The following is a 54,623-nucleotide window of genomic DNA, read 5'->3' on the forward strand; positions in this document are numbered from 1 at the left end:
CCGGTCCGGAAGCAACGGCTCGATCCGCGCCCACTGCGCGTCAGTCAACGGCACACCCGAACCAACGATCAGATGATCCGAACGAAACGGCCTAGGCTTGACCACTGCCGAGGTGCGCCTCGCTTCCTGGCCCGCCGCCCCGGACGACTGGCCGTGCCTAGTCCGTCCGATCCTGTACGAGGTGACCGGCCTGTGCGCTGCCCTCTCTTTCGCGACCAACGCCCTCGACCTCTCCAATCGGCTCGCCGGAGTCTGACCGAGAACCGCCGAAGGCCGCCCCACGCCGCTCAGGCAGGGGCGGCCTCGTCGTACGTCCACCCGTTCGGCGCGTTCGCTCGACCCGACGAAGGAAGACACCATGGCCGACGACCAGAGGCTCTGGGAGACCCGGAGGTCGCCGCCCACCTGGGTATCAGCGTCGGCGCGCCCCGCAGCCGCAAGAGCCGGGGCAGCCTGCCCTCGCCCGACGACCCCAGCGTGCCGGACCGTCCCCGCTGGAATCCGTCCACGTTCCAGAACTGGAGGCCGGTCGGCCGGGGGTTTCACAGTGACCTGCACAACTCCCCCCAGCAGGAGACCACTCCGTCTGGCTGACCTGTACCCGGCCCTCGTAGGCTCTGCCCATGGCGTTCGACTGGGAGCAAAGCTGTCGGAAGGGGCTAGGTGACCACACTCACTGTCATACGAATGCTCGAGCGCCTGCGGGTAGCTGGGCTTGACCTTCCACCGGGCGCTCAACTCGTCAACACCTTCGCTCGCGACTGGCAGCGGAAGGAGGGGGCTTGGGCGTGGCAGGCTGTGGATACAGGAGACGTGCCTCTCGGCGTAGGTTCCCCATTTCCTATGCACTTTCTTCTCCCAAGACGGTGGGAACTGATAGCCGATGAGCGCGAGGGAACGACCGTCATCGTCCCGGCCCACCGTGAACGAAAGCCTCCGTCAGAACAAGAAGCGGCCCGTAAAGGAAATCTCGGCACGGCGCCCCTGGTACCTGCACCCTCTCCTACGGGACCACGCGCTGCGACACAACGCCACCGCCGCATCCCCAAACCCGCGTGGGTCTACGTGGGCGCACCAGTACTGTTGCTCGATGGGAGCCAGGTATTCATCGTCCAGGTAGATGAAGCCAACTCTATTGCTTGGTGGCGCAGTTCGATGTCGAAGGGCTCGAAGCATCAGGCTGCGTTCCACGTCTTACGGCCTGCCTCTGGATAACTCCTAATCTAGGTAAGCGCCTACAAAAGTGCCGTCGAATCCAAGGGCGGCCAATCCCGCCTGGACGCTCGGGTAGGTCTGCCCGTATGGACCACCGACCAGGGCGTCGAAGTCGGCGCGGCCGATCTCGGGTTCGAGCCACTGGTTGCCGCACCGGCAGCGGACCCAGACGTTGCGCCCGTGGTTGATGAGCAGCCAGTCGCGTCGGGCACTGCAGGCGGAGCACATCACGGGGATGCCCCCGAGAGCGAGTTCGCGTGAGTGGCCGACGCAGCGGATTGCCCCGGGGCCGTCGGCCGACCGAGTCTCGGCCTGGAGCTGCAGCAGGGGGTCGGTACCAGTGGGGACGACGGGCAGGACGGGTGCCGGCTCCGTGGTGCGGGTGGTGGTTCTGAGCACGAGCGTCATCTCCCGGTTGTCGGTCCTGTCTTCATCCGTAACAGCCAGTGGAACCGGCTGTCCATACATTTCGCGGCGTCCGCTCGGACGGTGGTCTACGTCCGGTTCGACGTGGTCAGCGACGTGGCGAGCGGCGATTGGGGTCTTGAGCAGTCCCGAGCGGTACGGCTGCCGTCGCGTTTCGTTCACTGGTGCGGCTGCTCGGCGCGGTGGCCTGGCGGGTGGCGGCCTGCGGACGACGGGCACCGTCACCCGGGTGTGCCGGGAGCTGGGCGATGCGCCGCAGGCGCCAGACCAGGACGTCGTTCACGTCGTCGGCGCTGTCGAGTTCGCGCATGTCGATGGCCTGGCGCAAGAGGGCTTCGGAGTCATGGCCTGCCCGCTCTGCCTGGGCGAGGGTGGCGACCAAGGCGTCGGTCCTCGCTTCCGTGCCTCCTGCCCGTACGACCTTCTCGGGCAGGACGGCGCGAAGGGTGGCCTCGTGCATGAGGCGCTGGGCGTCAGGAAGGGCGCGGCCTTGGTCGTGCAGCATGCGCATCGGGGTGGCGGCGGCCTGGCGGTAGGCGGTGCGTAGGTGCGCGGCGGCTTGTCGGGAGGCGTGGGCCTGCTGGGCGTGTCCGCGGGCTGAGTGCCAGCGGGCGGCGGCGAGGGTGACGAGGACGAGGGTGGAGACAAGCATGGCGGTGGTGCCGCCGTCCTCGCCTCGGCCGAGCGCTCCGCCGGCCTGGACAATGCCTCGGGCGGCTGAGCGGAGGGCGCGGGTGTCGGCGCGTTCGGCGCGGACATGACTGCGGGTTGCCCGTTCGAAGGCGCGAGCTGCGGCGGCCAGCTCGGTGCGGGTGGTGGCCGGTGAGGTCTGGGCCACTGCGTCGAGGAGTTCTCCGACGCCGACGAGCTGGGGGGCGGCCTCGCCGTCCTCGTCGCGTTCCAGGAGCGTGGCTGAGCGCTCTGCGATGACGGTGGCGTTGCGTCGTTGACGGGCGGGCGGTGACCAGTTAGTCCGGTCAGCGCCGACCGCGGGCGCGCTCGGCTCGACGGCCCCGTCGGTGAGGCGTAGTCGGATCTTCGGAAGGGAGAGGTCGGGGGCCAGTTTGGAGCCGGGGTACCAGACCGGGGCTCCGTCGCGGTTGCGGTCGCCGGGCAGGGCCACGTTGTAGCCGAGCGCGTCACCGGACGGTGCGTGTCGCAGCTTCACCCGTACCCCCGCTTCTCGGAGCCGCGTGAAGAACTCCTCCTCCGAATCCGCTCCCGCCACGGCTCGACGAACGGCCTCGCGGAGCGTCTCGCGCGAGGTCTCCGGGCGGCCGGTGCGCTCGGCCTTGAACTTCTCGGCGCTGCTGGGATTCTTCGCTGCGGTTCCGTCGCCCGCGTTCAGGCGCCGCAGGCCCATCTCCTTCTCGATGCGGCGGCATTCGGCCTGAGCCTTGTTGAAGTCGTAGTTCAGGCGCGGGTTGCGCAGGTCGCCGCGTACGAGGGTGGCGACGACGTGGATGTGGTCTTCCGCGTGGCGGACGGCGATCCACCGGCAGCCGTCGGAGTCTCCATCCGGGGCAATGCCGGTGGCGTGGACGATGCGCTGGGCGACGGCGTTCCACTCCTCGTCGTCCAGCCGCCGGTCCCCGGGGGCGGTGCGGACCGAGCAGTGCCAGACGTGCTTGGCGGGTGCGCGGTCGCCGGCCTGCTTGACCCGCAGGTCCAGGGCGGCGGTAAGCCGGGCGAGGGTGACTTTCGGGTCGGGGTCGAGGCCGGTGTCGCGGCCAGGGTCGGGAGCGAAGCCGTCCCAGGAGCCGACGAGGTGTGCGTCGGTGTGCTCCTCGCGCCGTCCGGGGCCGTACAGGTAGACGAGGAGGCCGTGGGTGCGGGAGCCGCGTCCGATGTCGGGAACCATCACAGCCGCCGGGTCACCAGGTCGTTCGCCGCGTCATCGACGCGGGCGAGAAGTCCGGTCAGCGCGCCCAGCGCCTGTTCGAGTTCACCGGCGCGCGGCTGGCCACCGCTGTTGAGGACGAAGGTGATCTGGTTGATGTTGTTGCCGATGCGGGCCAGCGCGGTGCGCAGAGCGGCGAGTTCGTCGATGACGGTGTCGAGCTGGTCGTTGCTGTGCACGGCGGCGCATCCGCGGGCGGCGCTCAGGCCGGAGACGGCGAGGAAGCGAGCGACGGTGACGCCGCGCTTGGTGGCGGCCTCGGCGATCTCGGTCTTCTCGGTGTCGGAGAGGCGGGTGGTCGTCTTGCGGGTGCGCTCGCTGGGGTTGCGGGTGCGGCGGCGCGGTTTGCGGTCGGGGTAGGCGGGCGTGCTCGGGCTCGGCTGCTCGCGGTGATCGTCGCGATCGGCTTCTCCCCCGGTGACCGGCGCCCCCTGGTGCCGGTTGCCCGGCTGGTACCCGTGCGCCCTCGCTCGGGGACCAGCCGGGCTTCCCCCGCCCTCCTGGGCGGGGGCAAGTGCGTACGTCGGGCCGTAGGACCGTCGTACGCGATAGCTTGCTCCGCCAGGAGCCGTGGTGGGGTCACGCTGCTGTCCAGCGGAGGTGGCCACCGGGTCGTTGGTGTTCACCGGCTCGTCTCCGGGTCCTGCTGCTGGATTTCGCGGACGAGTTCCTCGATCCAGTACATGGCCAGGACGGGGTGGTGCAGGGTCCAGGGCCGGTCGTGCTGCTCGCGTTGCACGATCCAGGTGGTGTCGGGGCCGGACTGGGCGCGGTGGAGGTGTCCGTGCTGGTGCAGGACGGTCAGCCAGGAGTCGACTTCGGCGGGCGTGGCCGGGTGAATGCGCATCGGGTGCTCTCCGCTTCTGCTGTGGCGGGGTGTGTCGGTGACATGCGGAGTGGGTGACCGGCCGGGGTGACCGGTTCGGTCACCCACTCCGTGGAGGTTCGGTCAGGGCCGGGAGGAAGTGACCGGCTGGCGGTGCTGCTCGCGCAGCTGGGCCATCAGCGCGGTCAGGGTGTCGCTGGACAGCGGGATCTGCTGACCTCGGATCGCCTGGGCGACCACCTTGCGGGTCAGTTTGTCCTCGGCCCTGACCGCCGACCGGGCGATCGCCAGCAGCTCCTCGGTGTCCGGGTCAGGACGCCGGTCACCAGTCGGCCGAGCGGCCCGGTCAGTGACCGGCGGCGAGGTGACCGGCGGGGCACTGACCGCCGCCGGGCTGTCCTGGTCATCACCGACCGGGGACGCGCTGCTGGGGCGGTCAGTGACCGTCCGGCCCTTGTCCGCCTGTCCCGGCAGGTCAGGGGCACCGTGGCTGCGGTTGTGGTGGTCGGTGACCGACTGGCCGCTGGTCGCCGGGGTCGAGTCTCCGGTCACTGACCGGGCGGCGGTGTCCTCGTCGGTCGGGGACAGGGGCAGCCGGTCGGTCAGAGCGGTGACCGACTGACCGGACTTGACCTGACCGGCCGCTGACCGCTGCTGACCGGCTCGGTCGATCCGGGTGACCTCGATGGCGTCGCTCCGGTCGGTCTCACCGAGGTGACCGGGCTGACCGAGGTTCTGCCGGCCAGAGTCCTCGACCGGGCCCCGGGCAATGAGGATGTAGAGGTGGACCGCTCCGGCCAGTGCGAGCGGGGCGATGGTGGAGAGCACCGCGACCACCGCGTCACCGAGTTGGAGGCCGGTGCCGGCGACCGTGTCCTGGTTGATGCGCACCGCGTGGAGTGCGTTGGCCCAGATGCTGGCGGCGGTGGCCGTGCCGAAGAGCGTCCAGACGTAGAGCCGGGCGCGCAGGGGTGCGTTGCGCAGGACCAGGAGGGCTCGGATGCCGTAGGCGATGAACCCGTCGATCACCAGGGGGAACAGGTAGGTAAGGAAGCCTCGGATGTGGATGGCCACGGCCATCTGCTGCAGGGCGTCGTACGACAGCGCGCACCCCGCGCCCCCGAGCGCCACGACAGCCGCGCGGTCCCACCCGGATATGTGCGCCGTCTTCGACGCGCTTGCGATGTTCATGCCGCCGTCCCGAAGTCGTCGCGGATCAGGCGCTCGCCGCTGGTCTCGGGGGGTGTGGTGTTCGTGGTGGGCTGGTTCAGGGTTCGGTTGCGCTCGGCCCGGCGGATCTCGCGGTACCGCTTCTTGGCGTGCTCCTCGGTGACCTTCAGAAGCCAGGCCAGGCGCTGTTCGCTCACCCCGTGGCGGTAGGCCGCGTACTCGACCGCGCGGCGCTCCGTATGGGTGAGGTGCACGTCGCGTCCGGCGATGGTGGCATTGACGCGGCTGTAGTCGAGGCGGCTGGCGAGCTTGTCGTGCAGCGGCCCGCGCTCCTCTTCCGTCAGGCCGCCACGGATCCCGTCGGTGTCGCCCCCTTCGAGAGCCGCGTCCAGGCAGGTGCGCCGGACCGGGCACTGGCCGCACAGGGCCTTGGCCGTGGCGATCTTGGCGGTTTCGTCGGGTTCGGGGAAGAAGACTTCGGGGTCCACCGGGTTGTACTCGGTGCTCTGGCAGACGGCGTCGGCCTGCCAGGTCTGGTCGCCGAGCTGACGGTGCTGGGCGGGGCAGTTCATCGTGCTGGTCATGCGGGGTGCTCCGATCGCTCTCCGCGCGCAGGGGCGTCGGCGGAGAGGTGCGCTGGCGGTAGGTGCCCGGGGGGACGGCGGTGCGAGGGCGCGGTCCGGCGGGGTGGCCTGTGGAGGGTCAGGCGGCGGCGCTGTGGCGTCTGCGGTCGACGGCCTCGAACTCGACTCGGGTGGTCATCTGCGCGAGCCTGCTGGCGACTCGGTCCCCGAGGTAGGAACGCAGGTCCTTGATCGCCAGGTTGGTCGTGATCAGCGTGGGGAGTTCGTAGTTGTACCGCCGGTTGATCAGCCGGTACGTGATCTCCTCGACCCACTCGCTCGCCTTGGCCGCGCCGAGGTCGTCGATGATCAGCAGCGGGCACCGGCTGACGGCCGCCAGCTCCCGCTCACTGTCCACCCCGGGCCGGGGGCGGAGATCGGCGTAGAGGTCGGCGGCGGTGGTCGCCCGCCAGCGCGCGCCGACCCCGCTCTGCACCAGCGCTCGGACCGCGCCGTACGCCTGGTGCGTCTTGCCCGCGCCGACGACCCCGGCCATCAGCAAGCTAGGGCCGGTGGTGACCTGTCGTCGGGCTCCACGGCTGGGGGCGACGGCCGCGTCGGTGACCTTCCGGACCCACTCCAGGACCGTGGGATGGTCGGCGACAGCCGCTTGATAGCGCGGGGGCATCCCGGCGAGCAGAGCGTCCAGCGGTGAGAAGGGCTCGGCGTCGTCCGGCAGCGCAGCGTCCGCCGGGTCGATGTTACGGGCGGCCAGGATCCGGGCCATGCGCTCCAGCGTGGCTTCGTTGCCGAGGAGCTGGGGTTCGCGGTGACGGGTGTGCATCACAGCTCCTCGGCGTAGGCGGCAGAAGCGTTGGCCGGGTTGGTCCACGCCTGGTGGGCGGGCACGTTAGGCCGGATTCCCGGCCGCGCCAAACCGCCGGGGCGAGCGTTCATCGCCTCGTTGACCATGCTGGTCAGCACGCTCGGGTGCTTGGGGTTGGCCGTGAAGTTCGCCAGCCCGGCTCGGATGTGCGCCGGTGCGATGCCCTCGTCCAGGAGCTTCTTGATGATCCGGCCGAGGTGCCCGATCACGTCGCTCGGGGGACGCTGGTCGCACCCGGCGACGTACTCCCCGACGAGGTCCTTGGCGGAGATGCCGGCTGCGGGCGCTGTGCGCCCCGTAGGGACAAGAGATCCAGGATCCAAGATCCTAGATCCAGGCGCCGAGCCTTTGGGGAGGCTTCGGGGAAGGTTCGGGGAGCCGCCGGAGACAACCCTCTGACCTGCACTTTTAACTCCGGTCCGCCCGGGTGCGCTGCTGGCTCCATCGGCAGCGTCCTGCCGGTCGGCGCTTGGCCCGTCTGCCTGTTCCGACACCGTCGAGGAGGGTGCGGCGGGCAGATCGAGGGCTCGGGGTGCCCTCGCCGAGGTCTCAGCGAGTCCTCGGGAAGTGGTGGGCGAGCCCTTCTCCCTCCGGGAGCAGGAGCCCTTGCAGGGGGCGCACCGGTCGGCAGCCTGGTGCTGCGGGCACGAGGGCAGGCGCGACTGGCTCGGCTTGTCGATCTTCTGGTGCTCGGACCAGGTCACGATGTGGAGGTAGAGGCGGCCGTCGCATCCGGTGTATCGGCAGATCAGTCCGGCGTTCGCGAGCTGGTGGAGGTCGTCCTCGACGCGGACCGAGGTGTGCTCGGCGCGCAGGGGCCATAGAAGCCCCGCGATGATCGCGGCGTTGTCCCGGTGGCGGCCATGGTCGTCGGCCTGGGTGAGCAGGCCGAAGAAGGTGCGCTCTGCCTCGACGCTGACTTCGGCGAGCGACTCGGAGACGAACGCCTCCGGCTTGATGGTTCGTATCCGCGCCATGTCAGCAGCCCCGACCGGCGGCGACCAGGTCGCTGTGGGTGAGGGGCGCGGCGGCGACGTCGAAGGTGCGCGGCCGAGTCCAGTCCGCCTCCGGCCAGGCTCGCAGGATCCAGCGGACTGCGACCCTTGCGGTCGTTGGCCCCAGCTCCAGGGTCTCCCCAGCCTCGTCCTTGACGATGGCGTGCGGGTGGGGCCACGCCTCCTTCGGGTCGTTGAGGCTGACCCGGACAGTGGCCGCGCCCGGGACCATGTCTGCGAGCCGGGCTGCGAGGTGACGCTGGCGGTCGGTATCCGGGCAGGCCGGGGTACCACTCGGTATGGCGAGCATGCGATACTCCGTTGTTCGTAGGAGTGCGGTGTGGCGGTTCTCGTGCAAAAGCCCCGCTGCCCGCGAGATGTGAATCGGCACTCTTCGGGGTGCCGGCCCGGCGCTTGGGAGTTGGTAGCTCCCGGGCGCCGCTCTCATCCACCCCGGTGGGCGTCATGGCCCCTGTGCGTACATCACCCCTCCCCTCCTGGCCGGTCCCCGGCCGGTGATCTGCTGGTGCAGGGACCAGAACCGTATGGCGACCGCTGGCACAAGTCCAGCTTCTCCACACCTGCTCCGACCAGGCATGGAACACTGAACTGGACGAACTCCTGGGTCAACGTACACCGCAGTGGCGCCCTTGCGTCAACTGCAATGTCGGCGCGCGAGGCGACGCTAGTCGTGATCACCACTGGAGTGGATAGGATGGTCGTCATGACGAAGGGTTGGGGATGACCGAGAAGAACGAGCGCACCTTCGCGGAGCTGCTCGACTACCTGTTTCGGGAGGTGCATCCGAAGGGGCGCGGTCCGTACACGTACGCGGAGGTGTCACAGGGGATCCGCGACACCTCTGGCGTGGCCGTCTCCGCAAGCGCCATCCAGCAGCTCCGCACCGGAACCAACACGAACCCGAAGATGCAGACCATCCGAGCGTTGGCCGGATTTTTCGGGGTGAACCCGGGCTACTTCTTCGACGGGGAAGAGGCCGAACGGCAGCGTGCAGAGATCCAGGTGATTGCCGCTATGCGCGACCAGGGGGTGCGCCGGGTCGCCTTGCGCGCCAACGGGCTCAGCACGTCGAGCCTGCACATGCTGAACACCGTGATCGACCAGGCTCGCCGGCTGGAGGGAATGCCGGAGGAGGCGGACGCCTCCGGGCTGCTCGACGACGAATGAGTTCAGTGCCGTCCGAACCGCGGCATTCGGCCCTCCGCCACGGTCAGACGGCATCGCTTCCGTGGCGGCCTTCCAGCAGCACGATCACTCGGAGGAGGTCGCTGCGCATCGGTCGCAGGGCGACGATGCGGACAGCGACTTCCCGACCTTGGTGATACGGAATCCTGAGTCGGCGCAGAGCACCGTGGGAGTGCTCAACCATCTCGCGACGATCCCACATCTGTCGCGCGGCTGGCGATCCCGCGAGGATGTCGCGCTCCAGTTGCCGCAGGGACTCGCTCTTCGGGTGGTGCGCCCGCTCATAGCGGATCTGCCCGAGAAAAGGGCGGGCCCAGTCCTGTTCCCAGTTCACGAGTTGCTCACGAGCCTCCGGCTCCAGAAAAGCCCATCGCATCTGATTGGGCTGGTAGACAGCCCACGGAAACTAATCAAGTAACGGCTCGTTGTAGCCGATCACGTTCCATGCGAGATCCGTGGCGAAGGCGGGAGCGGGGGACTGATTGTCCAGGAACTGCTGGAGCAGCACCTCGTCCACATCTGTTGCCGCGTATACATCCGGCGTTGAGGCAAGTGCCGGCGGACGACCGACCGCCCTCAGGTACAACGCGCGACGCTCTGCCGGGCTCAGCCTCAGCGCCGACGAGAGCCGATCGAGGAAGTCGGCCGAGTACTTGGCCTCGGTGCCGCGCTCCAGTGCGCCGTACCAACGTTCGCTCACTCCGGTCAGACGAGCCACGTCACGCTGCGTCAACCCTTTACTCCTGCGCCCCGAGGCTGCCAGGCCCATAATCTCGCGGGGATCCGTGCGGCTCCGCCATGATCGCAGCAGCTCAGGCAGGGACTCACCGTCAGGTTCGTCGCCCTCGACCTGCCCGCCCCGAGAGTCCATGACCCGAGATTAGATCCCATGATGAAGTGACATGCAGCACAACACGCCCGAAGACAGCATCAAGAGATCATGAAATGGTCATCCAGCGTAGTCAGACATAACGGATAGTCGACCGTTCAATCATCTGCGTCGTGAGCCACAGCGGCCCGCGATCACGGGCTTCACCCACTGTCGATCAAGGTCGAAGGAATCCTCCAGCCTGGCACTCATCCATCCTCCTCACAGGGATCAAGTCACCATCCGTAACCGGAACTGACGCTTCCGGGAAGCGTGAGTTCCCCCTTCTTCTTGGCATCCTCTTGGCTGTCGCTCAGTAGCAAGTTGGTGCACAGCCGAGGCCGAGGGGGGCTTTCCATGCCCTTTCCAGAAATCGACGAGAGTCGACTGCGCAAATCATGTGAGGAGCAGGTAGATCTCCTGCACCTACCGCATCGCTTCAGCACGCGCGAACTGCGCGAGGCGATAGCCGCCCTTCGCGGGAAACCGATCATCCTGAAACCGTTGAGCACGCTCGACGCTGTCGAAGCGCCCTGTGGCATAAGGGTCGAGACGCCGTCCGCCGACCTCCTCTATTACGAGGAAGGCACGTCCGTCCACCACCAGCGACACATTCTCACGCACGAACTGTGCCATGTGTTCTGCGACCACCCCGGAAGCCTGCAGGTCGACGCGGATACGGCACAGGCTCTCGGGGTGAACCCCACGCTAGTGATGCGCATGTCGGGACGCACGAGTTACTCGACGGCCGACGAACGCGAAGCGGAAATGATGGCGACGGTTATCCGCCAGCGCATCTACCGTGAACGCGAATCCCCTTCTCATCAGCCGACGAGGGGATCGGACAGCTGGGACGCGCTTTTCTCCCAGCCCATCAAGAAAGCTCGGTTCCGCTCACGATGAACTCCGTCTTCCTTGGCATGGCCTGCCTGCTCGCAGCGGCTGCCGCCTACTGGGTCCTCGGTCGAGGGACGCCCCGTCCGACCGGCACATGGGCCATGGGCGCGCTCCTCGGCTCGTTCGCCCTGGCTTTCGCCACCTACGCCCCGCTGTTCGAGAACGCCGTTGAGGGCGTCGTGCCGCACGTCGCCCGGCTGCTGAGCAACTGTGCTTCACTGGCCGCCGCCACAGCGGTCCTGGCTGTCTCCTTCCAGCTCAACCTGGAACCCGCAGAAGCGCAACGGCGAGTCCGGCTGCGTCTCGTCCTCTTCGCCACGTCTGCCCTCGGCATGACCGTGCTGTTCACGTACGAGCAGATGACGCATCGCTCTCCGCAGGTGTATGCGCTCTATCTGCTGCTTTTCATCTCCTACCTCGGTTTTGCCATCGTCGACTTCCTGGTGCAGGCCGTAAGCCAGTCGAGGTCGACCCGCCGCAGCAGCGTCCGGATAGGTCTGCGCATGGCGGCAGCAGGGTGCGTCTTCGCACTGGTCTACGCGGTGTACAAGCTGACGGTCCTCATCTCCCTGGGCCTGGGCTTCCACCTGGTGTCCGACCATTCGGAGTGTTCGTCGCTCGTGTCTACGCCGTGCGTCTTCAGCGTGACGTCTCCGGCGCTCGCCGTCCTGCTGATCTGCGTCGGTCTCACCCTGCCGGCTGTCGTCTACCCGGTCAGCCAGGCCCAACGTCGCCGCTGGGAGGCACAATCCTGCGAAGCCCTCAGTTCTCTCTGGCAGGACCTATCCGCCGCGATGCCGAATATCGACCCGGCCTTCGACGAGGCCGCCTCGAACGACTCGGACTTCCTACTCCAACGTAGGGTCATAGAGATCAACGACGGCATCCTCGCCCTTCGTCCGTACCGGTCCCGCAGGGTGCAGGAGGTGGCCCAGGGCACGTTCGACGCTGGAACAGAGGCGGGAGCCGCAGCGGTCGAGGCGGCTGTCGTGAAGGCAGCGCTGGCCGCTTCGAAGGCCGGCCGGTACGCCGACAAGGTTGCCCTGCCGTCGGCGGAGGCCGCCTCGCGCAAGGACCTCCGTGCGGACACGGAGTGGCTCCTCCTGGTGGCCGACGCCTACGCGCACCGAGTTGGGCGTGTCGCCGATGACAGTCAGCCAGAGCCGGTTGGAGCCTGATGGCATGACCGACCCGACTCAAGACCCCCGCTTTCTCCAGGACCCCTACCCCACCTATGCGGCCATGCGGTCCAGGTGCCCGGTGCAGTCCGTGCCCACTGGGTCCGGTGGGCACATCAGCTACCTGGTCACCGGCCACGCGGAAGCGAGGGAAGCTCTCCGCGACGCACGGCTCTCGAAGGACACTGCCGCCTTCTTCGCGGGCAACGGGTCACGGCGTCGACTACACCCTGCGGTGGCGCACACAATGTTGGCCAGCGACCCGCCCGAGCACACCCGCCTCCGCAGGCTGGTGACCAAAGCGTTCACGACTGGGGCAGTCACGGACATGCGTCCGTTCATTGCCCGGGTCACCGACGAGCTGCTGGATCAGTGGCCCGTCGGAGAGCGGTTCGACTTCGTGGCCAGCCTGGCGGTACCGCTGCCGGTCATCGTGATCTGCGAGCTACTCGGAGTTCCGAAGGAGGGCCGACCCGACGTCCAACGCTGGTCAGGAGAGCTGTTCGCGGCAGGCAAGTCCGACGTCATCGACGCGGCCTCGCATTCCATGGCCGACTACATGACGACCCTCATCGCCGCCAAGCGCCTGGCCCCCGGCGCTTCTCTTCTCGACCGGCTCATCTCGGAGCGCGACGGAGACGACCATCTGAGCGAGGAGGAGCTGGTCTCGCTGGCGGTGCTGTTGCTTGTGGCCGGGCACGAGACCACCACCAACTTCCTCGGAAACGCCACCCTGGCGCTGCTCCAGCACCGTGCCGAGCTGGATCGCCTTCGGCAGAATCCGGACGATGTCCCAGCCGTGCTGGACGAGCTGCTTCGGTTCGATTCTCCCGTCAGTACAGCAACCTTTCGGTTCACCACGGAGGCCGTCACGCTCGGCTGTACCGATATCCCTGCCGGTGTCCCGGTACTAGTCGCTCTTGGAGCCGCCAACCGCGACCCAGAGCGGTTCCCGTCGCCGGACCTGCTCGACTTGGACCGAGACGCCGCCGCTCATCTCAGCTTCGGCCATGGCATCCACCGCTGTGTCGGTGCTCCCCTGGCCAAAGCTGAGGTGGAGATCGCCCTCCGAGCGGTACTGACTCGGTTTCCCGGAATCCGGCTTGCCGCGCCAACTGACCAACTGGACTGGCGGCGCACCCGTCTCGTTCGCGGACTGACAACTCTTCCTGTCCTGGTGTAGCAGGTGGCAAGTACAAGTCATGCTTCTGCGTACTGGGCGAGCAGGATGCTGGCTCGCGCGAGATCGTCTGGAGTGTCCACCGCGACGCCGTCGTCCCTGACAGGCACCATCCGTACAGCGTGGCCGTGCTCGATGAAGCGCAGCATCTCCACTCCTTCTGCGCGCTCCAAGGGCCCCTGCCGAAGTTGCCGGAAGCGCTGGAGAGAGAGGCCAGCGAATCCGTAGAGGCCCAGCTGGCGCGTGTACTTCGGCCGCTCCCCCTTCGGATAGGGAATGGGGTGGCGCGAGAACATCAGGGCGTCGCCCTGAGCGCCGACGACGACCTTGACGACGTTGTTGTCCAGGGCTGCGGCGATGTCGACCAGTTCGGTGTAAGCGTTCACGGCCAGCGTGCCCGGAGGCAGGTGCTCCAGAGCTTCCGAGATGGCGTCGATCGCACCGGGTGCGATGAACGGCTCGTCGCCCTGGACGTTGATGTATCCGTCGGCCGGGAGACGTTCGGCGACCTCTGCGACGCGGTCGGTGCCGGTGAGGTGCTCCCCGGTGCGGATGCAGTCGATGCCGAGTTTGCGGCACGCCGCTTCGATGCGCTCGTCGTCCGTGGCGACGATGGCCCCGTCAAGGCGTTTGGCTTCCAGGCAGCGCTGGTGGACGTGCCAGAGCAGCGGCTTGTCGCCGAGGAGGGCCAGTGGTTTGCCGGGGAAGCGGGAGGCACCCCAGCGGCACGGTATGACGGCGATGTGCCGGCGCCGTTGGGCGTCGGTCTGGCGGGCTGTGGTGGCGGCCACGGCGTCCTCCTGGTGGTCGGGTTCGGGCAGGCTTCAGGTGAGCTGGGCGAGCTTGGCGCGGACGGTGGGTGAGGAAGTGGTCGCGAACGGCCGCCACTGGTAGCCGTCGCCTCCTCCTGCAGCGTCACCGCCTGATCGGTCACGAGTTGGAAGGCCCAGCGGAAGTCCACGTGATGGTGGGCCGGCTCGTTCTTCGACGGGTTCGCGTCGATCGCGTGCACGTCGATGTCGAGGGGGATGTCCTCGTGGCCGACGAGGGGGACCACGGCGCTCGGCGGGATGCCGGCCTCCTCGTGCAGTTCGCGCAGGGCGGCGTCGCGCAGGCGCTGGTCGGACGGTTCGTTGTGCCCGCCGGGTGCCAGAAGTTTCCCGGACGCCTTGTGCAGGATGTGGAGCACGTGCCGTTCACCGTTGATGACGATGGCGCTGCAGGTCACGTGGGCGGGGAAGGTCTTGCGGCTGGTGGGATCGTCCGTGCCCGCGAGTACGTCGAAGAGCATCGTCAGGGAGGCGCGCTCGTCCGGGTGGCGGGCGAGGTACGCCTCGGTGACGGTGCGGACGTGTCCGGTGGAGGGTGGCAACGAGGTCACCTTTCGAAGTGGCGGAGCCAGGTCCTGGCGATGGTGTCGCGGTCGGCCGCCGACATCTCGTGCAGTCCGGGCTGGAGCCGGGCGTGGCTGAGTGCGGCGGTGGCGGCGAGTATCTCGGCCTGGACGAGGTGGATGTAGGTGCCGACGGCGGCGCCGTGCACGAAGTTGACGGCACCGCCGTCGGCGAGAACGTAAAAGTAGTGGCCGGTGACCTCGTACCGGGTCAACTGGGGTCCGACGGGCTGACGTTCGTAGAGGTCGTCGAGGCTGCCCAGTTCCAGTTCGTCCTCGGAGGAAGTCACCGATCCGAGGTACGCGCCGTTGCGCAGGGCGGCGAAATCCTCGTGCCGGAGGGCGAGATTGCCGGTGGCACACAGGACGAGATCCGCGTCGTGAACGGCCTCGGTGGTGGACGCGCTGGTGTGGAAGCCGAGGGCGTGCGCCTGTACCCGCTTGACCGCGTCGTTGTCGTACACGGTGACGCGCAGGTCCTGGGCACGCAGGGTCTGCGCAATCGAGCGACCGATCTTGCCGAAGCCGATGACGCAGGCGCTGCGGCTCGTGAGGATGTCCCCGCGGGCGCGGACGAGGGCGTCGGTAGAGAACACGATGGACCGGCCGACGAGGTGGTCCTCGCAGTCCTTGAGCGGTGAGCGGGCCACGGACACGACCGGGCACGGGAGCGAGCCGAGGGCCGCGTACCGCTGGTGTCCGTTCTCGGTGTCTTCGACGACGCCGAGGATGCGGCCGGAGAACTTGTCCACGAGGGTGTCGAGGCTCGCTGCGAAATAGCCGCCGATGTCGACCAGGACAACGTCCTGGCCGCCGGCCGTGTCCTCCAGGTAGTGCAGGGCCTGGGTCTCGTCGGTGAATCGCTCGCGGCTCAGGTCGTGGACCGGCAGGGTGCGGCGGACGGTGTCGAGGGTCGGCTGGTGGATCGACCGGGGCTTGGGGAGAACAGCGCCGATCGTGGACACCGCGGTCATGGCGCGCAAGAACGCAGGTCGTTCCTGGAGCAGGTGTGTGATGACCAACGTCGTGATCGCCTGGCCAGCGGGGAACTGCGCGGTGATCCTTCGGAAGAAGGCGTCCAGCCGCGCTCGCTCGGGGGTCTCCATGAGCACTCCTCTCGTGATCCGACTGGTGCGCCTAGGCGGCACGGCTGTAGTCCGGTACTGGGGTGGCCAGAGCCTGCATGTGGGCGCGCAGTCCGCTGTGGAGGTCGACGCGCGGCTGCCAGCCGAGGACCTCTCCCGCACGGCCGGGGTCGGCACGCGTGAGGAGGACGTCCCCGTTGCGCACGTGGTCCTGGTGGAGCTGGATCTCGCGGCCGGCGAGGCTGTTGGCGATGTTGATCACGTCCAGCAGGGACGCGTTCGAGCCACCGCCGACGTTGATGGTGCCGTGCGCGTTCGGGACGGTGCCGGCAGCGATCGTGGCGGCGACCACGTCGTCGATGTAGGTGAAGTCGCGGCGCTGGTGACCGTCTCCGTAAAGGCGCAGGGGTTGTCCGGTCAGGGCGGCGTACAGGGCGCGGTGGGTGAACATGTCGGTGCGCTGCCGGGGGCCGTAGACGGTGAAGTACCGCAGGGCGACGACGCTGGGGCCGACGGGGCGCTCGGCGTAGGCGAGGCAGAGCTGCTCCTCGGCCAGCTTGGTCACGGCGTACGGGGAGGCGGGGTTGGGGCGGTCGGTCTCGCGGCTCGCGTCGCCGTCGGTCGGGCCGTAGACGCTGGAGGAGGAGGCTACGACCAGTCGGGGGACGCCGATCCGGGTGGAGGCTTCGAGGACGCGGTGGGTGGCCAGCACGTTGGACGCAAGGTAGTCGCCGAACTGCGGTCCCCAGGAGGGCCGTACGCCGGGGATGCCGGCGAGGTGGAAGACGGTGTCGGCGTCGATCAGGAGCGGGTCGATCGCGCAGTGGAGGAGGTCGGCCGTGACGTGGTGGTATCCCGGGCGGCCCCGCAGCGCGGCGAGGTTGGCGGCGGCCGTCGGGTCGGTGGACAGGTCTCGGCGGTCCACGCCGATCACGGTGGTGCCAGCCTGGACGAGGGCGAGGGCGAGGTGGGAGCCGATGAATCCGGCGGAGCCGGTCACCACGGCCCGTCGAGGGGAAGCGTTGGTCGGGGGCTGCTCGTGCTGTGGCACGGGGGTCTCCAGAGGGGTGTCGTCTAAGGGGCTGGTCAGGTGAGCCGGGACAGGACGGTTCTGCCGTGCGCGCTGAGGGCGGCGTCGTTCTCTTGGTGGCCCTTGACCAGGGCTGTGGCCGCCTCGATGGCGCCGAAGGACTCCAGGAGGCAGCGTTCGGTGTCGTTGGGTGAGCGTCCGTAGCCGTCGAAGAAGGCGGTGCGAAGGTGGGGTGCGGCCTGCCAGCGTCGGAATTCGAGCCGGGCGAAGTCGCGGACCCGGGCGTCGCGTCGCATGTGCTCGAAGTCGTAGATGCCGAAGGTGTCGCCGAGCAGCCAGTTGCGCGGCTGGTAGTCGAGGTGGCAGATCGCGCTGTCCATGTGGCTGGCGCCCAGGATGACCGCGTGGTGCTTCAGCAGGTTCTCCTCGGCCGCGTCGAGCAGGTCGGCGTGGACGGCCCGGTCGATCCACTCCTGGAACCGCTCGGCGAGTGAGGCGCCGACGGCACCGCCCTGGGGCATGGTCGTGGCTCGGTGCAGCTTGCCCAGCACGTGCCCGGCCTCGTGGTGGGCCAGCTCCTCCTCGGGTGAGCCCGGAGCAAAGGTGTCCGCGCGGTCGCCTGCGAGTGCGGTGAGCAGCAGGGTGCGGGTGGCGTCATCCCGGCCGACCAACACCGGTGCATGACCGGTCAGATGAGTGACCCACGCCCCGTAGGCGTGGAGTTCTCCGGCGTACCGGTCTCGCTCCGCGTGCTGCTTCGCGATGAACTGACGCCCGTCGCCGGCCACCAGGCGTACGACGCGGGGCGGGAGCGCGGGGTCCGCTGCGATGTCGACTGTGCCGAGGATGAGGTGCGCCAGTTGTATCCGGGGGTCGCGCGAGGTCGCGATCACGGGGTCGGCTCCGGCGTGAGGAGGCTGAGGTGCTCGGTGTCGTTGTGCCGGTCGAGCATCCAGCGGGTCTGGCCCAGGCGGTTGCAGTGGTGCTGCCAGCGGGTGATGGAGGCGTGGTTGTGGGTGAATCCGGCGGGCGAGCCGATCGGGATGCCGAGCAGCAGGGTGTGTGCGGTGATCACCGTCTCCCCGTGGGCGGCGAAGACGACGCGCTTGCCGTGGTTCTCCTTGATGAGCTGGCTCAGGTTCCTGCTGGCGCGCTCCAGGAACCCGTTCCAGGTGTCGGAGCCGTTGGCCCAGGGCGTGTCGGGGTGGGCGTGCGGGCCGCCGTCGGCGGCCGTCTTCACCGCGTCCCAGGGCCGGCCGTCGGCGTCGCCGTGGACCGGTCCATCGAGTCGGTCGTCGTGGTGCACGGGGATCTGGAGCGTCTGGGCGATGATCTCGCCGGTCTGGACGAGTCGGATCCGCGGGCCGGTGTAGATGACGTCGAAGGGCTTCTTCAGGTGCTCGGTGGCCAGGCGGCGTGCGGCCTGTTCGGCTTGGGCGTACCCGAGGTTGGTCAGGCCGGTGCAGGTACGCGGGCCCCCGACCAGGCCGTCGGCGTTGCACTGGGCCTGGCCGTGCCGGACGAAGACGAGTTCGGTGGTGATCATGAGGCTCCTCGGTGCGTGAAACGGAGGGGCAGGCTGTAGTGGTAGCCGTTGCGGCCGACGTACGGGGCGGTGAGCACGGCGTGCAGGCCCAGGAAGCTGTCGAGCTGGCCCCGGTCCGTCGTGCCCAGCCGGGCGTCGTAGCGTCGGGCTGCCGCGTTGTACGCGAGCAGGGCGGTAGTGACGGCTTGGTCCGTGAGCGGCCCGTAGGTCAGGTGGAGCGTCGCGACGAGCTTGGCGAGGTCGTAGCCCAGCGGGGCGAGGGACAGGTCGTCGGTGTCGACGGCGACGATGTCATGTGCGGTAATGATGAAGTTCCGCGGGTTGCTGTCCTTGTAGAAGGCGCACGGGCCCTCGGCGGTCGCCTGCAGCAGGCCGAGCATCGCGTGTAGGGCCGTCTTGTTGGGCAGGTAGCCCTGCTCCTGGCGTCGCCGCAGAGCGACCTTCCGGGGACCGAGGTAGTCGTCGAACTGCGTGCCGTCCTCGAAGTGGTGCGGGGTGTCCAGCGACGCGGAGTGCAGGTCGCTGGCCCAGGCGGCACCGTGGGCGTGGCCGAGCAGTTCCGCCACGCGCGGGAGGTCCTCGGGACGTACGGGGCGGCCCTCGATCCGTTCGAACGTCAGGGACTGCGGTCCGGCAGTGTGGAGGGCCGGCTGCCGCAGCGGTTTGGCGTGCGCGGTGAGCCACCGGTAGTGGCGCACCGCCCCCGCCGCGCGCTCCGGTTCCGCGTACTGCTTGGTGAACGAGGCGGGGCTCATGCCGGCTCTCCTCCCTCCTTCGGCTGGGCGACGACGAAGGTGATCCGGGACCGGGTGGTCAGCGGCTGGTCGGGAAGGAACTCGTGCAGGGTCGCCGCCAGGGCACCGGGGTTGCCGTACAGGCCGGGCGCCAGGTCGTACTTGGGGTTGGTGGCCAGGTACTGCGCCGTGTGGTCGTGGCCTTCGAAGGTGAAGACGTGTTCCTCGTCCAGGACGGCGATCACGTCGAGCGAGGAGGCGGCCACGTCGGCGAGGGTGCCGCTGTGGGCTGCGGTGTAGAGGCTCTCGTGCTGGGCGGCACGCGGATCGAGGCCGGCGGAGGCGACCAGCTGGTCCATCGCCCGGTAGCTGTCGAGGCCCTTGGTGACGAGCACGGCCACACCACCGGGGGCGAGGACCCTGGCGATCTGCCCGACGACGTCCTGGGGGCGCGGCGAGTGGTAGAGGCAGAACGCCGCGACGACGATGTCGCTCGACCCGTCGGGCAGAGGGAGGCCGTGGAAGTCGCCTTCGACGAAGTCCACCGTGCTGTCGGGCAGGTCCTTGGCGCGCTCGCGGGCCTGGGCGAGCAGGGAGGGGGCGGCGTCCAGGCCCACGACGCGCTGGGGCCGGAGCTGCTCGGCGATGACGAGGCTGCTCGTGCCGCGACCGCAGCCGATGTCGAGCACCACGCCGAGCCGGTCGGGCCGGGTGTGGTGGGTCTGTACCAGGCTGACGATCGTCTCGGGCACCGGGTGTCCGGCGGTCTTGGCGCGCATCAGGGCGCTGGTGCGCCCGGCCAGCCGCGAGGCGTGTCCGTACAGCTCCGACTGCCGGGCGGGGTCCAGGAACGGGTTGGGCTCGTTCATGCCGCACCCCCTGACCGGGGGCGCGGGCCGGTCAGGACTGCTCGGCGGCGACCTTCCGCAGCCAGCGGCGCGTCTGGCGCCGGTTGGCCAACAGCACCACATCGGCGCCGGAGCCGAACTCCTCGATCTTCGCCATCACGCGGGGCCGCATCTTGCGCCGGTACGTGGCGACGTACTTGATCACGCCCCAGTGAATGCGGTTGTGCACCCCGTTGCCCTTGTGCCCGGCCCCGTGCCGGATCTGCCGGGAGAAGATCCCGTACAGCGCCGCCACGGTCGACACGTCCATCAGGACCACCGTGTCGCAGGCTTCGAGCCGTACCTGCAGCGTCGAGTTGTAGTTGCCGTCGATCACCCACCGCGGCTGCGCGACCAGCTCGCGCTGGACGTCGGTGAACTTGTCCATCGGCAACGCGTTCCACTCGTCGTCGTAGAACGCGGCGTCCAGGTGTGTCACCGGGGCGTCGAGGATCCTGCCCAGTTCGCGGGCCACGTGGGATTTGCCGCTGCCTCCGCAGCCGACGATGGCGACCTTCTTCATGGTGCTCCAGCGTAGAGAGGTTCGGGTGTCCGGCGAGCCCATCCTCCGGGACGCGCCCGGAGGATCCGCGCGCCGTGGTCGATCGAGCGGTCTGCATCAGGCAACCCCCCGCTCGGTCGCGGTGGCCTGGACGAGGCTGTGCAGGACGGACTCCAGGGTGTTGACCTGCTTGCACAGGCCGAATAGACGCAGCCGGTCCACGCACGCGGCGATCAGGGCGGCGTGCTGCTCGGTGCCGGCGATCTCGCGCAGGTAGGAGAGGCGTTCGAGCACGTCGCTGCCGGAGCGCACGACCAGCTCCTTCGGGACGAACCGGTCGGCGAAGCGGATGTCCGCCGGGGCCAGCGGCAGGCAGCCGGCGAGCACGGCCTCGAAGATGCGCTGGGTCATCTGCCCGACGGCGGCGTACCGCTCGGGCAACATGAGCACCGTGGCCAGGGACCGGCCGTAGACGCCAGCAGCGTCCTCGAATGGGATCCGGCCCGCGAATCGGACGTGCGGCCAGCGGCTGGTCTTCGTCCACTTCCCGGCGACCAGGTGCTCAACGCGGGCAGCGGCCGGGGCGAAGAAACGGTCAAAGGACTCGTCGCGGTCGTACTGGTTGCCCACGTAGCCGAGCGCGAGATCCCGAGGTCGCGCCGCCAGGGTGAGGGGATCGGCCTGGGCGAGGAGGTCCTCGGCGACGGGGAAGAGCAGCGAGTGCGCTCCGGGGGGTGGCGCGAGCGCGGCCTCGCAGACGCGGGTGTGGGCCGTACGGCGCCACACGCTCTCGGCGCGCAGGGTGCGGTCCTTGTCCCAGATGACGGTGGGCGTCCGAGACCGGGCCGTGTAGTGGTTGATGAGCTGGGCCTGCCGGTGTAGGTCGCAGGTGTGCCCCTCACTGCCGCACACGGTGGTGTTGCGGTCGGGGATGGCCCAGCGCCACTCGAGGAACAGGACGTCGATGCTGGGCAGGCCGTCGTCGAACGTGTACACACCGCCGAGGTCGTCGTCGGCTTCGAGGCGGTCGCGGTCGGGCTGGAGGAAGACGATTTCGTGACCGCGGGCAAGGAGGGCGTCGATGAAGGGGCGGCGGTGGCTGCGGCCTCCGTCAGGGGTGTCGGTGACGCCGTTGCCGAGGAAGCCCCAGAAGCTGTACCCGATCTTCATTTGGTGATCCACCGCCCTTCGAGGAGCAGGGCGTCGAGGCCAGAGTTGGCCAGGCAGTCCAGGGCCATCTCGGGCGTCCCGCAGATCGGTTTCCCCTTGACGTTGAGGGAGGTGTTGATCAGCACGGGGATGCCGGTTCGGCGGCCGAAGGCGGTCAGCACCGCGTGCATGAACGGGTTCTGCGACCGGGTGACGGTCTGCAGGCGGGAGGTGCCGTTGGCGTGCACGATGGCCGGCACCCGCTCGCGCGTCAGGTCTGTCACCCCGGAGGCCATGGACATATATGGGGCCGGCTGGCCGAGGGTGAAGAACTCGACGGCCCGCTCGGCGGGGACCATGGGGGCGAAGGGCCGGAACGGCTCGCGGAACTTCACGGTGGCGTTGAGCCGCTCGACGACGCCGGGCTCCAGCGGGGAGGCGAGAATCGAGCGGTTGCCCAGGGCACGCGGCCCGGCTTCGACCCCTCCCTGGAAGAGTCCGGCGATCACGCCGTGGGCGAGCTGGTCGGCGAGGAACTCGGCGGTCTCGATGCCGAGGGTCTTCTGGTGGAGGCCGGGCCAGGGGGTCAGGTCGAGGGGCTGGTCCTCGTAGGAGGGGCCCAGGTAACAGTGGCGGGCGATGCCGGCGACCGGGCGAGGCGTGCGCGCGTCGACGTGGACGGCGAGCGCGGCCCCGATCGCGGTTCCGGCGTCGCCCGGTGCCGGCGGGACGAACACCTCGTCGAAGATGCCAGCTTCGATGATCTTCCCGATGCTCACGCAGTTCGTGGCGACGCCGCCGCCCACGCACAGGCGCCGGGAGCCGGTGAGCACTCTGGCGCGGCGGGCCAGGTGAACCATCACCTGCTCGGTCCGCTCCTGGAGGGCAGCAGCGAGGTCTTGGTGGACGTCGGTGAGCGGTTCGCTCGGGTGCCGCTCGGGGAAGGTCTCGGCGACGAACCGCCGGGACGTCCTCGGGTATCCCGAGGTGAGGGTGCGCGCCGGGAAGTAGCCGGGGTGGATGCGGAAGCCCGTGGCCGTCGTGCGGACGGCCGTGGTGAACAGGTGCCGGAAGCGGGCTGGGTCGCCGAGGGCGGCCAGCGCCATGACGGTGCCTTCCTCGTCGCCCCGCCGCCAGCCCAGGTGCTCGGTGACGGCGCCGTACACGTAGCCGAGGGAGGCCGGGTCGTTGATCGTTTCCAGGGTCTGGACGCGGGGGTGCTGAACGCCTCGGCCGTGGGCGATCGTGGTGGTCTGCCGCTCGCCGAGGCTGTCGACGACGAGTATGGCCGCTTCGTCCCAGCCGGAGGCGGCGTAGGCCGTGAGCTGGTGGGCGCGGTGGTGCAGGACCGGTGTGACGCGGGCCGAGGGGAACTGGCTGCCGAGGACGCGCAGCCGCCGCCGGGTGCGCAGGGCGACCTTGGCGAACCCGTGGGCGCGCGCCAGGCTGCGGTCGCGCGTGGCCGACGAGAGCGCCATGCGCAGGGCGGCGGGCGACTCGGCGAGGTAGCGGGCGGGCTGGAAGTTGTAAGCGACGGCGTCCACGTCGCTGGCACTCAGCTTGGCCTGGTCGAGGACCCAGCCCACGGCGCGGGCCGGGTAGAGCTTGGTGTGCTTCTGCTCGGAGAGGCGTTCCTCCTCGACGAAGCCGACGAGTTCACCGTCGACGAGAAGGGCGGCCGAGGAGTCGTGGGTGTACGAGCACAGGCCGAGGACGACGGAGGGGGTGCGCTTCATGGCGGCGGTCACCTTGCCCCTGCTGTCGCGACGCGATTGGTCGAGCGCCGCTCCAGCTCTCCGTACCAGGCGGTGAGGGCCTGGCCGAGGGGCCCGTCGATCGTGTCGGCCGCCCGCCACGCCTGCTCGCGCTTGCCGTCCTTCCACAACCGGTAGCTGCGCAGCGTCTCGGCCATCGCGTCCCAGCCGGGGTGGCCGGTCACGTCACGGGCCTCGACCTGGTCGAGCAGGCCGTCGAAGCCGTTCCAGGGTGTTCGCAGGTCGGGCATGATCCCGCTCGCCGGGAGCGAGGTGAGCGTGTCGGCCTGCTCGATGTGCTCGTCGTAGATGTGCAGCGAGCCGATGTGCAGGTGAAACTCGCCGAGTTCGGCGTCGAGCCATCCGGCGACCAGCTCGTGCAGCACGGTGTAGAAGAACACGTCGTACGGCATGCCGATCCATACGTCCTGGCCGCGCATCATGGTCGCCATGTGCAGGCGGCCGGCGCGCAGGTGGAACCGGAACCCGAGGGTGCACGGCACGTCCTTGTGCCCTGCGGCGTCCTGGGCCGGGTCGTAGAGCTGGATCAGGGCACGCCGGGAGTCGGGGTCGGCTTGGAGGATCTCGACGACGCGGGCGAGCTGGTCGACCTTGCCGGCCCAGTTCCGCATCCTGGGGCCGTACGCCCCCAGGAGGACGCCTTCGTCGGCGAACTGCCGCAGCCGGTTGTTGTAGTCGAAGATCCACGGGGCGTCGGAGCCGGACAGGTGCCAGACCGTCTCGGCCACGGCGAAGGCCGGATTCACGATGCGGGCAGGCGGGGCGTAGAGCAGGCGGGCACGCGGCTGGGTGAGCAGCAGGTGCACATCGCGGACTTCGTGGGTGGCCATGCCCCGGGGGCTGATCTTCTCGCCGGACTTGGCCAGCGTGACGGCGCCGGAGAACAGCTCGGCGATGCTGTCGGCCGTTAGGGATGTCATCGGACGGATGCTCCTTCGTCCTTGGGCGACGCAGCGGCGCCCGGGTGGTGGTGGGTGGAGTCGTCGGCCCTCGGGCCGGAGGTGGCGCGGTCGGTGATGAGCCGGGCGATCCGAGTGGCGCTGTCGCCGCGCCACCGGCAGACCGCGTCCAGGGCCGCCCGCGGGATCGGCGCAGGGCCCGCGCGCAAGCCGGAGAGTGCTTCGGCGACCTCACCGGCGGCTTCGCACCGGGTCGCCAGTCCGTGACTGGTCAGGCCCAGGGTGCGTTCGCCCGTCGGGCCGATTTCGAGGACCGGGATGCCGAGCAGCGCGGCTTCGATCCCGCACGTCGAGTACGCGCTCGCCAGGACGTCCGCGCCGGCGAGGCAGCCTCGGGCTCCGACTCGGGGATCGACCACCGCGATGGGCGGCCCGGCGTCCCGCTTCACCAGAGCGGTGAAGGCGTCGGCTCCCTGCGCCGGGTGTGGAGCGATGACGAGCCCCCAGTCGCCGCCCGCCTCGGCGAGCCCGTCCAGGAGGAGGTCCGCGTGGGACTTGAGGTGATCGGGGTTGAAGGGCTGGCAGGCCCACACCGCGATCCGGGTCGGCGCGCGTCGGCCCCCCGGAGCGAGCAGGTTCTCCAGGTACCGCCGTTGTGTCTGGCGGCTCAGGCTGGTGAGGACGTCGAAGCGGGGCTGCCCGAGGACGTGCACCTCGGCCTCGGGGTGGCGCGCCCACCCTCGGCCCAGGGCAAGGTCCCGCTCGCCCATGACGATGATGTCGCGGCTGTGCAGGGCCGGCCAGGCGACCGATTCCGGCGTCCACGCCCCGTGCTGGACGTGCACCGAGTTCGCTCCGTGCCGCTCGGCGGCGTGCGCGGCCAGCACGCCCAGTGGGCTGGTGTCGTTGCTCAGCAGGACGGTGTGCGGCCGGGTGGTCGACAGGGTGTCGTCGAGCCAGCTCTCCGCCCGCACCACCGTCCGCCACGACGGTTGAGTGCAGCCCCCGCTGGTCTCCAAGAGAACAGACAAGAGCCTTACGAGCCGGCCAAGTTGGATGCCGTGGCCTTCAACTTGGACGACGTGCTCGTCGTCGGGGCGGTGGAGGCCCTCGGCGGTGCCGGAGACGGTGAAGAGGTCGCTCGGAGCCGCGCGCAGCTCGAAACCCATTGCCGGTCCCGCGCTGCATCGCTCGGCGGCATCAGTGGCGAGATCGAGCAGGAGGCTCCTCTGCCCGCCTCGCGCCAGCTCGGCGAGAACGGGGGTCAGCGTGGCAGCATGGCGGGAGGTCCACGACAGCGCCAGAACGTCCTGCCGTCCGAGATCCGAGAGGAACGGACTCGGCTCCGTGTTCGCCGTACTCGTCCGGGCGCGGTTCCGGAGCTGGGCGGAGCGGGTCGGGTTATGCGGTGCCGCAGCACCGAGAACGTACGCGACGCCTGACCATGTCACGGTGTAGCCCAGGTACTCCCGCGAGCTGCTCGAACGCAGTCCCACGAGACCTTCGTAGGGGGCCAGGATCAGGGGCCCAGGGGCGGAGGCGAACGGTGCCCAGGAGTTCAGGGCCAGGAGCTTGCGCACGATCTCGGCGACGAAGCGTCGCACGGGGACGTGCTGAACGTGGAGCCAGTCGGCTCCGCCCGGGGTGGCGGCCCACTTAGCGCTGTAGCGGTCGACGGCCTCCATGACGTCTTCGACGCCGGAGCGCAGTAACTGCTTGTCGACGGCCGTCGCATCAAGGTCCGTCGTGTGGATGTGGTCGGTTCGCGCGTGCGCCAGGGCGCCGGTTCCGACGAGAGTCCACGTCGGCTTCCCGACGTTGGAGGAGCGGACCAGGCCGAGGCCACCAGTGGTGCGGGGGCTCACACCGTGCTCCCCTCGACGAGCTGCTTGGCGGGGAGGAGGCTCAGCAGTTCCCTGGGGGACGAGACCGTCTTCGGGGCGGGAGCCGTCGGCTGCCCGTAGCCCCACCCAGCGTGCACATAAGGGACGCCAGCGCGTGCGGCCGACTCCTGGTCGACCGCCATGTCACCCACGTAGACGGCGGAGGCGGGGTCGACTCCCAGGTCGACCAGCGCCAGGAGGAGCGGGTCCGGGGCCGGCTTCGTCCGGCCCGCGCCGGCGGGCGTGCGGATGGTCGCGAAGGGACACCCGAGGCGCGCGAGGAGCGGGGCCGCCCGGTCGACGTGCTTGGACGTCACGACGCCCAGCCGCCAGTCGGCGGCCACGAAGGCGTGGAGCGTCTCGACGATGCCGGCGAACTCCTCCGCGAGGTGCGCGGTGGACACGGATTCCGCCTCGTACGTCCTACGGACCGCCTCGGCATCGGTCACGCCCAGGCGCTCCATGATGTCCCCGAACTCGCGACCCAGGTGGCGCTCGTAGTCACGGAACGGGAACGCGACGCCATGGACCTCCTGGACCCTCTGCCAGGCCCTCCGCATCACGGGACGCGTGTCGAGGAGGACCCCGTCGAGGTCGAGGAGAAGAGCGCGCGACCCGTGGTCGCTCGGCGCGGCCGGAGCGGGTGGCGATCCGCAAGCGGGAACGGTCATGATCGTCCTCTCGTCAGGGTGTCGTCGTGCCTCAGAGGGCCGAGGCCGGGGCAAGTTCCAACTCGGGGTACAGGGCCGGACCGCCGGCCTCCTCGAACGCCGCGTCGCGCAACGCCACGTGCATGCGGTCCCATCGCCCCCGGGACTGCAAAGCTCGCCCGTGGCGGGTCAGGGCCCACGCCTTGAGGGCGGTCGGGTCCTGCATGAAGTTCCGCGCGCTCTGCCGCAGGATGGCGGGGGTGAACACCCTGAGATTGAGGCCGGTGCGCCAGAACTCAAGCCACCACTGGCACATCAGGAGCGGACCCGATTCGTCGTCCTTGACGTGATCGGGGTGGTTGCGCACCCAGATCGGGTCCAAGTCCGGGTGTGTGGTGGCGACTTCGAGCATGCGGCCGTGGGCCTGATGCACTGCCAACTCCAGGGACTGGCGGTGCTGCTGGCGACGCTGGGCGATGTGCACCGCGGACGCGAGGGCGATGGTGGTGGCCAGAGCGAGAACGGGACGGTTCATCTGCGACCTTTACTCGGGGATGGATGGGGCGGTGTGGCAACCGGCGGCGGCATCCGGGGCAGTGGTGGTCGCCGTCGTGCTCGCTTGAGGAGAGTCAGGCCGCGTCCGGCGGGCCGTCAGCCGAAGGCGAGGTCGATCCGTCCGGCACGGTCGGCAGGCGCGCGAGCCGGTGAAAGCGCGAGAGGTCGAAGCCACGCCCCTGAACCTCACCAGCGGGCACGGCGAAGAGGTCGATCCCCTCTTCGCTGGGTGCCGATGGGGCGGCCTCCCTGATGGCGAGGAGCGCTTCGCCCTGCTCGCGGTGCGGCAGGAGGCGCGGCGCACGATCGATGTGTCCCTCGAAAGTCATGGTCAGCCCTCGGTCAGGTGTATTTGAAGGTGAAGACGAGCACGACGCTCACGGTGACGATCAGGGCGATCTGGGCGCTGATCTGCCGCCAGCCCCAGCCCTTCCTGTCCATCCAGCGCAGCGGACGCCTTCAAGTCGGCGCGACGGGCTCCTCGGAGATCACGAGGTGGAGAAACGCCCGGCAGTGCTCGCCCAGGTGTTTGATCACGGCGTGGTACTCGTCGTCATCGGAGCTGATGTTGTGCCGGTCGAGGACGAGCACGCCGTCGGCCAAGCCCTCTCGGAGCTGCCGCTCGGCTTCCCGCCAACCAGGTCGATCCCAAGGCGGCGTGTAGACGCCCTGGCTCGCACTGGATGCCGGGAAGTACGTAGTGGTCACCGGGACCGCCACATCGTGGAGCCGGGCGGCGATCGCGTAACCGAGCTGGTCGGCCTCAGCCTGTAGCGTCCCCCAGTCCTCGTCAGGTCGGGCCCTCGGACTCGGTACCAGGCTGTACGCCAGCACGCGCAGCGGCTGATCGGCCTGCGAGCCGACGGCCTGACGGTAGAAGTGCTGGCGCAAACATCGGAGTTGGCCAGCTCGGGACTGACGCTTCACCTGGGCAGAGGTGCGAGGCCAGCTCGGGTGGTCACGGCCAGCGGTCGGTGCCCCACCGCCCGGGTGCTTCTCTCGCCCCCGATCAAAGGCGACGAGGCTCAACACGTCGGCTCCGTGCTTGACTGCGTTGTGCGGCGACATGGGGGTGCCTCCGTGAGAGTGGGAATGACCGCGTACGTCGTCCGGCCGCCGTCCGCGACGCCCCACCGAAGCGACAAGTAGGCGACGAGGTGCAGCCCTCGACCGCCGAGGCCGGCGGCACTTGCACGTCGTCGCCTCGCCGGTGCCGTGCTGTCGTCGGTGACTCGGATTCGAAGCTCGTGCTCGTCGTGTCGCAGTCGCAGTCGGACGTCCCCGGAACCGTGGATGATCGCGTTGGACACCAACTCCGAGACGACCAGCCGGGCGTCCTCTACCGGCGTCTCCGGCAACGACCAGTGCTTCAGCACGGTGGCCGTCGTTCGTCGCGCTTGAGCGACGTGCACATCTACCGGCTCCATGGCCATCTCGAAGACGTGAGAGGCCAGCGGACACCGAGCGGTCGAGGCGCCGACGGCGTGGGCGCCACCGTCGTCGCCCCGAGGTCGGGGCGACGTTGCTGTCCGGTGCGTGGTCATGAGCACATCGCACCGTGGCTGCGCGATCCGGGACAGGGGAAACCGGAGGGGGAAAACTTTGTCAAGGGGGGAAAACCAGGGGGAAGTTGGGGGGAGTATTGGCTTTCTCCCACGGATAGGGGTCAGGCTCATGGCGGTGGATCCATTTGCCGAGTTGCTCCGTCACCTGCGGCGTAACGCGAATCGGTCGCAGGACGAGCAGGCCGGTGCGATCAACGCCGCCTCCGGTCGGGCAACGGTGACCCGCCGGGAGGTGAACCGGTACGAGAACGGTGCGAACGTTCCAACGGACCACACCCTGGGGAACATCGCTTTGGCCTGTGGCGTCCCGCTGGAGCCGCTGCTGCGCGAGGCGAAAGCCGCCCGCGCCAGGCGGCGAGAGAAGAACAAGGCCGAGGCGGAGGACCTGGACGACGTGAAACGCCGAACGCTGCTGGGAGGCGCAGTCGTCGGTGCGGCTGCGGCTGCCGAGCCCTGGGGCCGACTGGCCTACGCACTCAGCAAGGGTTCCAAGATCGACCCTGAGTCCGCGGCGGTGCTTATTGATCATGCCGCCACGTTGCACGTGGACGAGCTGAACGAGAGTGCGCTCAGCCTGCAGTCCCGCGTCGAGGCGCACTTGGACGCGATCACCGCAGCCCTTCCCCGCGCCGGAGCCCACGAGCGAGCCCTGACCATCGCGGCCGGGGAGACTGCCGCTCTTGCTGGGTGGGTCGCCTGGGACCTCGGCCAGCAGGACAAGGCCACTTCCTATTACGGAGTGACCTCGGAGTGCGCGAAAAAGGCTGGACACCCTCCGCTGCGCGCTCTCGCTCTGGGCTACGCGAGCTACGGTGCCCCCAGCCCAGCGAAGGCGCTGGAGATGCTTTCGCAGGCAGCTCAGGACGTACGCGGACGTGGCAACGCAACCGCCGCAGCGTGGGCTCTGGGTCGGTACGCGGAGGAAGCCGCCCAGTCAGGCGATGACGCTGGCGCCCTTCGTGCTCTCGACCAGGCCAAGTTCGCTTATGACTTCGCCGACCATATGAGCGAGCAGGCGTGGGTCCGCTTCGTGACGCCATACCGCATGGACTCGTTAACCCTCTCGGTCTACGGCGAACTCAAGCGTCAGGAGCTGACCGCCACGGCCGACTCCGCAGTCGAGCGCCTCGGCGGTGAACTACCCGAGTCCGGTGTGGTCGTCCTGGGCGACCTGGCGTCCGCCCTTCTGCGCGGCGGCGACATAGATCGCGGGGCCTACGTGGCGCACCAGTTCGCCGCAGCGGCGGAGTCGAAGCCCAACACCATGGGCCGGCAGCGGGCTCAGGCCATCGCTGCCGGGCTCCCCGACACTGAGCATGACCTGGCCAGCCACCTGCTGACGTTCGCAACGCTGTGACGCGTCGAAGCGCACAGGCTCGGCGAGAGCAAGGCGCTGTAGTGAAGACCTCTACCCCGGGCGCGTCTCGTCGACGACCCAGGACAGGTACGCCTCCGACCCTCCGGTCACAGGCAAGGTGACCCACTGGGGGACGTCGTACGGGTGCCTCTCGTGCAGCCATGCCTCTAGCGCGGGGAGGCGATCCGACGACGTCATGTAGGAGATCCGCCACTCCTGAGCCGCCTCGACCTTCCCCTGCCACCAGTAGAAGGCGGTGATGGGCGCATCGATGTGGACGCCCGCCGCCAGTTTGCTCTCAACAGCGCCTCTGGCGAGGGTCTTCGCCTGCTCCTCGTCGTCACTCGTCGTCTGCGCGATCACGATCTCGGGGTCCATGCGGCTACCTCTCCAGCTCGGGTACCGCGACCCTATCTATGTGTTCGACGCAGGCCAGCGGGTGGTAGCCGGCGGGAGACTACGCAAACGCACTGATTGCTTCTGAAGCACCTGTGATCCTGCGAAAGGAGCGCTTCTTTGACGTCACTGTGAAGGCGCAGCAGGTCGGCCTTGACCACCCGGTGGGCGTTGCCGGGGCGCAGCCTCGCCAAGACCGGTCTGGACATCAGACCGCCTGACCGGCCACGACACCGCAAGCGCACCCTTAGTAGGTGGCGGCGTCCTGCTGGAGGAAGGTCTGCGCCGCCTTGTTGATGGCCTTCACTGGATCTGCGGTGCGCTGGAAGTTGAACCACTCCCCTGCGATCCGCAGCCGGGTGAACTTCTCGTGGAGGTGGCTCTCCAATGGAAATCCGCCCGGCGACTGCCAGCGCAACACTATAGGAGACGCTGACCCGATCTGGAGCTGCTTCAGGCGCTTCTGGATGTTCGCGGCTACACCGATCTTTATGGACTTCGGGTCGGATTCGGTGGACACGGCATAGACCCACCGGGAGTCCATCTCGTTGGTGCTCTCCGCCTCGGGCACACGTGACGCCCGGACCTCTGAGCAGGCCTGACAAACCCCTCTCAGGCCACCGCACGAGCAATGGCCGCAGTCGTCGCAAGGCACGCACGGTTGCTGGTTGGCTGGAGGTATCGCCTCGAGGTTCACGGAGAGGAGGAGACCCAGGCCGTGGTGCTCACGCTTATCGATCGCACCGACCGCGGTGAGTTCAGCAAGGACTGGTAGTAAAGCGTCCGAGTCGGTCAGGCCCACAACATGTGCAACGTGGTCCAGGTCGAAGGTGTCGCTGCCCTCGTCGACCTGTTGGACTGCGGCGAGGACAGCGTATGTAAGGCGGGCGGTGGGGCTGAGCTCCTTGTTGAGAAGGGTGACGGCGTCGACCAGGACGGCGTAGGGGTGGCGGCGGTAGACGCGGATGAGGAGCCTCCTTCGGCGGAGGCGGCCCGCAGTGTTTGGGCCGCCATGTGATGAAAGCGCCGGGCGCGCGGATCCGTTCCAGAGCGGCCCCGGCCGACCGCCTATGGAGAGCCGTCGAAGTGCCGCCGCCTTGCGGCAGCCGCACGGTGCCCAGTCGGCGCCGACCGAGGGTGGACCTTCACCCGCGAGTGGGCGAGCAGTACGCGCCCGCGCGCTCACTCTTCGTACGGGGCCTCCCAGGAAGAGTCCTCCGAGTCAGCGGCCTCTGCCTCAGCTATCTGTTCGGCGATCTCCCTGCGGATGGACACCGTGTCCGCAGGAGACCACCCCGAGCCGCTCCCGAAAGGCAGTACACGGTCGTGGGGCTGGTACAGCTCCTCGCTTTCCAGACCGCGGCGACAGGCGCGGCACTTCCACGGCCGGCGCAGGGTGATCCACTGCCTGAGCCCGCACCAGGGGCACAACGCGAAGTACGCGCTGGGCCCGTGAGCGGCGGCCCAACTGGCGTAGCCTGACCGGCTGCGAGCGACCGTGATGCCGCCGTGGGTGCGTTCCGCGACCCAGCCAAGGAGGACCATTTCGCCACCGGGCCACGCGCAGGCGCAGAGGCCGTCGCAGCGGCAGGCGCGCGCCTTGCCCAGCTCGACGGCCTTCTCCTTTCGGGGGGTGGCTGGTCCCTTGACCTCAAGCCATGTCCCGATCTCGGGCAGCCAGAAGTCCGGCAGGTAATGCTCCCCTGATGGCAGGGTTATTCGCTCGGGCTCGTACTGCCAGAGGATGCTTTGGGTGTCGAGGGTGCGGGCCCAGTCGGCTTCGAGCCGAGAACGGAAGGTGTTACCGCTGTACACCGTCGATACGGCCTCGATGGGCTGGCCCTCTTCGGGGAGGTCCGTCACGGCGTCTCCGTTCTGGGTCAGTTCTGCGCCACCCCGCAATTTGACCGCTAACCTCGCGCTTTCATGAAGCGACCTGTCCGACGGGTGGTCACGTGGGCAAGACGTGCTTCTGAACAGCAAGATTACGGCTTCTCTACTTTGTTGGCCATCACCGAGTTCGCCCTCAACATTGGCGAAACGCTCCACTCACAGGCTGGTCGGTACTGCTGGCCGAGATAGTCCGCAAGTCCGTTGCGAACAAAGCGATATCGGCGGCACTCACGCCGTGGCGCAAGCCGCGGGCCGTGCACGATCCGGGGAAGATCCTGCTGGATGTGGCCTTGGCCGTCGCACTCGGCCGGGGCTGTCTGGCCGACATCGGCATGCTGCGGGCCGAGCCGGATGTTCGGCCCGGTGGCCTCCGAGCCCACAGCCTTCCGTGTCATCGACAGACTCGCCGCATCCGGCCCGAAAGCCCACGCGGCGATGCGGGACGCACGTTCCCGAGCACGGGGCGGGTCTGGGAGCTGGCCGGTGCGAGCATTCCGGCCACCGACGGCCAAGTGATCGTGGACATGGGCGGAGTGCTACCCCTCGCGCACTCCGAGAAACAGGACACCACCGCGCCCCGGAAGAAGACCTTCGGCCACCGCCCCCTCGTCGCGTTCGCCGACCACGGCCAGGCCGGGTCCGGGGAGCCGGTGGCCGCCCTGCTGCGGCCCGGCAACGCAGGCTCCAACACCGCCGCGGACCACATCGAAACCGCCCGACTCGCCCTGGCACAACTCTCCAGACTCTGCGGCTGGGGCGGCAGACACTGGTCCGCACCGACTCCGGCGGCAGCGTCCACGCCTGATGGGCAGTGGCTGTCCTATTCCGTCGGAATGACCATCACCGACGGCATCCACCAAGCCGTACTGAAGATTCCTAAGAAGGCGTGGACGCCGGCCCTAATACGCCGGCGGCACCGAGCGACCCGGCGCCTGGGCCGCGGAAATCACCGCTATGCCCGACCTGGGCACCTGGCCCAGGGGGATGAGGCTGGTCGTCCGGGAGGAGCGACCTCACCCCCGGAAGAGCCGCACCCCACACGCACAGCGTCCCCGTCAGCGAACTGATGAGAACTCATGAACGATTGAGGCTAACCTCCGTTCCATGCAGTTCACCCTCGATGGCGAATCCTTCGAGCTGACGCCCACGCTTGTTCGTAGGCGTCTCGCTGGTCACGTGCCCGAGGAGATCCGCGAGTACTGGGTCGAAGTAGATGGTGTGCATTGGCCGGTCAAGCAGGTCATCTCCCTTGCGACAGGTGCCAAGCGCAGTCGGTTTCAATCGCAAGCCTCTCGGCGGTGGCTGCAGAACCTCGGGTTCTTGATCGGTGCCGGATCCTTGGCCACCGAGAGCGGCTCAATCCCGCGGTTGACCGGCGCGACTCATCGTGGACCTTTCGACGAGTCCGAGCTCAAGGAACTGGAGGCGCTCGACGTCCGCGTTGCGTTCTCGTGGCTGAGCGCGGGCCCGATCACGCTGGACGAAGCCGGCCTGCCGAGGTTTCCCGGACTCCCGCGAGCGCCAGGGCTCTACCGATACGATTTCGGTGTGGACGACGACGGCATCCGCGTGCTCTACATCGGGGAGTCCGTGGAGCTGGCCAGGCGAGCCAGCAACTACCGCAACGCCAAATCGGATCGCTCTAGTCAGCGCACCAGCCGCCGCATCCACAAGGAGATCGTCGGCCACTTGGAGTCCGGTGGTTCGATCGCATTCGCCATCGCAACGTCAGTCCGCTGGGGTGACGATGTCGAACTGGACCTGCGGCTCAAGTCCGCCCGTCGCCTTGCCGAGAACGCTGCGGTGCTTCTCGCGCAGTCGCAGTCCGGGATCCGCGTGCTCAACATCGACGCGGAGCTGGGAGAGGGCAGCGAGTGAGCAGTCTTCCGGACCTTCGCTTCCTGCTCTCGATCAACAGCGAGAACGCGTGGAGCGATCTGCTCGCCACCCTCATGAATGCCGACCAGGCGATCACCCGCTCCGTCCTCGACATCGACGCTGTTGGCCCGCTCCAGATCCGTCGGGAGGTCTCGAAGTCGCGGGGCCGGAAGGCATCGGATCGCCCCGACCTGGTGGTGGAGGCGAACGGTCAGGTTGTCGCTGTCGTCGAAGTGAAGCTGCTTGCTGGCCTCGGAATTGAACAGTTGGAGCGGTACTACAGATACGTCGCCGAGGAGGACCGACACGACTGCCGGTTCGTGGCGGTCTCGCTTCAGCGCATCCGTCTCGACACCACTCATGCCCAGGACTGGCAGAACCTCACCTGGGAGGAGCTCATCGCTCCCTTCGCCTCGTCCCCGGTACCGTGGGCCGCGACGACCGCCACAGCCTGGACGAGCCACATCGAGTCCCAGGTGCCGGAGGTGGATGGCCACACAATCTGGAATCAGATTGACGATATCGACCTATACCTCGCCCTCCGGCTTCGTGCTGCCTATATGTACGACAACGTCGCCTTGCCCGGCGGCTCATCGAAGGCCATCCGGGAGATCGGCTCCGGTGGCCTGTACGTCGCGATCGTGGACGCCCCGATTCCGGGCAGCGGCTACACCGTCCGTTGGGACGCCACCGAGAGCTTGCCGACTCAGGAGGTTGGCAAGCTCGTCGACAGCAGCGGGCTTCGCGGGGTCGACTTCCGCTTCTTCCTCGTGCAGCAGCGAGTCACCTCCTCCAAGGCCTTCGACTGGGATCACCTGGCGCTGCTCTGGCACGAGTACCTCGCCCAAGAGGACTGGATTCCGTGGAGACCCCATCCGCCGCGCAAGACCTTGCAGTGGGAGAAGGATGGCGTGGCTAGACTCAAGGCGCTCGGCGCTCCAGCGTTCCTCGGCGCTGGCTACGGCGAGAAGCAGGCCAAGCTCAGCGGTGAAGTCGAGTTCGGCGCGCGCTTCGTGCTGCCGCCCTCAACCACACTCAAGGAAGCCACCGAGGTGCTCAGCAGGGTGGCTGTGATCGGGTCCCGGATGGCGCAGCACGCGACTCAGCCGCAAGCGAGACTGTGATCGCATTAATCGACGGAGAATCTGACAGCGGCGATGCAGGGGTGGACGGATAGATGGTGGGCGACTTTGGACCCGACCGCTTGCGGCAGCTCTTCGGCGACCCGAACGAGAATGGGGTCTACCTGGTCGGCGTCGTGGAGTTCTCGGACGATGCGAGCGAGGACCAGTTGTCGTACGTCGGGAACACTCAGATGGGGACCCTGGAGTCAGTTGCCAGCAGGCTCGGCTATGAGCGGCGTGACATCATGATTGCGGAGCCCTACCGAGAGCCTGGCCGTGGGGTGCTGCCGGACGGAACAGAGCTGGCAGTCACCTCGACCACCGTGCCGGGGAGCGCCTCCTGGCATCGAAGTAGCCGGGAGCCAACGCCGGAGGAACGGCTCCGGTGGGCAGGACATCCAGTGCCACCGCCACCTCCGCCCGAGCCGGTGCCGGTCGGTCCCAACATGGAGACGGCGAGGCCTCGGATCGAGGAGCACCAGGGCGAGGTCTTCTACACGAAGACCGGCAAGCCCTTCACCTACCGGACCAACCACTACACCCTGGTCATCGTCGAGAGCCGGCGCAACGTGCAGTGGCACGAGATCAGGTCAGCGCTGGAGGCATGGCCGATCGCGGGGCCGTCGGAGATTCCACGATGCCCCGAACGTTCTGGGCGGTACGTCTACGGGATCGTGTCCGACGAGCGGATCCGGCAAGGGGACTGGTGACAACCTTGGACCTGCGGCTCTGTGGCGGCTGATGCGATGCTCGCCGAACCTGCCAAATCGTCGGACGCTGCAGCTACGGTCAGGAGTGAGGTTCTACTACCGCGACTTCCTCGTCGACTGAGCGCCGAGGAGGACCCGAGCACTGACGAGGACGCATGGCCGAGGACCAGGAGTACGACGAGGTCGACGCAGTTGTTCGTATCCCCAAGGACGGGCACCTCGCCGACTCGCGAAAGAGCGAAGGCTGGAAGCGTGGGTTCACTCCCAAGACGAGTGACAAGGGGCCGGAGCACGTCGAGATCCGCCTGAAGGCCGAAAAGGAGTCAGGTTCAACAGACAAGCCCGAGATCGTCTACGTCACCGAGTACGTGGCGGATCAGCGTCCTCAGCTCACCCCCGGCCAACAGGTCGTGGCTGACATCGCGGGCCAGATCATCGGTGATCTCGTAGAGATCGCAAAACCTCGCGTTGCCCACTGGTGGCATACCCAGGCCGTGCCGGTCCTCGTTGCCAAGGGCGAAGCCTTAGTGCTGAAGCAGCAGGCCCGCAGAGCCCAGAAGAAGGCCTTGCGGGCCGGGGCCACGACGACACCTCCTGTTGCCGTCCCGGGGGTAGAGGCTGACGCGCCTTCCCAAGATCTGGCCACCGCGCCCAGCGACCCGAAGGTCACTGTTACGAGCGAGCAGTTCCAGCAGATGTTCATGACTTGGCTCGCTCGTGAGGACGCCCAGCAGGCGCTCTGGAGCCTCATCGTGAATGCCGAGGTCGAGGACGGCGGTGTTGCCACCCTGGCATGGCAGCAGGAACTGAAAGAGCTTTCGCCTGAGCAGCGAACCGAGCGGGTCATGGAGTTTCTCGCTACCAACCCCTTGATCCTGGAAGACTTCGCTCGTCAGCTCATGGGCAGCATGGCCCTCGGGCTCGGCGAGACGGCTCTCAGGCGCGACCGGGCGTAGGGGGCCGCGCCGTTTCAGGATGGCACGTCACTAGAAGGGGCCTCAGACCTACGTCGGAGGCCCTCTCCAGGCAAAGCCGCTGTTGGCGTCGGGCGAGGCGGGCTGTACGCCGGGTTCTGCCGCCCGACCAAGGACAAGGGCACTAGCCAATCTTGGCCGATCAGGTCGCGCGATTCACCGCTTGAGATTCCAGCCATGCCTCTACCTCCGGCCAGCGGTAGCGCAAATAGCGGCCGACCTTGTGGACTCGCGGCCCCTGGTGTCGGTGATTCCATATGTAGACCGTATTCAGAGGTACGCCCAGGAAGTCGGCCAGCTCCTCCGCGCTCATCAAGGGACAACGGTCCCCCGCGCCACTGGCGGCTTCTTCCGCACGGGCAGGGGTTCGACGCATGGGCACTCCAAAACGATTCGAAGCGGGTAGAAGAGAACCACGTGAGCGGTACTCCGCTGTGGTGGTGGGTGAACGTTTTCATTGAATTCCGGCCGGACCAAACAGAGGGCCTTTCGGCGAAATATCCACGACTCTTGCGAACTCTCGAAGGACACAGGCGAATCTTCGCTGAGGGTTCGTCGAGCCCTCGTCGAACCCTCGTCGAACCCTCAGCGAGCATTCGCCTAGGTGAAATCTTCTCTACCACTCTGCGCCCTTTGTCGCGAAGACCCCAAGAATGCATTTGACATCTTCAGCTCGCCTGGATCAACATCCAATTCACTCAGGGCACGATGAACGGGCAGACAATCTCGCCGTCGACGATGACCCTGATTGAAAAGAGTCCACAAATAGACTCAAAGGGCCTTTGGAAACTAGGAGTTGAGTCGATGCCGTACGATCGCTGGCACAAGTCGCGCCCGAAAGACGGGGAGTCGACCTGCAAGCAACACGGCAAAGTCCCGACGCGGGATCACGGGACGGGGAAGCGGTGGCAGGCCCGATGGCGTAACCGGGAAGATGTCCAGCAGACGGAGCTGTTCCGCACCGAGGTCGAAGCCCGCAGGCATGAGACCAAGATGCGGTCCGGAGTGGACGACGGTTCATATATCAACCCTCGCGCCGGAGAGGTCAGGGTCGGTGAGCTCGCCCTTACGTGGCTCAAGGGGCACGAACACAAGAATCCACGAACTTACCGACGCCACAAGGAGCGGATTCTCTTGCACGTCGTTCCTACCGCAGTGGGGAAGATGCGCGTAAAGGACGTGAACGCCTCATCTTTGCTGGACTGGCTGCACGACCGTCGCAGGCTGCTCGAAAGTTCCACACTGCGCCTGGTCTTCGACAACCTTCGGGCTGTCTTTGACCTGGCCGTGGACGACAGCCTGATACACAAAAATCCGTGCCTCGCCAAATCGGTGCAGGACGCCAAGCCGAAGCGAGGAGGTGGCGGCCGGGCAGAGCTGACCCTGACATGGGAGGACACCGAGAAGATCCGTGCCGAACTTCCCGACCGCTACAAAGGGCTCGTCGACTGTGGTCGCGGCCTGGGTCTTCGGCAAGGAGAGATATTCGGCCTGTCACCAGAAGATATCGACTGGGCGCATCCGGACGGCGCCATGGTCCACGTGCAACGGCAGCTAGTCCACGACGGCTCGTTCCTCGTATACGCCCTCCCCAAGGGCGGAGACGACGAGGACCCGAAGGACCGGTGGGTTGAACTGACCGACGACGTGGCCATCCCCCTGCGCGAGCACATGCAGAGGTACCCGCCGGTCGAGGTGACCCGACCGTGGGGCAGCAAAGGCGGCGACCCGGTCACGGTGCGGCTGATCTTCTACACCCGGGAGAAGACCGCCATTCAGTCGAATTGGTTCAACTCCTACCGCTGGAAACCCGCCTTGGCGTCGGCCGGCCTCATCAAGCCCCTTGAATCCGACGCGAAGGGACGACGCTGGAAGAAGTCCCGCGACGTGATGATGCACGCGCTCCGACACCTGTACGCGTCGATGATGATCAGCGGCGGTGTAGACGTGTACACGCTCGCGGACCGACTCGGACACGCCGATCCCGCGTTCACCCTGCGTAAGTACGTGCACCGGGTCGTGGGAGCCGGTTCCAAGGTCCGCATCGCGGTCCGGAGCGCTTACACCCGGGCCGCGTGACTCCTGCACCGTTCGGCTTGTGCAACAACCGTGCAAGACGATCTTCGAGAAGGATTGTTTGCGCAGGTCAGAAGCTTTGTCCATGAGTTCCGGGACATCTGAGGATCCTCAGAAGAAGCGTCGCCACTCCCCTGCCGACCTGGGCAAACGCGGGTCTGAAGGGGGCGGGCGGCGCCTCTGGGACTTCCCTGGGACACCGCGCGGACCTGGTGCGAGGGCGTCGTGTCGCTCATGCGGACTGTTCCTGTGCCCAGGAATCGGACTTGGTCACCACCGGGTCGGCGACGGAGTCCGCGCCACATGTGTACAAGAGCCAGCGCAGTTCCTCCCAGGAGAAGAACGGCTCCCCCCACGTGTCCAGCCACAGGTTCAGCCGTCCGCTGCCGTCGGCCGAGCGCGTGAGATCCCAGAATGCCCAGCCCCTGGCCTCCAGTTCGGGATCGAAGCGGGAAAGCCAGTCCTGAACCTCCCAGGGCCCTTCACCGGTCCGCTCGGTGTAACGCGCCCGCCCTTCGACGGCCAACGGGTCAGCGGCAGCACCGCCCTCACAAATTTGGACGAACCAGCCAGGAAGACTGTCCACGCTCACCTCGTCCTCGTCGAAGTCCGCGTGCGCAGCAAGGGCGAACACCCCTGCGGAAACTTTGCGCAACCTGTTGGCGTATGCCTCAGGATCACTATTCGGACTCACCGCGACATAGGCGAGGACAGGGGTGTCGGGGTCAATTTCGGGCCGCCCGGAGACCCGGGCGAATTCTCGCTCCACACCCTCAATCCCGTGCGTCTCCGCGTAGTCAGCAAGACGTGACTTGCGAAGACCTTCCCGAGGCGTGTCGCCCGTCCTGTCCCCGTATTCAGACATGAGCCCATCATGGCAACCCAGCTCAGCGCATCACAACGAACACCTCTGCGGCGTCCGTGTCGCAAACGTCAGGCCACCACGACTCAGAAGTCATCCCACTTCGCGAGGCTGCGGTAGCAGATCAAGGCGCAGGCGATGCTGGTGAAGGCGAGGAGGTGTTCGTCTTTGCGTGCGTAGCGGCGGTGCAGTCGGCAGCATCCAGCGAGCCAGGCCCTGGTCTGTGCAATGGTTCAGCGGTGGCGTCCACGTCGCGCGGAGGACTCGATGCCTTTGCGTGCTAGGCAGTGTCGGATGCCGCGTGTGCGTAACCATCGGCGCAGGTGGTCGTAGTCGTAGCCCTCGTCGCCGTGTAGCTTGGCCGGTCGCCGCCTGCGCGGTCCGCGACGGGAGCGGCTGGGCGGGATGCCCCGCACGAGCGGTTGGAATGCCTGGCTGTCGTGCAGGTTCGCGCCGGAGATCCCGACAGACAGGGGCAGTCCGGTGTGCTCGGTGATCAAGTGGATCTTCGAGCCGTACTTGCCGCGATCGACAGGATTCGGGCCTGTCAGCTCACCCTTTTTTCAGGGCCGGCATGTTCACGGAGTCGATCGCGCAGCGCGACCAGTCCAGCTCGCCTCATGAGCCGAGTTCATCGAGGAGCAGGCGGTGCAGCTTCGGTGGTGACGGCAGCCGCGGCCGCGCACCGCGGGACGGCGCAGGCCCGGCCTCGCCGCAGGGGCGGCTTGAAGGTCTTCGTGAGTCTGCCCGATCGGTCCGCCTCGGCCTGACGACGATCACGAACCCCGTATCCGCCCGGCAACCGGTGATGTATCTCCCTGCAGACTCGACACAACACCGACCGAGTACCGGCGCGCCGGTTCCGGACCACCCCCGGGTGACCTCCCCGCAGGCACGTCACGGGTGCGGTGCCGTCTCGTGCAGGACGAGGAGGGCGATGTCGTCGGTGCGCTGCCAGCTGGTGCCCGCCTTGCCGACGAGGGTGTCGATGAGGGCCTCCAGGTCCCGGGTGCCGGCCTGGGCGAGGTGGTGCGCGAGGGCGGTGATGGAGTCCTCCAGGTCGGCTCCCGGCCGCTCGATGAGGCCGTCGGTGTAGAGCAGGAGCATGAGTCCGGGAGTGAGCGGTATCTCGGTGACGGGGAAGGCGGCGTCCGGGTCGATGCCCAGGAGCGGGCCGGGCGGCACGTCGAGGGGCCGGGCACCGCGGCCGGGCAGTCGGACGACCGGCGGTGGATGGCCTGCGTTGGCCAGGGTCACGCGGCGGCCGGCGAGGTCGAAATGGGCGTAGAGGCAGCTGGTGAACAGGTCCGGGCCGAGATCGGTGACGAGCCGGTTGGTGCCGGCGAGGACCTGGTCCGCAGTGGTGCCGAAGGTGGCGTGGGCGTGGACGGCGGTACGGACCTGCCCCATGAGCGCGGCGGCTGCCGCGTCATGGCCCTGGACGTCGCCGATGACGGCCGCGACGGCACTCTCGCCGAGCGGGATGAGGTCGTAGAAGTCGCCGCCGATGTCCATGCCCCGGGTGGCGGGCAGATAGCGGGCGGCGACCCGCAGGCCGGTGACCGCGGGCAGGGTCCGCGGGAGCAGTGCCTGCTGGAGGCCGTGGGCGAGGTCGCGTTTGGCGTCGTAGAGGCGGGCACGGTCCAGGGCCTGGGCGATGAGGCCGGCCAGCGAGGTCAGGACGGCCCGGTCCTCGGCCGGGAACGCCCGGGGTTCGTCGTAGGAGAGGATGCAGCAGCCGACGGGCCGGCCGGAGACGATGAGCGGCAGGAACGCCCAGGCCTGCTTGCCGCTGATCCCGGAGGCTTCCGGGTAGCTGCGCCGCATGTCCTCCGGATCGGCGAAGAACGCGGGGATGCCGCTGCGCAGGACCCGTCCGGCCGGGGTGAACACGGTGTCCAGGGGCAGGCCGTCGAGACGCTCGATGACGTCGGGGTCGTAGCCGCGGTAGCCGGTGATCCGAAGTCGCCCGGCGTCGGCGGCGGACAGGACCAGCGACTGGGCGCCGAAGGCGGGCATGACCTGGTCGGCGACCAGGTCGATGACGTCCTGGACGCCGACGACCTCGGTCAGCGCGGCGGCCAGGTGCATGAGCTGGTAGAGGCGGCCGGCGCGTGCTGCCGGGGCGGTGCGTGAGGACTGCGGGGACGCCGGGGACGGCGGCCCCTGACCGCCGCTGGGCACGATACGGACGCTGATGCCGCTGGCGTCCGGGTAGAGGTGGAAGTCCAGCCACTGGTCGGGCGGGCGGCACGCGGTGAAGGCGACGGGCTCCCGGCTGATGACCGCGGCGCGGTAGCGGTCCTCGTAGGCGGGTTCGTCCAGCCAGCGCAGGGACTGCCAGGGCAGCGTCCCCAGCAGCTCACCGGCATCGCGGCCCAGCAGTTCGCAGGCTCCCGTGCTCAGGTAGGTGAAGTTGCCCTCCAGGTCCAGGGCGCAGCTGCCGCCGGGCAGCCGCTCCACGAAGTCCGCGGCGGCCATCTCCGGGCCCGCGGACCGGCGCACCCGGTCGGGGGCGAGTACGCGCGGCCGGTCGCCGGGGACCGGGAACGTCCCGTGGTCGACGCCCTCCTCGATCAGCCGGGCCAGCCGTCCGCAGCTGGCCGCGATGTGCCCTCGTTCCCGCTGGGTCATGTGGGGCGGGCGGGTGGCCGGCCACATCAGCAGGAGGGTCCCCCAGCGGCGGACGCCGGTGACCGGCGCGGCGGCCAGCGCGATCGGGTACGGCAGCGCCATCGCGGTACGCGGGTAGCTGCGGACCATCTCCTCCTGGCTGGCCACCCACACCACGCGGTCGCCGCGCAGGGCGTCGGCCACCGGCGCCGGTGCGCCGACCGGGATCCTGGTCCACGGGAGGGCGAAGTCGGCGGGCGCTCCGTAGAGCACGTCCAGGAAGAGCTGCTGCCCGTCCGGGGTGAGGAGGTAGAGAGCGCCGATGGACGCGCCCGCGCGGCGCACCGTCTCCGCGAACGCGGCATCCCGTGCCTCCGCGTCCGCAGCCCCACCACCCGCACTCGTCACGAGGCGCCTCCAGCCTGGCCGGCGACTCCGGGAAGCCACCACGGAGGGGCTCGGGCCGGGCCGCGCGGGACACCGCGCCGGTGACGTCAGCCCCTAGGGGGACGCTACCGCCCCGGACGGCGGTCGGCACGCCGTCCCGGACCCCGCGGCGACGGATCTCCTGTGGCGCCCGCTTCCCGGCGGTGACGGGCCCACTCCCCGCTGGCACCCGGCCCGCTCCCCGGCGGTACCCGGCCACTCCCCGCCGGTCCCGGCCCACTCCCCGGCGGTGACCGGCCCACTCCCCGCCAGTACCCGGCCCCACTCCCCGGCGGTACCCGACCTACTCCCCGCCGGTACCCGGCCCGCTCCCCACCGGTGCCCGCCGGACGGCACCGCCGGGGCGTCGTCCGGCAGGCGAGGCCCGGCCACGGGGGGTCCCCCGCCATCCGGCCGCTGGGGGGTCCCCCCGGCGCGCGGCCCGGCGCGGAGCGGCGGTGTCGGTGCGTCGCCGGTCGCCCGGCCGGCCGCACAGGCCCCCCGGAGACCGGCCGCCGGGGCCTCCCCCCGCACCCGGCCGCCCCCGACGCACGCCACCGGTCCCCGCCCGGCCCGGCCGGTACCGCAGCGCGCCCGTCACCCAGCCGGTGTCGCCGCCTCGCCCGGCAGACGGTCGGGGTCGGGGCCGGAATCGGGGTCGGGGCCGGAGTCGGAGGTGTGGGTCCGCCACGGGATGCGGAGGGCGGTCAGCGTGACGATCAGCGCCGATGCGGCGACGGTGGCCATGCCCGCCGTCAGGTTCGCCGCGCCGGCGACGAAGCCGATCAGGGCGGGGCCGCCCAGCAGGCCCGTGGTGCCCATCGCGGCGACCAGCGCGAGGGCGCCGGAGCCGTGTCCGGCCGCCGCCACGTACACGCACGGGGTGATCGCGGCGGCGCCGAGGCCGACGCAGGCGAAGCCGAGGAGCGTGGGGACCACTCCCCCGGTGAGCAGGGCGAGAGCCAGTCCGGCGGCGGCCACCGCGCTGCCGGCGCGGACCACGGGCCCGTCGCCCCAGCGGCTGCGCCAGCGGTCCGCGCGGAGGCGGGCGAGCAGCATCATCACGGAGACGACGGCGATGCCGAGCGGGGCGACGGTCGCGGACGCGTGGACGACGTCCTTCATGTAGAGCGTCGACCAGTCGTTCATGGCGCCCTCGGTGATCGTGCCGAACGCCATGGCGCAGCCCATGAGGAGGGTCGTGCCGGAGGGGAGGCGGCGGCGGGCGTGCCGCTTCGGCTCGTCCTCGGCCGCGGGGGACGTCTCACGGTGTGTCAGCAGGCCCGGTCGGGCGGCGCCGAGCAGGAGCAGCAGCAGGACCCCGGCCAGCGTGAAGTGGGCGGTGACGGAGGTGGTCAGGGTGGTGACGCCGGAGGCGAGCAGGGCGGCGGCGAGCAGGCCGCCGCTGAAGGTGGCGTGCAGCTGGGACATGGCCGTACGCCCGTGGGTGCTCTCCAGTGCGGCGCCCTGCGCGTTCATGGCGACGTTGAGGCAGCCGACCGCGACGCCGTCGGCGGCGACGGCGAGCAGCGCGAGCGGGTAGTCGGGTACGACGGACAGGGCGGCCAGTACGGCGACCAGGCAGGCGGCGGAGGCGAGGGACAGGCGTCGGGAGCCGAGCCGTCGCATGAGGACGGTGACCAGCGGGAAGGAGGCCGCCGCGCCGGCGCCGCAGGCCATCAGCAGCAGGCCGACCTCGCCGGCGCCCAGGTCGAGGCGGGTCTTGAGCGCGGGCAGGCGGGCGACCCAGGTGCCGTACTGGAAGCCGAGGAAGCAGAACAGCGCCGCGATCGACCATTTGGCGCGCGTGAAGGAGGGTTCGGGCATCACACGGCCTCCCGGGCCTGGTGCGGGCGGGGTGCGGCGGCCAGCGGGGCCGACATGTAGACCGCGTCGCCGCCGTAGCCCGGCGGGACGGGTGCCGCGTGGTGGGGGTGGTAGCCGTTGGCCTGCCAGAACGCCTCCTTGCCGGCGACGGCGACCAGCGACATGGTCGTGAAGCCGCGGGTGCGGGCCACGTCGGCCAGATGGTGTGCGAGCCGGGTGCCGAGTCCGCGGCGCCGCAGCGGGGCGCTGACGACGAGGTCGTGCAGGTGGAGGTTGGTGGTGTGGTGGACGGTCCGCTCGGGGCGGGCGGGATCGGGGCAGCGGAACGGCGGGTAGGGCAGGGCGAGGACGTAGGCCTCGGGCCGGCCGTCGAGGTCGAGGACGAAGCAGGTGCCGGCCGAGACGCGGGCCCGTGAGCGCAGCAGTTCCTCGCCCTCCGCGAGGGAGAGGTCCGCGTACGCCTCGCTCTCCAGGGCGGCCAGCCGCGGCCAGTCGGCCTCGGTGATCCCCCGTATGCGCATGGGGTGTCCTTTCAGTGCCGTTCGTCGGAGGCGTCGGGGGCGGTGCCGGGTACGCAGACGCAGGGCAGCGGACTGATGCCGTTGAACCCCCGGGTCGTGTAGCTGGTGGCGTAGGCGCCGGCGGAGAGGATCCAGACGGGGTCGCCGGAGGTGAGGGAGCGGGGGACGGACACGGGGTGCCGGCCGCCGCCGTAGGCGTCGTCGCTGTCGCAGGTGGGGCCGGCGACGACCGCCCGGACGTGGCCGTCCGTCCGGGAGTGGGTGGGGAAGACCAGCCGGTGCGTCACCTGGTCCATCTCGTACAGGCCGTTGAACTTGCCGCAGCTCAGGTAGAGCCAGTGCGCGTCCTCGCCGTCCGGCTGCCGGCGCCGGGTCAGCCGCACGACGTGGGCGCGGACGGCCCCGTGGTCGGCGACGAGGTGGCGGCCCGGTTCCATGACGAGGGCGAGGGGCGTGGGGGTGAGGGCGCGCAGGCGGTCGGTGCCTTCGCGGATGACGGTGAAGATCTTGTCCAGGGGCGGGTCGAGGGGGTTGCCGTGGCGGTCCCGGTAGCCGAGCGCGGGCAGACCGCCGCCGAGGTTCACGTGGTCGGGTACGATCCCCCGCCCGGCCAGTGCCGTCAGGGTGTCGGCGAGCGTGTCGAACGCCTCCTGCCAGGCCTCCCCGGTCATCTGCTGGGAGCCGACGTGTACGGAGAGGCCGGCCGGGACGAGGCCGGCCGCGCGGGCCGTCTCCAGGACGCGGACGGCGTCGTCGGGGGTGCAGCCGAACTTGCGGTTCAGCCTCCACAGGGCGCCGTGCCCGCTGGTGGCGAGGCGGCAGAACACGCGGGCGCCCGGGGCGTGCCGGGCGATCGCGGTGACGTCCTCGACGCTGTCCGTGGCGAAGGTGCGGATGCCCAGGCGGTGGGCTTCGGCGATGTCGTGGTCGGACTTGACGGTGTTGCCGTAGTGGACGCGGCCGGGTTCCGCACCGGCGCGCAGCGCCTGCGTGATCTCGGCGGGGCTCGCCGCGTCGAACCCGGCTCCACGGGCGGCCAGGCAGCTCAGGACGTCGTCCACGGGGCAGGCCTTGAGGGCGAAGCGGACGCGGGTTCCGGGCAACTCGGCCAGCAGCGCGTCGTACTGGCGCGCTATGCCGGTGAGGTCGTAGACGATGCGGTCGGTCCCGGCGGCGGCCAGCGCGGTGCGGAGAGGGTCGCTGGGACTGTCGTGCCCGGGCTCCGGTCGTCCCCGGGCCGGTCGTGGACTGTTCATGTGCGGGCCGCCTCGACGAGTGCGGGCCAGGCATCGGTCAGGTCGGCGAAGGCCTCGATGTCCGACTCGGCCGTGTCCAGTAACCGGCCGCGTTCCACCGCGAGCCGGTCGGCGAAGGCCGCGTACCGGCCGCCGAGTTTGCGGTACGCCGTGTCGACGCGGTCGAGCCGCCAGACGTTCTCGGCGCGGTCGGCTCCGGTGCTCGCGCGCAGCAGGCCGGCGACGGCCTCGGGGCGGACGCGCAGGTCGGGGCCCAGGAGCCGGTCGCCCTCGGCGGCCATCCGGTCGTAGACGTGGTGGAAGTAGAGCATCGACAGCAGGAACTTCACGAACCGCCGCTGATAGGCCGGGAAGCCGGTGTCGGTGCGGCGTTCGGGGGTGTGGAAGTTCTCGATGTGCCGGTTGTGCAGGATGCCGGGCAGTCCCGCGTCGTGGACGAGATGGAGGAGGAAGTAGTCGCTGCCGATGGTGTCGGTGGCGGGCGGGAGCGGCACCCGTTCGTAGACCGCCCGGTCGAAGGCGACGTTGCACATGTCGACGCGCATGGGGTCGACCAGCGTGAGGGTGGAGTGGTCCCCGGTGAAGGGTGCCGTGCCCGCGCCGGTGAAGGACTCCTCGACCAGCGCGCGGGTGCGGTCCTCGGGCCAGTCACCGGGCGCCCACAGACCGACCACGTCGTGGTAGACGGTCTCGTCCAGTTGCCGTATCTCCGCGATGTCCACGGAGAGTTCGCCGATGAAGGAGGCCCCGGCCAGCGAGACCGGGCGGTGTGCCAGGGCCGGGTCGAGGTCGGTGCGGCTGACGGCGGCCGAGGCGTCGGCGGCGGGCCGGCCCAGCCAGGGCAGCTCGTGGTGGACGGGGAACACCGGTTCACCGGCGTCGAGTTGGTAGGTGCTGTCGGAGTCCCTGCGGTGCACCGAGTGGCAGCCGAGGGCGGCGGCCAGGAGGAAGGCGCGATTGGTGCAGGCGCCGTAGGAGACGGCGGACGGGAGCATCAGGCGCAGCAGGCGGTCCGGGCCGGGCAGGCCGGCGCGCGCGATCGTCCGGCGCAGCCGGTCGCGTTGCTGGTGTTCGTCGAGGTGGTGGACGGTCACGCCCGGCTCCCGGGGCAGGGCGGCGACCGTGCGGGCGTGCCCGGCCCGGGTCCGCTCGTCGGCGGAGTCCAGGATCAGCAGTTGGACGTCGGCGCCGAAGTGACGGGCGGCGTAGGTCGCTTCGGCGTGCACGGAGGTGATGGTGGGCGAGCAGGCCCGGTTGGTGGGCAGGGCGAGGCAGACGCGGTTCACCGGACTCCTTCCGTCGAGGCCCAGGAGTCGAGGCCGAGCAGTCTGCGTCCGAGGCCGTTGAGTTCGGCGGTGCCGTAACGCAGGGCTTCGGGGGTGCGGGCGTCGCCGAGCAGGGTGGCGTTCCAGTCGGGGGTGGCGAGGGTGCGCCAGGACTCCACGCGGGAGTCACGCAGGGCGGTGTGCTCCTCCAGCGCGGGCATCATCGACAGGTACTGGACGGCCCGGACAGCGTTGTCAGAGAGGTTGGGCGCGACGCCGTGGGCGAGGAGCCCGTTGAAGATCAGCAGGTCGCCGGCCTGGAGGTCGGGGCGGACGACGGGGAACTCGGCGCGGTCGATCCTGGGCCGGACCGGGTCGCGGCCGGGGGGCTGGGCGACGCGCCACTCCTCGAAGCGGCGGAAGAGTTCGGGCGCGCACTGGAAGCCGCCGAGTTCGGGCCGGGTGTCGGTGAGCGCGATGATGCCCTGGACCCGCTGCGGCAGCACGGCGAGGGTGGTGTCGACGTCCCAGTGCAGCTCGATGTCGAAGCCCTCGTCGGTGGGCTCGATCAGGGAGCGTGAACGGGTGTGCCGGTTGGGCGGGTTGAGGTTGAGCCGGTCCAGGGTGACCCACAGTTCCTCGCTGTCCCAGACGTCGGCGAAGGCGCCGTGGACGCGGGTGTTCTGGCGGCTGTTCCACAGGAGCTGGTGGTGGTACGCCTCGACGAAGCCGTAGATGTAGAGGTGCCGGTCCAGTTCGGAGCGGAACTCCGGCTCGGTGTACCAGGTGTCGGGGCGGTCCGGGTCGAGGCCCTGGAACTCCCAGGCGAAGTCGAGCAGTTCCTTGGCGTCGCCGGGGGTGATGGCCTCGCGGACGACGACGTAGCCGTACGTCTGCCAGAACGCGAGGTCCTCCTCGGACAGGACGCGCAGGGGCTGGGTCTTCTCCAGGTCACGCAGGGGGGTCGGGGCGAGGTAGGTCTCGCCGTCGGCGCTGAAATAGGGGCGGCCGGTCGCCGCTCGGTGCAGGTAGGGGGCGGGTGTCTGCATGCGATCACTCCGGGGTGGAACGGGAACACCTTCGGGTCGGGCGTGAGACATGTGCCGGTGGCAAGCGCCGGAGCGCGGGAGGGCCGCCGGGTTCCGCGGGGAGGGGGAAGGAGTGGGCCGCCCGCCGCGGGGGCGGGCGGCCCGGTACGGCCGTGGGTCAGCCGGCGACGACGGCCTCGGCCGCCGCCACGCCGCAGACGCGGGCGGCGCCGTAGGTGGCGATGTGCAGGGCGCCGCGGGGCGGGTCCTGCGGCAGGCCCATCTCGACCACGACGGTGTCGGGGCGGGCGGCGAGCAGGGTGTCGAGCGCGGAGCGCATCCAGTCGTGCCGGTGCGCGTCGCGGACGACGGCGACGATCCGGCGTCCGCCGGCCGCGGCGAGGACGGCGTCACCGGCGCCGTCGCCGGTGAAGGAGCCGGCGGTGCTGCCGGGCAGCAGCCGCTGGAGTTCGGCGGCGACGCCCCAGGGGGTCTGGTCACCGACCGCGATGTTCGGGGCGGGGTTGAACCGGGCGGCGAACACGGGTGCGGTGACGGGTGCGGCGGCGCCGGCGCGGGTCACGGTCAGCGCGCGGCGGGCCGCGACCAGGCCGATCTCCGGGTCGGCCGGGGTCCTGTCCGCGTCACCGCGTGCCCCGGCGGTCCAGGCGGCCAGTGCGCGCACCCGGGTGGCCGCGTCGGCCAGCCGCTCCTCGGGCAGTTCACCGGAGCGTACGGCGGCCACGAGCGCGTCCCGGAGGTTCAGCACGGTGCCCTCGTCGCACAGTCCGCCGCCCACGCAGATGGCGTCGGCGCCGGCCGCGATCGCGAGGACCACGCCGTGCTCCAGGCCGTAGGTGCCGGAGATCGCGCGCATCTCCATGCCGTCGGTGACGATGAGGCCCTGGTAGCCGAGTTCGCCGCGCAGCAGCTCGGTGAGGATGCGCCGGGACAGGGTGCCGGGGCGGTCCGGATCGAGGGCCGGGACGAGGATGTGGGCGCTCATGACGGCCCGGGTGCCGGCGGCGATCGCGGCGCGGAAGGGCGGCAGTTCGCGTGCGTAGAGGGTGTCGGCGTCGACGTCGATGCGGGGTACGGCGTGGTGGGAGTCGACGTTGGTGTCGCCGTGGCCGGGGAAGTGCTTGGTGCAGGCGGCGACGCCGGTGGACTGGAGTCCCTCGACCCAGGCGGCGGTGTGCCGGGCCACCAGATCGGGGCTCGCGCCGAAGGAGCGGACGCCGATGACGGGGTTGTCGGGGTTGGCGTTGACGTCGGCGGAGGGCGCCCAGTCGAAGTTGACGCCGCAGGCGGCCAGGCGCCGGCCCAGTTCCCGGGAGACGGCCCGGGTGAGCCGGGGGTCGTCGACGGCGCCGAGGGCGTGGTTGCCGGGGAAGGACGAGCCGGTGCGTACGTCGAGGCGGGTGACGTCGCCGCTCTCCTCGTCGATGGCGACCAGCAGGTCGTCACGTTCGGCGCGCAACTGGGCGGTGAGGGCGGTGACCTGTTCCTCGCTGACGACGTTGCGGCCGAACAGGGCGACGGAGGCGAGCCCCTCGCCGAGGCGGCGGCGCACCCAGTCGGGCGCGGTGGTGCCGTCGAAGCCCGGCTGGAGCACCGCGAGCGCGTCCCGGCCGAGGGTGTCGCCCGGGGCGGAGCCGCTGTCGAACGCGGTGGTGGGGATGGTGGTCATCGGGGGCGTCATCCCTTCACGGCGCCGTCGGTGAGACCGCTGACTGCCTTGCGTTGCAGGAAGATGAAGAGGATCAGGATGGGCAGCGCGAACAGGGACGAGGCGGCCATCGTGGCTCCCCAGTCGTCACCGAAGGCGGTCTGGAACTGGGACAGCCACAGCGGGAGGGTCTGCTTCTCGATGTCCTTGTTGAGGATCAGGACGAGCGGGAACTCGTTCCACGCGGTGACGAACCCGAACAGCGAGGTCGCCATCAGGCCGGGCGCGAGCAGCGGGAAGATCACCTTGACGAAGGCCTGGAAGCGGGTGCAGCCGTCGACCATCGCCGACTCCTCCAGCTCCTTGGGCACGGCGGCGACGTAGCCACGGAGCGTCAGGATGGTCAGGGGCAGCACCATCATGGTGTAGAAGACGGTGAGCGGGACCAGGCTGTCGAGCATGTCGTTGTCGCGGACGAGCATGTAGATGGCGATGATCATGACCTCCCAGGGGGCCATCTGCGCCAGCATGAACGTCACGATGAGACCGCGCCGGCCCCGGAACCGCATCCGGGTGAGGGCGAAGGCCGCGAACAGGGCGATGACGAGCGAGAAGACCACCGACAGGACCGTGACGGTGACGGAGTTGAGGACCAGGGTCCAGAAGTGGTCGGCGTCGACGGCCTTCTTGAAGTGGTCGAGGGTGGCGTGCGTCGGGAACCACACCGGGTCGTCGGCGATGATGTCGCCGGTCGGCTTGAAGGCCGTCGCGAACATCCAGTAGACGGGGAACACGAAGCCGGCGAAGAGGATGACGGCGGTCGCGTTGGGCCAGATGCGGCCGATGAGCGAGCGCTTCACAGCTCGTCCTCCTCTTGCTTGAGCACCATGCGCAGGTAGTACGAGGTGATGGCGAGCAGCACCACGATGGTCAGGAAGGAGATCGCCGCGCCGAGCCCGAAGTGCTGGTTGCCGACGCCCTGGACGTAGGCGTAGATCGGCAGGGTCTCGGTGAGGTGGTCGGGACCGCCCTCGTTCATGGCGAAGATCTGCGCGAACGACTTGAAGACCCAGATGACTTCGAGGAACGTCGTGGCGTACAGGAACGGCCGCAGGAAGGGCAGGGTCACGGAGGTGAAGTTCTGCCAGGCGCCGGCGCCGTCCAGGGAGGCGGCCTCGTACAGTTCCTTGGGGATCGTGGTGGTGGCGGCGTAGAGGTTGATCGCCACGAACGGGATCGACTGCCAGACGATGAGCAGGGTGACCACGGCGAACGTGGAGAACTGGGTCTCCAGCCAGTTGTGGTCGGCCATGGAGTGCCAGCCGAGCTTGTCCAGCACCCAGTTGACGACGCCGAAACGCTGGGCGAACAGCCACTGGTAGACGGTGGTGGCCGCGATGATCGGCATGGCCCAGGCCAGCACGAGGCCCACCATGAGCAGCAGCCGCATCTTCTTGCCGAGCCGGGCGAGCAGCAGCCCGATCAGGGTGCCGATCACCATGATCAGGACGACGTTGACGGCGGTGAAGACGACGGAACGCTCGACGACGTGCCAGAACTCCCCGCCGGACAGCACCTCCCGGTAGTTGTCGACGCCGTTCCACTCGGTGAGGTGCTGGATGAGCTGCCGCGGGTTGAGGTTCTGGAACGACAGCATGCCGTTCTTGACCAGGGGCCAGCCGAGCAGCACCAGGGTGGCCAGCAGCGCGGGGAGCAGGAGCAGGTAGGGGGCGGCGGCGGCGCGGCGGGACGGGGTCCCGGCGGCGGCGCGGGCGTCACCCGGCGGCGGGGCCGGCACCCGGGCCTTGCGGACAGCGGGCTCCCCGGCCGTGTCCGTGCCTTCGGTCTGCACTGACATGAGTTGCCATCTCTTCCGTGGCCGTACGAACGACTTCCTCGGCCGTGCGCACGACCGTCCGGGCCGTGCGCACGGCACAGGTGAGCCGGGGGCGCCCCCTCGTGGCGCCCCCGGCGCGGGTCTAGTTCTGCTGGGCCAGGCGCTTGTTGATCTCGCCCTCGACCTGCTTGGCGGCGTCCGCCGGGGACTTACCGTTGAGCACGGCGGTCATGTAGGACTTGATCGGGTTGGGGCTGTTCTCCACCGCGCCCCACTCGGGGATCAGCGGGGTGGTGCCACCCACGGCGGCGCCGGGAGCGGCGGCCTCGGCGACGACGTTGCCCTTGAGGTTGCTCTCCAGGGCCTGCTTGTTCGGGATGACGCCGTTGAGCTTGGCCAGCTCGCCCTCGTACTGGTCCGACAGGGCGATCTTCAGGAACTCCTTGGCCAGGGCCTGCTTCTTGCTGCCCTGCGCGACGGCGAGGTTCGAGCCGCCGAGGAAGACGCCCTCGGGCTTGCCCGCGCTCTCGCCGGGGATCGTGAAGTAGCCGAGGTCCTTCTCGATCGCCTTGTTGGCGGTGACGGCGGTGCCGGCCTCCCAGCCCATGCCGATGAAGGCGCCGGTCCTGCCCTTGGCGAAGACCTCGGCCTGCTGCGGGGTGGCCTCGTCCTTGTCCTTGGGGGCCTTGGAGTAGGAGGCGTACTTCTTGTAGATCTCCATGGCCTTGGTGACCTTCGGGTCACCGAGGTTGGAGACGTACTTGCCGCCGTCCTTCTTCACCAGGTCGGCACCCTGGCCGATGGTCAGGCCGTCGAAGAAGTACCAGTTCTGGCCGGGCAGGTAGAGCGGCTCGGCGTCGGTCTTCTTGCCGATGGCGTCCAGGTCCCGGTAGAACTCGTCCCGGGTCTTGGGGGTGCTCTTGATGCCGGCCTTCGCCCAGATCTTCTTGTTGTAGATGACCACGCGGTTGGCGAAGTACCAGGGGGCGGCGTACTGCTTGCCCTCGTAGACCGAGGACTGCGAGACCGACGGCGTCCAGTCGGAGCCGATCTCCTGCTTGAGGTCGCTCAGGTCGGCCAGGCCGCCGGTGGCCGCGTAGGCCGGGGTCTGGGTGTTGCCGACCTCCAGCACGTCCGGCGGGGTGGACTCGGAGAGGGCGGTGGTGATCTTCTGCTGGATCCCGTCCCACTTCTGCGTCTCGAACTTCAGCTTGGCGCCGGTCTTCTTCTCGAAGGCGGCCGTGACGTCCTTGGACCACTGGTCCGGCGTGGAGCCGTCCATCGCCCAGACCGTCAGCGTCTGCCCCTTGAAGCTGTCCGGTCCGGCGTTCTTGCCGCTGTCGTCGCCGTCGTCTCCGCCGCACGCCGACACGGAGACCATCATGCCCGCGATCACGATCGCGGCCGCAAGCTTGCGCTTCACGCCACCCTCCTCAGGGATGCCACTTATCCCCCCACGCCCTCGGCGGTGACCTGCGTACGACGCTGTTGCACGTAGGGCTCGGGACCTGGCCACTAATGGTGTAGACCAGTACGGTGGAGCTTGGCCTAGACCTTTTGGAGTGTCAAGGGTGGTTCGGAAAGCCGGTCCCGGCCGTTACGAGAAAGACACCGGAGCGCGTCCATCCGCATTCGGCCGCATTCGCCCGGACGGGTCAGTTGGACTAGACCATAAGGCAGTTGGTCGCTATAACGGGAGCCCATCGACACAGCCGGGAAGGCAGGCATGACCACCGACGTCAGCAGCGCCCAGCCGCACAGAGGAGTGCCCGGCCGCACCGCGCGCGTGCCGAAGTACTACCGGATCAAGCAGCAGCTCCTCGGCATGGCCGAGGCGCTCCAGCCCGGTTCGGCCATGCCCGCGGAACGGCTGCTCGCCGTCCGGTTCGACACCTCCCGCACCACCGTCCGCCAGGCACTCCAGGAACTCGTGGGCGAGGGCCGGCTC

At 69.2% G+C, this 54,623-nt stretch carries 56 protein-coding genes and 3 pseudogenes (1 of these 59 running past the window's edge); 14 read left to right on the forward strand and 45 right to left on the reverse strand.

Going from position 1 to position 54,623, the window contains the following annotated elements:
- The first annotated feature begins 97 nt into the window (after window positions 1–97).
- Window positions 98–256 carry a hypothetical protein gene (locus AB0F03_RS17590; RefSeq protein WP_361992223.1) on the forward strand — a complete coding sequence of 53 codons (159 nt, stop codon included), beginning with the start codon at window positions 98–100 and terminating at the stop codon, window positions 254–256.
- 962 nt (window positions 257–1,218) lie between these two features.
- On the opposite strand, the gene AB0F03_RS17595 is transcribed toward AB0F03_RS17590, so the two are convergent.
- The 9 genes from AB0F03_RS17595 to AB0F03_RS17635 form a co-directional block, all read right to left on the reverse strand.
- On the reverse strand, window positions 1,219–1,623 hold the full coding sequence (locus tag AB0F03_RS17595) for a hypothetical protein (RefSeq protein WP_361992225.1): 405 nt from the start codon (window positions 1,621–1,623) through the stop codon (window positions 1,219–1,221).
- A 106-nt stretch (window positions 1,624–1,729) separates the two neighbouring features.
- The gene (locus tag AB0F03_RS17600) at window positions 1,730–3,502 is read right to left on the reverse strand and encodes a mobilization protein (RefSeq protein WP_361992806.1); all 1,773 of its coding nucleotides are present in this window, start codon (window positions 3,500–3,502) and stop codon (window positions 1,730–1,732) included.
- A complete protein-coding gene (mobC, locus tag AB0F03_RS17605; RefSeq protein WP_361992227.1) occupies window positions 3,502–4,167 on the reverse strand; it encodes a plasmid mobilization relaxosome protein MobC in 666 nt (221 codons plus the stop codon). The genes AB0F03_RS17600 and mobC overlap by 1 nt, the downstream gene beginning before the upstream one ends.
- Complete coding sequence (locus AB0F03_RS17610; protein ID WP_361992230.1) at window positions 4,164–4,388, reverse strand: hypothetical protein; 225 nt, start codon at window positions 4,386–4,388, stop codon at window positions 4,164–4,166. The genes mobC and AB0F03_RS17610 overlap by 4 nt, the downstream gene beginning before the upstream one ends.
- A gap of 102 nt (window positions 4,389–4,490) precedes the next feature.
- Window positions 4,491–5,558, reverse strand: a complete 1,068-nt coding sequence (locus tag AB0F03_RS17615; protein ID WP_361992233.1) for a DUF2637 domain-containing protein — start codon at window positions 5,556–5,558, stop codon at window positions 4,491–4,493.
- Window positions 5,555–6,121 (reverse strand): WhiB family transcriptional regulator, encoded by a 567-nt coding sequence (locus AB0F03_RS17620; RefSeq protein WP_361992235.1) that lies wholly within the window; start codon window positions 6,119–6,121, stop codon window positions 5,555–5,557. Before AB0F03_RS17620 ends, AB0F03_RS17615 begins: the two co-directional genes overlap by 4 nt.
- A 118-nt stretch (window positions 6,122–6,239) precedes the next feature.
- Window positions 6,240–6,944 (reverse strand): ATP-binding protein, encoded by a 705-nt coding sequence (locus AB0F03_RS17625; RefSeq protein WP_030624100.1) that lies wholly within the window; start codon window positions 6,942–6,944, stop codon window positions 6,240–6,242.
- Window positions 6,944–7,963: a hypothetical protein gene (locus AB0F03_RS17630; protein WP_361992238.1), complete on the reverse strand. Its 1,020-nt coding sequence runs from the start codon at window positions 7,961–7,963 to the stop codon at window positions 6,944–6,946. Before AB0F03_RS17630 ends, AB0F03_RS17625 begins: the two co-directional genes overlap by 1 nt.
- Window position 7,964: 1 nt before the next feature.
- Entirely contained in the window at window positions 7,965–8,291 is a 327-nt protein-coding gene (locus AB0F03_RS17635) for a transcriptional regulator (RefSeq protein WP_361992241.1), read from the reverse strand.
- Between the two features lie 431 nt (window positions 8,292–8,722).
- Between AB0F03_RS17635 and AB0F03_RS17640 the strand changes: the two genes are divergently transcribed.
- Complete coding sequence (locus AB0F03_RS17640) at window positions 8,723–9,169, forward strand: Secondary metabolite protein (protein WP_361992244.1); 447 nt, start codon at window positions 8,723–8,725, stop codon at window positions 9,167–9,169.
- A gap of 43 nt (window positions 9,170–9,212) precedes the next feature.
- Here the strand turns inward: AB0F03_RS17640 and AB0F03_RS17645 are convergent.
- Window positions 9,213–9,566, reverse strand: a pseudogene (locus AB0F03_RS17645) (hypothetical protein); the annotation flags it as partial.
- A 27-nt stretch (window positions 9,567–9,593) separates the two neighbouring features.
- On the reverse strand, window positions 9,594–10,058 hold the full coding sequence (locus AB0F03_RS17650) for a helix-turn-helix transcriptional regulator (RefSeq protein WP_361992247.1): 465 nt from the start codon (window positions 10,056–10,058) through the stop codon (window positions 9,594–9,596).
- A gap of 354 nt (window positions 10,059–10,412) precedes the next feature.
- On the opposite strand from AB0F03_RS17650, the gene AB0F03_RS17655 reads away from it, so the two are divergent.
- From AB0F03_RS17655 to AB0F03_RS17665, 3 genes are read left to right on the forward strand one after another with little or no spacing between them, the layout of a single operon-like run.
- Window positions 10,413–10,958 (forward strand): regulator component, encoded by a 546-nt coding sequence (locus AB0F03_RS17655; RefSeq protein WP_361992250.1) that lies wholly within the window; start codon window positions 10,413–10,415, stop codon window positions 10,956–10,958.
- A complete protein-coding gene (locus AB0F03_RS17660; protein WP_361992252.1) occupies window positions 10,955–12,130 on the forward strand; it encodes an MAB_1171c family putative transporter in 1,176 nt (391 codons plus the stop codon). The genes AB0F03_RS17655 and AB0F03_RS17660 overlap by 4 nt, the downstream gene beginning before the upstream one ends.
- Window positions 12,131–12,134: 4 nt before the next feature.
- Window positions 12,135–13,313 carry a cytochrome P450 gene (locus tag AB0F03_RS17665; protein WP_361992255.1) on the forward strand — a complete coding sequence of 393 codons (1,179 nt, stop codon included), beginning with the start codon at window positions 12,135–12,137 and terminating at the stop codon, window positions 13,311–13,313.
- 17 nt (window positions 13,314–13,330) lie between these two features.
- Here AB0F03_RS17665 and AB0F03_RS17670 read toward each other — a convergent pair whose 3' ends face one another.
- The 18 genes and pseudogenes from AB0F03_RS17670 to AB0F03_RS17755 form a co-directional block, all read right to left on the reverse strand.
- Window positions 13,331–14,101 carry a 3-deoxy-manno-octulosonate cytidylyltransferase gene (locus AB0F03_RS17670; RefSeq protein ID WP_361992258.1) on the reverse strand — a complete coding sequence of 257 codons (771 nt, stop codon included), beginning with the start codon at window positions 14,099–14,101 and terminating at the stop codon, window positions 13,331–13,333.
- Between the two features lie 305 nt (window positions 14,102–14,406).
- Window positions 14,407–14,601, reverse strand: a pseudogene (locus AB0F03_RS17675) (NUDIX hydrolase); the annotation flags it as partial.
- A gap of 86 nt (window positions 14,602–14,687) precedes the next feature.
- Window positions 14,688–15,809, reverse strand: coding sequence for an adenosylhomocysteinase (locus AB0F03_RS17680; protein ID WP_361992260.1), 1,122 nt, complete (start codon window positions 15,807–15,809; stop codon window positions 14,688–14,690).
- A 31-nt stretch (window positions 15,810–15,840) separates the two neighbouring features.
- The gene (locus AB0F03_RS17685) at window positions 15,841–16,839 is read right to left on the reverse strand and encodes an NAD-dependent epimerase/dehydratase family protein (RefSeq protein WP_361992262.1); all 999 of its coding nucleotides are present in this window, start codon (window positions 16,837–16,839) and stop codon (window positions 15,841–15,843) included.
- A 35-nt stretch (window positions 16,840–16,874) separates the two neighbouring features.
- Window positions 16,875–17,711: an aminoglycoside phosphotransferase family protein gene (locus AB0F03_RS17690; protein ID WP_361992265.1), complete on the reverse strand. Its 837-nt coding sequence runs from the start codon at window positions 17,709–17,711 to the stop codon at window positions 16,875–16,877.
- Window positions 17,708–18,364, reverse strand: a complete 657-nt coding sequence (locus tag AB0F03_RS17695) for a histidine phosphatase family protein (RefSeq protein WP_361992268.1) — start codon at window positions 18,362–18,364, stop codon at window positions 17,708–17,710. Before AB0F03_RS17695 ends, AB0F03_RS17690 begins: the two co-directional genes overlap by 4 nt.
- Window positions 18,361–19,119, reverse strand: coding sequence for a phosphotransferase (locus AB0F03_RS17700; RefSeq protein WP_361992271.1), 759 nt, complete (start codon window positions 19,117–19,119; stop codon window positions 18,361–18,363). The genes AB0F03_RS17695 and AB0F03_RS17700 overlap by 4 nt, the downstream gene beginning before the upstream one ends.
- Window positions 19,116–19,967, reverse strand: a complete 852-nt coding sequence (locus tag AB0F03_RS17705; RefSeq protein ID WP_361992274.1) for a class I SAM-dependent methyltransferase — start codon at window positions 19,965–19,967, stop codon at window positions 19,116–19,118. The genes AB0F03_RS17700 and AB0F03_RS17705 overlap by 4 nt, the downstream gene beginning before the upstream one ends.
- 31 nt (window positions 19,968–19,998) lie before the next feature.
- Entirely contained in the window at window positions 19,999–20,508 is a 510-nt protein-coding gene (locus AB0F03_RS17710; protein WP_037876755.1) for a topology modulation protein, read from the reverse strand.
- Between the two features lie 96 nt (window positions 20,509–20,604).
- Entirely contained in the window at window positions 20,605–21,657 is a 1,053-nt protein-coding gene (locus AB0F03_RS17715) for a hypothetical protein (protein WP_361992277.1), read from the reverse strand.
- Entirely contained in the window at window positions 21,654–23,372 is a 1,719-nt protein-coding gene (locus AB0F03_RS17720; RefSeq protein WP_361992280.1) for a carbamoyltransferase C-terminal domain-containing protein, read from the reverse strand. Before AB0F03_RS17720 ends, AB0F03_RS17715 begins: the two co-directional genes overlap by 4 nt.
- Before the next feature lie 8 nt (window positions 23,373–23,380).
- Window positions 23,381–24,331, reverse strand: a complete 951-nt coding sequence (locus AB0F03_RS17725; RefSeq protein WP_361992283.1) for a thymidylate synthase — start codon at window positions 24,329–24,331, stop codon at window positions 23,381–23,383.
- Window positions 24,328–26,175 (reverse strand): hypothetical protein, encoded by a 1,848-nt coding sequence (locus AB0F03_RS17730; RefSeq protein WP_361992286.1) that lies wholly within the window; start codon window positions 26,173–26,175, stop codon window positions 24,328–24,330. Before AB0F03_RS17730 ends, AB0F03_RS17725 begins: the two co-directional genes overlap by 4 nt.
- The gene (locus AB0F03_RS17735; RefSeq protein ID WP_361992289.1) at window positions 26,172–26,864 is read right to left on the reverse strand and encodes an HAD family hydrolase; all 693 of its coding nucleotides are present in this window, start codon (window positions 26,862–26,864) and stop codon (window positions 26,172–26,174) included. Before AB0F03_RS17735 ends, AB0F03_RS17730 begins: the two co-directional genes overlap by 4 nt.
- 31 nt (window positions 26,865–26,895) lie before the next feature.
- Window positions 26,896–27,378 carry a DUF6082 family protein gene (locus tag AB0F03_RS17740; RefSeq protein WP_361992291.1) on the reverse strand — a complete coding sequence of 161 codons (483 nt, stop codon included), beginning with the start codon at window positions 27,376–27,378 and terminating at the stop codon, window positions 26,896–26,898.
- Between the two features lie 94 nt (window positions 27,379–27,472).
- Entirely contained in the window at window positions 27,473–27,727 is a 255-nt protein-coding gene (locus tag AB0F03_RS17745; protein WP_361992294.1) for a hypothetical protein, read from the reverse strand.
- Between the two features lie 130 nt (window positions 27,728–27,857).
- Window positions 27,858–28,289: a hypothetical protein gene (locus tag AB0F03_RS17750; RefSeq protein ID WP_361992296.1), complete on the reverse strand. Its 432-nt coding sequence runs from the start codon at window positions 28,287–28,289 to the stop codon at window positions 27,858–27,860.
- A 134-nt stretch (window positions 28,290–28,423) separates the two neighbouring features.
- Window positions 28,424–29,074, reverse strand: coding sequence for an ATP-binding protein (locus AB0F03_RS17755; protein ID WP_361992299.1), 651 nt, complete (start codon window positions 29,072–29,074; stop codon window positions 28,424–28,426).
- Between AB0F03_RS17755 and AB0F03_RS17760 the strand changes: the two genes are divergently transcribed.
- Window positions 29,073–30,320 carry a helix-turn-helix transcriptional regulator gene (locus AB0F03_RS17760; protein WP_361992302.1) on the forward strand — a complete coding sequence of 416 codons (1,248 nt, stop codon included), beginning with the start codon at window positions 29,073–29,075 and terminating at the stop codon, window positions 30,318–30,320. The two genes, AB0F03_RS17755 and AB0F03_RS17760, sit on opposite strands and share 2 nt — an antisense overlap.
- A gap of 51 nt (window positions 30,321–30,371) precedes the next feature.
- Here AB0F03_RS17760 and cutA read toward each other — a convergent pair whose 3' ends face one another.
- Both cutA and AB0F03_RS17770 read right to left on the reverse strand, forming a co-directional pair.
- Window positions 30,372–30,698 carry a divalent-cation tolerance protein CutA gene (gene cutA, locus AB0F03_RS17765; protein ID WP_004921029.1) on the reverse strand — a complete coding sequence of 109 codons (327 nt, stop codon included), beginning with the start codon at window positions 30,696–30,698 and terminating at the stop codon, window positions 30,372–30,374.
- A gap of 265 nt (window positions 30,699–30,963) precedes the next feature.
- Window positions 30,964–31,260 carry a GIY-YIG nuclease family protein gene (locus AB0F03_RS17770; protein WP_361992809.1) on the reverse strand — a complete coding sequence of 99 codons (297 nt, stop codon included), beginning with the start codon at window positions 31,258–31,260 and terminating at the stop codon, window positions 30,964–30,966.
- 270 nt (window positions 31,261–31,530) lie between these two features.
- Here AB0F03_RS17770 and AB0F03_RS17775 point away from each other — a divergent pair, with 270 nt between their 5' ends.
- Window positions 31,531–31,734, forward strand: coding sequence for a hypothetical protein (locus tag AB0F03_RS17775; RefSeq protein ID WP_361992831.1), 204 nt, complete (start codon window positions 31,531–31,533; stop codon window positions 31,732–31,734).
- 164 nt (window positions 31,735–31,898) lie between these two features.
- On the opposite strand, the gene AB0F03_RS17780 is transcribed toward AB0F03_RS17775, so the two are convergent.
- Complete coding sequence (locus tag AB0F03_RS17780) at window positions 31,899–32,579, reverse strand: hypothetical protein (protein ID WP_361992305.1); 681 nt, start codon at window positions 32,577–32,579, stop codon at window positions 31,899–31,901.
- A 245-nt stretch (window positions 32,580–32,824) separates the two neighbouring features.
- On the opposite strand from AB0F03_RS17780, the gene AB0F03_RS17785 reads away from it, so the two are divergent.
- The 5 genes from AB0F03_RS17785 (at window position 32,825) to AB0F03_RS17805 (ending at window position 37,277) form a co-directional block, all read left to right on the forward strand.
- The gene (locus AB0F03_RS17785) at window positions 32,825–33,676 is read left to right on the forward strand and encodes a transposase (RefSeq protein ID WP_361992812.1); all 852 of its coding nucleotides are present in this window, start codon (window positions 32,825–32,827) and stop codon (window positions 33,674–33,676) included.
- A 37-nt stretch (window positions 33,677–33,713) separates the two neighbouring features.
- Window positions 33,714–34,487 carry a hypothetical protein gene (locus AB0F03_RS17790; protein WP_361992308.1) on the forward strand — a complete coding sequence of 258 codons (774 nt, stop codon included), beginning with the start codon at window positions 33,714–33,716 and terminating at the stop codon, window positions 34,485–34,487.
- Window positions 34,484–35,611, forward strand: a complete 1,128-nt coding sequence (locus AB0F03_RS17795) for a PD-(D/E)XK nuclease family protein (protein ID WP_361992311.1) — start codon at window positions 34,484–34,486, stop codon at window positions 35,609–35,611. The genes AB0F03_RS17790 and AB0F03_RS17795 overlap by 4 nt, the downstream gene beginning before the upstream one ends.
- Window positions 35,612–36,057: 446 nt before the next feature.
- Window positions 36,058–36,321 carry a hypothetical protein gene (locus AB0F03_RS17800; protein ID WP_160310979.1) on the forward strand — a complete coding sequence of 88 codons (264 nt, stop codon included), beginning with the start codon at window positions 36,058–36,060 and terminating at the stop codon, window positions 36,319–36,321.
- Window positions 36,322–36,476: 155 nt separating this feature from the next.
- On the forward strand, window positions 36,477–37,277 hold the full coding sequence (locus AB0F03_RS17805) for a hypothetical protein (protein WP_361992314.1): 801 nt from the start codon (window positions 36,477–36,479) through the stop codon (window positions 37,275–37,277).
- A 160-nt stretch (window positions 37,278–37,437) separates the two neighbouring features.
- On the opposite strand, the gene AB0F03_RS17810 is transcribed toward AB0F03_RS17805, so the two are convergent.
- Window positions 37,438–37,671: a helix-turn-helix domain-containing protein gene (locus AB0F03_RS17810; RefSeq protein ID WP_361992317.1), complete on the reverse strand. Its 234-nt coding sequence runs from the start codon at window positions 37,669–37,671 to the stop codon at window positions 37,438–37,440.
- A gap of 332 nt (window positions 37,672–38,003) precedes the next feature.
- Between AB0F03_RS17810 and AB0F03_RS17815 the strand changes: the two genes are divergently transcribed.
- Complete coding sequence (locus AB0F03_RS17815; protein ID WP_361992320.1) at window positions 38,004–39,374, forward strand: tyrosine-type recombinase/integrase; 1,371 nt, start codon at window positions 38,004–38,006, stop codon at window positions 39,372–39,374.
- 229 nt (window positions 39,375–39,603) lie between these two features.
- Here AB0F03_RS17815 and AB0F03_RS17820 read toward each other — a convergent pair whose 3' ends face one another.
- The 12 genes and pseudogenes from AB0F03_RS17820 to AB0F03_RS17875 form a co-directional block, all read right to left on the reverse strand.
- A complete protein-coding gene (locus AB0F03_RS17820) occupies window positions 39,604–40,236 on the reverse strand; it encodes a hypothetical protein (RefSeq protein WP_361992323.1) in 633 nt (210 codons plus the stop codon).
- An 83-nt stretch (window positions 40,237–40,319) separates the two neighbouring features.
- Window positions 40,320–40,890 (reverse strand): annotated as a pseudogene (locus tag AB0F03_RS17825) (IS5 family transposase); the annotation flags it as partial.
- Window positions 40,891–41,130: 240 nt separating this feature from the next.
- Window positions 41,131–43,254: a SpoIIE family protein phosphatase gene (locus AB0F03_RS17830; protein ID WP_361992326.1), complete on the reverse strand. Its 2,124-nt coding sequence runs from the start codon at window positions 43,252–43,254 to the stop codon at window positions 41,131–41,133.
- A gap of 615 nt (window positions 43,255–43,869) precedes the next feature.
- Window positions 43,870–45,099 (reverse strand): MFS transporter, encoded by a 1,230-nt coding sequence (locus tag AB0F03_RS17835; protein WP_361992329.1) that lies wholly within the window; start codon window positions 45,097–45,099, stop codon window positions 43,870–43,872.
- Window positions 45,099–45,620 (reverse strand): GNAT family N-acetyltransferase, encoded by a 522-nt coding sequence (locus AB0F03_RS17840; protein WP_361992332.1) that lies wholly within the window; start codon window positions 45,618–45,620, stop codon window positions 45,099–45,101. The genes AB0F03_RS17835 and AB0F03_RS17840 overlap by 1 nt, the downstream gene beginning before the upstream one ends.
- Window positions 45,621–45,631: 11 nt before the next feature.
- Window positions 45,632–46,876 carry a type III PLP-dependent enzyme gene (locus AB0F03_RS17845; RefSeq protein ID WP_361992335.1) on the reverse strand — a complete coding sequence of 415 codons (1,245 nt, stop codon included), beginning with the start codon at window positions 46,874–46,876 and terminating at the stop codon, window positions 45,632–45,634.
- Window positions 46,873–48,162 (reverse strand): DUF6271 family protein, encoded by a 1,290-nt coding sequence (locus tag AB0F03_RS17850; protein WP_361992338.1) that lies wholly within the window; start codon window positions 48,160–48,162, stop codon window positions 46,873–46,875. Before AB0F03_RS17850 ends, AB0F03_RS17845 begins: the two co-directional genes overlap by 4 nt.
- Complete coding sequence (locus AB0F03_RS17855; RefSeq protein ID WP_361992341.1) at window positions 48,159–49,190, reverse strand: phytanoyl-CoA dioxygenase family protein; 1,032 nt, start codon at window positions 49,188–49,190, stop codon at window positions 48,159–48,161. Before AB0F03_RS17855 ends, AB0F03_RS17850 begins: the two co-directional genes overlap by 4 nt.
- Window positions 49,191–49,347: 157 nt before the next feature.
- On the reverse strand, window positions 49,348–50,859 hold the full coding sequence (locus AB0F03_RS17860; protein ID WP_361992344.1) for a glycoside hydrolase family 3 protein: 1,512 nt from the start codon (window positions 50,857–50,859) through the stop codon (window positions 49,348–49,350).
- An 8-nt stretch (window positions 50,860–50,867) separates the two neighbouring features.
- Window positions 50,868–51,698 (reverse strand): carbohydrate ABC transporter permease, encoded by an 831-nt coding sequence (locus tag AB0F03_RS17865; RefSeq protein WP_361992347.1) that lies wholly within the window; start codon window positions 51,696–51,698, stop codon window positions 50,868–50,870.
- Window positions 51,695–52,696, reverse strand: a complete 1,002-nt coding sequence (locus tag AB0F03_RS17870) for a sugar ABC transporter permease (RefSeq protein ID WP_361992349.1) — start codon at window positions 52,694–52,696, stop codon at window positions 51,695–51,697. Before AB0F03_RS17870 ends, AB0F03_RS17865 begins: the two co-directional genes overlap by 4 nt.
- A 121-nt stretch (window positions 52,697–52,817) precedes the next feature.
- Window positions 52,818–54,098, reverse strand: a complete 1,281-nt coding sequence (locus AB0F03_RS17875; protein WP_361992351.1) for an extracellular solute-binding protein — start codon at window positions 54,096–54,098, stop codon at window positions 52,818–52,820.
- A gap of 303 nt (window positions 54,099–54,401) precedes the next feature.
- On the opposite strand from AB0F03_RS17875, the gene AB0F03_RS17880 reads away from it, so the two are divergent.
- Window positions 54,402–54,623, forward strand: partial view of a GntR family transcriptional regulator gene (locus AB0F03_RS17880; RefSeq protein WP_361992354.1) — the beginning only. It continues 600 nt past the right edge of the window; the window shows 222 of its 822 coding nt (coding positions 1–222); it begins with the start codon at window positions 54,402–54,404; its stop codon lies off the right edge, out of view.

Origin of the sequence: Streptomyces sp. NPDC028722, assembly GCF_040637655.1 — a bacterium.
Lineage (GTDB): Bacteria > Actinomycetota > Actinomycetes > Streptomycetales > Streptomycetaceae > Streptomyces.

What these genes read in the sequence shown, in the direction of transcription:
- AB0F03_RS17595 (WP_361992225.1), bottom strand. Translation starts at nt 1,623, where the DNA reads ATGACGCTCGTGCTCAGAACCACCACCCGCACCACGGAGCCGGCACCC.
- AB0F03_RS17600 (WP_361992806.1), bottom strand. Translation starts at nt 3,502, where the DNA reads ATGGTTCCCGACATCGGACGCGGCTCCCGCACCCACGGCCTCCTCGTC.
- AB0F03_RS17610 (WP_361992230.1), bottom strand. Translation starts at nt 4,388, where the DNA reads ATGCGCATTCACCCGGCCACGCCCGCCGAAGTCGACTCCTGGCTGACC.
- AB0F03_RS17615 (WP_361992233.1), bottom strand. Translation starts at nt 5,558, where the DNA reads ATGAACATCGCAAGCGCGTCGAAGACGGCGCACATATCCGGGTGGGAC.
- AB0F03_RS17620 (WP_361992235.1), bottom strand. Translation starts at nt 6,121, where the DNA reads ATGACCAGCACGATGAACTGCCCCGCCCAGCACCGTCAGCTCGGCGAC.
- AB0F03_RS17625 (WP_030624100.1), bottom strand. Translation starts at nt 6,944, where the DNA reads ATGCACACCCGTCACCGCGAACCCCAGCTCCTCGGCAACGAAGCCACG.
- AB0F03_RS17630 (WP_361992238.1), bottom strand. Translation starts at nt 7,963, where the DNA reads ATGGCGCGGATACGAACCATCAAGCCGGAGGCGTTCGTCTCCGAGTCG.
- AB0F03_RS17635 (WP_361992241.1), bottom strand. Translation starts at nt 8,291, where the DNA reads ATGCTCGCCATACCGAGTGGTACCCCGGCCTGCCCGGATACCGACCGC.
- AB0F03_RS17640 (WP_361992244.1), top strand. Translation starts at nt 8,723, where the DNA reads ATGACCGAGAAGAACGAGCGCACCTTCGCGGAGCTGCTCGACTACCTG.
- AB0F03_RS17650 (WP_361992247.1), bottom strand. Translation starts at nt 10,058, where the DNA reads ATGGACTCTCGGGGCGGGCAGGTCGAGGGCGACGAACCTGACGGTGAG.
- AB0F03_RS17655 (WP_361992250.1), top strand. Translation starts at nt 10,413, where the DNA reads ATGCCCTTTCCAGAAATCGACGAGAGTCGACTGCGCAAATCATGTGAG.
- AB0F03_RS17660 (WP_361992252.1), top strand. Translation starts at nt 10,955, where the DNA reads ATGAACTCCGTCTTCCTTGGCATGGCCTGCCTGCTCGCAGCGGCTGCC.
- AB0F03_RS17665 (WP_361992255.1), top strand. Translation starts at nt 12,135, where the DNA reads ATGACCGACCCGACTCAAGACCCCCGCTTTCTCCAGGACCCCTACCCC.
- AB0F03_RS17680 (WP_361992260.1), bottom strand. Translation starts at nt 15,809, where the DNA reads ATGGAGACCCCCGAGCGAGCGCGGCTGGACGCCTTCTTCCGAAGGATC.
- AB0F03_RS17695 (WP_361992268.1), bottom strand. Translation starts at nt 18,364, where the DNA reads ATGATCACCACCGAACTCGTCTTCGTCCGGCACGGCCAGGCCCAGTGC.
- AB0F03_RS17700 (WP_361992271.1), bottom strand. Translation starts at nt 19,119, where the DNA reads ATGAGCCCCGCCTCGTTCACCAAGCAGTACGCGGAACCGGAGCGCGCG.
- AB0F03_RS17705 (WP_361992274.1), bottom strand. Translation starts at nt 19,967, where the DNA reads ATGAACGAGCCCAACCCGTTCCTGGACCCCGCCCGGCAGTCGGAGCTG.
- AB0F03_RS17710 (WP_037876755.1), bottom strand. Translation starts at nt 20,508, where the DNA reads ATGAAGAAGGTCGCCATCGTCGGCTGCGGAGGCAGCGGCAAATCCCAC.
- AB0F03_RS17715 (WP_361992277.1), bottom strand. Translation starts at nt 21,657, where the DNA reads ATGAAGATCGGGTACAGCTTCTGGGGCTTCCTCGGCAACGGCGTCACC.
- AB0F03_RS17720 (WP_361992280.1), bottom strand. Translation starts at nt 23,372, where the DNA reads ATGAAGCGCACCCCCTCCGTCGTCCTCGGCCTGTGCTCGTACACCCAC.
- AB0F03_RS17725 (WP_361992283.1), bottom strand. Translation starts at nt 24,331, where the DNA reads ATGACATCCCTAACGGCCGACAGCATCGCCGAGCTGTTCTCCGGCGCC.
- AB0F03_RS17735 (WP_361992289.1), bottom strand. Translation starts at nt 26,864, where the DNA reads ATGACCGTTCCCGCTTGCGGATCGCCACCCGCTCCGGCCGCGCCGAGC.
- AB0F03_RS17740 (WP_361992291.1), bottom strand. Translation starts at nt 27,378, where the DNA reads ATGAACCGTCCCGTTCTCGCTCTGGCCACCACCATCGCCCTCGCGTCC.
- AB0F03_RS17745 (WP_361992294.1), bottom strand. Translation starts at nt 27,727, where the DNA reads ATGACTTTCGAGGGACACATCGATCGTGCGCCGCGCCTCCTGCCGCAC.
- AB0F03_RS17760 (WP_361992302.1), top strand. Translation starts at nt 29,073, where the DNA reads ATGGCGGTGGATCCATTTGCCGAGTTGCTCCGTCACCTGCGGCGTAAC.
- AB0F03_RS17755 (WP_361992299.1), bottom strand. Translation starts at nt 29,074, where the DNA reads ATGAGCCTGACCCCTATCCGTGGGAGAAAGCCAATACTCCCCCCAACT.
- cutA (WP_004921029.1), bottom strand. Translation starts at nt 30,698, where the DNA reads ATGGACCCCGAGATCGTGATCGCGCAGACGACGAGTGACGACGAGGAG.
- AB0F03_RS17770 (WP_361992809.1), bottom strand. Translation starts at nt 31,260, where the DNA reads ATGGACTCCCGGTGGGTCTATGCCGTGTCCACCGAATCCGACCCGAAG.
- AB0F03_RS17790 (WP_361992308.1), top strand. Translation starts at nt 33,714, where the DNA reads ATGCAGTTCACCCTCGATGGCGAATCCTTCGAGCTGACGCCCACGCTT.
- AB0F03_RS17800 (WP_160310979.1), top strand. Translation starts at nt 36,058, where the DNA reads ATGGAGACGGCGAGGCCTCGGATCGAGGAGCACCAGGGCGAGGTCTTC.
- AB0F03_RS17805 (WP_361992314.1), top strand. Translation starts at nt 36,477, where the DNA reads ATGGCCGAGGACCAGGAGTACGACGAGGTCGACGCAGTTGTTCGTATC.
- AB0F03_RS17810 (WP_361992317.1), bottom strand. Translation starts at nt 37,671, where the DNA reads ATGCGTCGAACCCCTGCCCGTGCGGAAGAAGCCGCCAGTGGCGCGGGG.
- AB0F03_RS17815 (WP_361992320.1), top strand. Translation starts at nt 38,004, where the DNA reads ATGAACGGGCAGACAATCTCGCCGTCGACGATGACCCTGATTGAAAAG.
- AB0F03_RS17820 (WP_361992323.1), bottom strand. Translation starts at nt 40,236, where the DNA reads ATGTCTGAATACGGGGACAGGACGGGCGACACGCCTCGGGAAGGTCTT.
- AB0F03_RS17835 (WP_361992329.1), bottom strand. Translation starts at nt 45,099, where the DNA reads ATGCCCGAACCCTCCTTCACGCGCGCCAAATGGTCGATCGCGGCGCTG.
- AB0F03_RS17840 (WP_361992332.1), bottom strand. Translation starts at nt 45,620, where the DNA reads ATGCGCATACGGGGGATCACCGAGGCCGACTGGCCGCGGCTGGCCGCC.
- AB0F03_RS17845 (WP_361992335.1), bottom strand. Translation starts at nt 46,876, where the DNA reads ATGAACAGTCCACGACCGGCCCGGGGACGACCGGAGCCCGGGCACGAC.
- AB0F03_RS17855 (WP_361992341.1), bottom strand. Translation starts at nt 49,190, where the DNA reads ATGCAGACACCCGCCCCCTACCTGCACCGAGCGGCGACCGGCCGCCCC.
- AB0F03_RS17860 (WP_361992344.1), bottom strand. Translation starts at nt 50,859, where the DNA reads ATGACCACCATCCCCACCACCGCGTTCGACAGCGGCTCCGCCCCGGGC.
- AB0F03_RS17870 (WP_361992349.1), bottom strand. Translation starts at nt 52,696, where the DNA reads ATGTCAGTGCAGACCGAAGGCACGGACACGGCCGGGGAGCCCGCTGTC.